This window comes from Streptomyces sp. NPDC048288 (assembly GCF_043201555.1).
In the GTDB taxonomy this organism is placed as follows: Bacteria; Actinomycetota; Actinomycetes; order Streptomycetales; family Streptomycetaceae; genus Streptomyces.
On the sequence record NZ_JBICZD010000008.1, the window covers coordinates 506,217 to 557,444 of the forward strand.

General features: G+C 72.7%; 42 protein-coding genes (1 of these 42 cut by a window edge). 21 read left to right on the plus strand and 21 right to left on the minus strand.

Annotated elements, in window-relative coordinates; all coding sequences use genetic code 11:
• Window positions 1–44 carry the 3' end of a polyprenol monophosphomannose synthase gene (locus ACGFZS_RS29940; RefSeq protein WP_355720838.1) on the plus strand. It extends 751 nt beyond the left edge of the window, so 44 of the gene's 795 nt are visible here — the last part of the coding sequence; its start codon lies beyond the left edge, outside the window; it ends in the stop codon at window positions 42–44.
• 65 nt (window positions 45–109) lie between these two features.
• Complete coding sequence (fxsA, locus tag ACGFZS_RS29945; protein ID WP_393797704.1) at window positions 110–673, plus strand: FxsA family membrane protein; 564 nt, start codon at window positions 110–112, stop codon at window positions 671–673.
• 127 nt (window positions 674–800) lie between these two features.
• Here the strand turns inward: fxsA and ACGFZS_RS29950 are convergent, their stop codons facing one another.
• From ACGFZS_RS29950 to ACGFZS_RS29965, 4 genes are all read right to left on the minus strand, one after another.
• Window positions 801–1,175: an RNA polymerase-binding protein RbpA gene (locus ACGFZS_RS29950; protein WP_010046329.1), complete on the minus strand. Its 375-nt coding sequence runs from the start codon at window positions 1,173–1,175 to the stop codon at window positions 801–803.
• Window positions 1,176–1,466: 291 nt separating this feature from the next.
• A complete protein-coding gene (locus ACGFZS_RS29955; protein WP_393797705.1) occupies window positions 1,467–2,816 on the minus strand; it encodes an MFS transporter in 1,350 nt (449 codons plus the stop codon).
• Window positions 2,817–2,855: 39 nt separating this feature from the next.
• Window positions 2,856–3,623 (minus strand): glycerophosphodiester phosphodiesterase, encoded by a 768-nt coding sequence (locus ACGFZS_RS29960; RefSeq protein ID WP_355722673.1) that lies wholly within the window; start codon window positions 3,621–3,623, stop codon window positions 2,856–2,858.
• Window positions 3,620–4,273: a YitT family protein gene (locus ACGFZS_RS29965; protein WP_393797706.1), complete on the minus strand. Its 654-nt coding sequence runs from the start codon at window positions 4,271–4,273 to the stop codon at window positions 3,620–3,622. Before ACGFZS_RS29965 ends, ACGFZS_RS29960 begins: the two co-directional genes overlap by 4 nt.
• Before the next feature lie 101 nt (window positions 4,274–4,374).
• On the opposite strand from ACGFZS_RS29965, the gene ACGFZS_RS29970 reads away from it, so the two are divergent.
• Complete coding sequence (locus tag ACGFZS_RS29970; protein ID WP_393797707.1) at window positions 4,375–5,874, plus strand: PLP-dependent aminotransferase family protein; 1,500 nt, start codon at window positions 4,375–4,377, stop codon at window positions 5,872–5,874.
• Between the two features lie 130 nt (window positions 5,875–6,004).
• Here the strand turns inward: ACGFZS_RS29970 and ACGFZS_RS29975 are convergent, their stop codons facing one another.
• Together ACGFZS_RS29975 and ACGFZS_RS29980 are read right to left on the minus strand one after the other, a co-directional pair.
• Window positions 6,005–7,561, minus strand: coding sequence for a hypothetical protein (locus tag ACGFZS_RS29975; RefSeq protein ID WP_393797708.1), 1,557 nt, complete (start codon window positions 7,559–7,561; stop codon window positions 6,005–6,007).
• A gap of 37 nt (window positions 7,562–7,598) precedes the next feature.
• On the minus strand, window positions 7,599–7,793 hold the full coding sequence (locus ACGFZS_RS29980) for a hypothetical protein (protein ID WP_355722683.1): 195 nt from the start codon (window positions 7,791–7,793) through the stop codon (window positions 7,599–7,601).
• A 294-nt stretch (window positions 7,794–8,087) separates the two neighbouring features.
• On the opposite strand from ACGFZS_RS29980, the gene ACGFZS_RS29985 reads away from it, so the two are divergent.
• The 5 genes from ACGFZS_RS29985 to ACGFZS_RS30005 all read left to right on the plus strand — a co-directional run bounded on the left by ACGFZS_RS29985 (window position 8,088) and on the right by ACGFZS_RS30005 (window position 13,606).
• Window positions 8,088–8,480, plus strand: a complete 393-nt coding sequence (locus ACGFZS_RS29985; RefSeq protein ID WP_359224704.1) for an ankyrin repeat domain-containing protein — start codon at window positions 8,088–8,090, stop codon at window positions 8,478–8,480.
• Between the two features lie 300 nt (window positions 8,481–8,780).
• Window positions 8,781–10,199: a HEAT repeat domain-containing protein gene (locus tag ACGFZS_RS29990; protein ID WP_393797709.1), complete on the plus strand. Its 1,419-nt coding sequence runs from the start codon at window positions 8,781–8,783 to the stop codon at window positions 10,197–10,199.
• Window positions 10,200–10,425: 226 nt separating this feature from the next.
• Window positions 10,426–11,556, plus strand: a complete 1,131-nt coding sequence (locus ACGFZS_RS29995; protein ID WP_355722692.1) for a glycosyltransferase family 1 protein — start codon at window positions 10,426–10,428, stop codon at window positions 11,554–11,556.
• Entirely contained in the window at window positions 11,553–12,758 is a 1,206-nt protein-coding gene (locus ACGFZS_RS30000) for a glycosyltransferase (protein WP_393667553.1), read from the plus strand. Before ACGFZS_RS29995 ends, ACGFZS_RS30000 begins: the two co-directional genes overlap by 4 nt.
• A complete protein-coding gene (locus ACGFZS_RS30005; RefSeq protein WP_393548080.1) occupies window positions 12,755–13,606 on the plus strand; it encodes an SGNH/GDSL hydrolase family protein in 852 nt (283 codons plus the stop codon). The genes ACGFZS_RS30000 and ACGFZS_RS30005 overlap by 4 nt, the downstream gene beginning before the upstream one ends.
• Window positions 13,607–13,690: 84 nt before the next feature.
• On the opposite strand, the gene ACGFZS_RS30010 is transcribed toward ACGFZS_RS30005, so the two are convergent.
• The 5 genes from ACGFZS_RS30010 to ACGFZS_RS30030 are packed head-to-tail and all read right to left on the minus strand — an operon-like array spanning window position 13,691 to window position 18,146.
• Window positions 13,691–14,560, minus strand: coding sequence for a biotin-dependent carboxyltransferase family protein (locus tag ACGFZS_RS30010; RefSeq protein ID WP_393797710.1), 870 nt, complete (start codon window positions 14,558–14,560; stop codon window positions 13,691–13,693).
• Window positions 14,557–15,174: an allophanate hydrolase subunit 1 gene (locus tag ACGFZS_RS30015; protein WP_393797711.1), complete on the minus strand. Its 618-nt coding sequence runs from the start codon at window positions 15,172–15,174 to the stop codon at window positions 14,557–14,559. The genes ACGFZS_RS30010 and ACGFZS_RS30015 overlap by 4 nt, the downstream gene beginning before the upstream one ends.
• A gap of 32 nt (window positions 15,175–15,206) precedes the next feature.
• Entirely contained in the window at window positions 15,207–15,965 is a 759-nt protein-coding gene (locus ACGFZS_RS30020; RefSeq protein WP_393797712.1) for a LamB/YcsF family protein, read from the minus strand.
• A gap of 19 nt (window positions 15,966–15,984) precedes the next feature.
• Complete coding sequence (locus ACGFZS_RS30025) at window positions 15,985–16,833, minus strand: putative hydro-lyase (protein ID WP_393797713.1); 849 nt, start codon at window positions 16,831–16,833, stop codon at window positions 15,985–15,987.
• Window positions 16,830–18,146, minus strand: coding sequence for an MFS transporter (locus ACGFZS_RS30030; protein ID WP_393797714.1), 1,317 nt, complete (start codon window positions 18,144–18,146; stop codon window positions 16,830–16,832). The genes ACGFZS_RS30025 and ACGFZS_RS30030 overlap by 4 nt, the downstream gene beginning before the upstream one ends.
• Before the next feature lie 172 nt (window positions 18,147–18,318).
• On the opposite strand from ACGFZS_RS30030, the gene ACGFZS_RS30035 reads away from it, so the two are divergent.
• The 4 genes from ACGFZS_RS30035 (at window position 18,319) to ACGFZS_RS30050 (ending at window position 26,287) form a co-directional block, all read left to right on the plus strand.
• Window positions 18,319–19,014: a GntR family transcriptional regulator gene (locus ACGFZS_RS30035; RefSeq protein ID WP_393797715.1), complete on the plus strand. Its 696-nt coding sequence runs from the start codon at window positions 18,319–18,321 to the stop codon at window positions 19,012–19,014.
• Window positions 19,015–19,148: 134 nt separating this feature from the next.
• Window positions 19,149–20,675: a hypothetical protein gene (locus ACGFZS_RS30040; RefSeq protein ID WP_393797716.1), complete on the plus strand. Its 1,527-nt coding sequence runs from the start codon at window positions 19,149–19,151 to the stop codon at window positions 20,673–20,675.
• Between the two features lie 106 nt (window positions 20,676–20,781).
• Complete coding sequence (locus ACGFZS_RS30045) at window positions 20,782–21,651, plus strand: hypothetical protein (RefSeq protein WP_393548067.1); 870 nt, start codon at window positions 20,782–20,784, stop codon at window positions 21,649–21,651.
• Window positions 21,652–21,691: 40 nt separating this feature from the next.
• Window positions 21,692–26,287 carry a hypothetical protein gene (locus tag ACGFZS_RS30050; protein ID WP_393797717.1) on the plus strand — a complete coding sequence of 1,532 codons (4,596 nt, stop codon included), beginning with the start codon at window positions 21,692–21,694 and terminating at the stop codon, window positions 26,285–26,287.
• 52 nt (window positions 26,288–26,339) lie between these two features.
• Here ACGFZS_RS30050 and ACGFZS_RS30055 read toward each other — a convergent pair whose 3' ends face one another.
• Window positions 26,340–26,831 (minus strand): hypothetical protein, encoded by a 492-nt coding sequence (locus tag ACGFZS_RS30055; RefSeq protein ID WP_393797718.1) that lies wholly within the window; start codon window positions 26,829–26,831, stop codon window positions 26,340–26,342.
• A 434-nt stretch (window positions 26,832–27,265) separates the two neighbouring features.
• Here ACGFZS_RS30055 and ACGFZS_RS30060 point away from each other — a divergent pair, with 434 nt between their 5' ends.
• From ACGFZS_RS30060 to ACGFZS_RS30080, 5 genes are read left to right on the plus strand one after another with little or no spacing between them, the layout of a single operon-like run.
• A complete protein-coding gene (locus ACGFZS_RS30060; protein ID WP_393797719.1) occupies window positions 27,266–30,073 on the plus strand; it encodes a nitrate- and nitrite sensing domain-containing protein in 2,808 nt (935 codons plus the stop codon).
• The gene (locus tag ACGFZS_RS30065) at window positions 30,070–30,504 is read left to right on the plus strand and encodes a roadblock/LC7 domain-containing protein (RefSeq protein ID WP_359224668.1); all 435 of its coding nucleotides are present in this window, start codon (window positions 30,070–30,072) and stop codon (window positions 30,502–30,504) included. Before ACGFZS_RS30060 ends, ACGFZS_RS30065 begins: the two co-directional genes overlap by 4 nt.
• A gap of 9 nt (window positions 30,505–30,513) precedes the next feature.
• Window positions 30,514–30,909 carry a DUF742 domain-containing protein gene (locus tag ACGFZS_RS30070; RefSeq protein WP_355722724.1) on the plus strand — a complete coding sequence of 132 codons (396 nt, stop codon included), beginning with the start codon at window positions 30,514–30,516 and terminating at the stop codon, window positions 30,907–30,909.
• A 24-nt stretch (window positions 30,910–30,933) separates the two neighbouring features.
• Window positions 30,934–34,575: a hydantoinase B/oxoprolinase family protein gene (locus tag ACGFZS_RS30075; RefSeq protein WP_393797720.1), complete on the plus strand. Its 3,642-nt coding sequence runs from the start codon at window positions 30,934–30,936 to the stop codon at window positions 34,573–34,575.
• Complete coding sequence (locus tag ACGFZS_RS30080) at window positions 34,556–35,161, plus strand: ATP/GTP-binding protein (RefSeq protein WP_355722729.1); 606 nt, start codon at window positions 34,556–34,558, stop codon at window positions 35,159–35,161. The genes ACGFZS_RS30075 and ACGFZS_RS30080 overlap by 20 nt, the downstream gene beginning before the upstream one ends.
• 60 nt (window positions 35,162–35,221) lie before the next feature.
• Here ACGFZS_RS30080 and glpK read toward each other — a convergent pair whose 3' ends face one another.
• The 5 genes from glpK to ACGFZS_RS30105 form a co-directional block, all read right to left on the minus strand.
• Window positions 35,222–36,742 carry a glycerol kinase GlpK gene (glpK, locus tag ACGFZS_RS30085; protein ID WP_393797721.1) on the minus strand — a complete coding sequence of 507 codons (1,521 nt, stop codon included), beginning with the start codon at window positions 36,740–36,742 and terminating at the stop codon, window positions 35,222–35,224.
• Between the two features lie 73 nt (window positions 36,743–36,815).
• Complete coding sequence (locus ACGFZS_RS30090) at window positions 36,816–37,553, minus strand: MIP/aquaporin family protein (protein ID WP_393797722.1); 738 nt, start codon at window positions 37,551–37,553, stop codon at window positions 36,816–36,818.
• Window positions 37,554–37,859: 306 nt separating this feature from the next.
• Complete coding sequence (locus ACGFZS_RS30095) at window positions 37,860–39,500, minus strand: EAL domain-containing protein (protein WP_393797723.1); 1,641 nt, start codon at window positions 39,498–39,500, stop codon at window positions 37,860–37,862.
• A 112-nt stretch (window positions 39,501–39,612) separates the two neighbouring features.
• Window positions 39,613–40,803: a lipid-transfer protein gene (locus tag ACGFZS_RS30100; RefSeq protein ID WP_393797724.1), complete on the minus strand. Its 1,191-nt coding sequence runs from the start codon at window positions 40,801–40,803 to the stop codon at window positions 39,613–39,615.
• Window positions 40,800–41,246, minus strand: a complete 447-nt coding sequence (locus ACGFZS_RS30105; protein ID WP_393797725.1) for a Zn-ribbon domain-containing OB-fold protein — start codon at window positions 41,244–41,246, stop codon at window positions 40,800–40,802. The genes ACGFZS_RS30100 and ACGFZS_RS30105 overlap by 4 nt, the downstream gene beginning before the upstream one ends.
• Before the next feature lie 187 nt (window positions 41,247–41,433).
• On the opposite strand from ACGFZS_RS30105, the gene ACGFZS_RS30110 reads away from it, so the two are divergent.
• Window positions 41,434–41,967: an NUDIX domain-containing protein gene (locus ACGFZS_RS30110; RefSeq protein WP_355722744.1), complete on the plus strand. Its 534-nt coding sequence runs from the start codon at window positions 41,434–41,436 to the stop codon at window positions 41,965–41,967.
• A 10-nt stretch (window positions 41,968–41,977) separates the two neighbouring features.
• On the opposite strand, the gene ACGFZS_RS30115 is transcribed toward ACGFZS_RS30110, so the two are convergent.
• Window positions 41,978–44,338, minus strand: coding sequence for a TIM-barrel domain-containing protein (locus ACGFZS_RS30115; protein ID WP_393797726.1), 2,361 nt, complete (start codon window positions 44,336–44,338; stop codon window positions 41,978–41,980).
• 213 nt (window positions 44,339–44,551) lie between these two features.
• Here ACGFZS_RS30115 and ACGFZS_RS30120 point away from each other — a divergent pair, with 213 nt between their 5' ends.
• Window positions 44,552–46,528 (plus strand): acetoacetate--CoA ligase, encoded by a 1,977-nt coding sequence (locus tag ACGFZS_RS30120; protein ID WP_393797727.1) that lies wholly within the window; start codon window positions 44,552–44,554, stop codon window positions 46,526–46,528.
• Between the two features lie 18 nt (window positions 46,529–46,546).
• Here ACGFZS_RS30120 and ACGFZS_RS30125 read toward each other — a convergent pair whose 3' ends face one another.
• Window positions 46,547–46,759 carry a hypothetical protein gene (locus ACGFZS_RS30125; protein ID WP_393797728.1) on the minus strand — a complete coding sequence of 71 codons (213 nt, stop codon included), beginning with the start codon at window positions 46,757–46,759 and terminating at the stop codon, window positions 46,547–46,549.
• Between the two features lie 257 nt (window positions 46,760–47,016).
• Between ACGFZS_RS30125 and ACGFZS_RS30130 the strand changes: the two genes are divergently transcribed.
• Entirely contained in the window at window positions 47,017–47,616 is a 600-nt protein-coding gene (locus ACGFZS_RS30130) for an MFS transporter (protein WP_393797729.1), read from the plus strand.
• 22 nt (window positions 47,617–47,638) lie between these two features.
• Window positions 47,639–48,532, plus strand: a complete 894-nt coding sequence (locus ACGFZS_RS30135; protein WP_393797730.1) for a hypothetical protein — start codon at window positions 47,639–47,641, stop codon at window positions 48,530–48,532.
• Window positions 48,533–48,604: 72 nt separating this feature from the next.
• Here the strand turns inward: ACGFZS_RS30135 and ptsP are convergent, their stop codons facing one another.
• Window positions 48,605–50,275, minus strand: a complete 1,671-nt coding sequence (ptsP, locus tag ACGFZS_RS30140) for a phosphoenolpyruvate--protein phosphotransferase (protein ID WP_393797731.1) — start codon at window positions 50,273–50,275, stop codon at window positions 48,605–48,607.
• An 89-nt stretch (window positions 50,276–50,364) separates the two neighbouring features.
• Window positions 50,365–50,814, minus strand: a complete 450-nt coding sequence (locus tag ACGFZS_RS30145) for a PTS glucose transporter subunit IIA (protein WP_393797732.1) — start codon at window positions 50,812–50,814, stop codon at window positions 50,365–50,367.
• Between the last annotated feature and the right edge of the window lie 414 nt (window positions 50,815–51,228).

Below are 51,228 nucleotides of genomic sequence, written 5' to 3' on the forward strand. Positions count from 1 at the left end.
CCGAGCGGGTCGGCAGGATCACCGGCAAGGGCAGGACGTCCTAGCGGACACAGATCCGGCTGATCAACCCCTTATCCCGCACTGAGCCGGGCCCAGGCACACTGGACGCATGACGACTGGCGCGCAGACCCCTCCGTACACCGACCGGCCCCGGCGCTCCCGGCTTGCCAGATACCTGCCGCTGGGCATCGCCGCATGGCTGGTGCTGGAGGTCTGGCTGCTGACCGTGGTCGCGGGCGCGGCGGGCGGCATGACCGTGTTCCTGCTGCTGGTGGCGGGTTTCGTCGCGGGTTCCGTGGTCATCAAGCGGGCCGGCCGGCGTGCCTTCCGGAGCCTCAACGAGGCGATCCAGCGCGGCGGCTCCCCGGAGAGCGGCGGTGGCAACGGCCTGATGATGCTGGGCGGCCTGCTGCTCATGATCCCCGGCCTGGTCTCCGACGCCCTCGGTCTGCTGCTCCTGCTGCCGCCGGTGCAGAAGGCGGTCTCCCGCCTCGCGGAGCGCACCTTCGAACGCAAGCTCCGCGCCGCCGCCCCCGGCACCCTGGGCAACGCCTTCCAGCAGGCCCGTATGCACCGCCCCGACGGCAAGGTGGTCCAGGGCGAGGTGATCCGCGACGCGGGCCCGCAGCCGGGCGACGGCACGCAGGGAGAGCGGCCGCCGCTGACGCGGTGACCGCCCCGGGCCGGGCAGCAGCCGGAAACGGCTCCCCGGGCGGGCACGCGGAAACGAGGGCGCCGCACGTTCACTGAACGTGCGGCGCCCTCGGTTTTTGGTTGTGTCGGCTTCCCGTTGGACGGGACTATGCGGACTTGCGGCTGTCCCTGGGATGAATCGCGATGTTCATCGCCCCGGAACGCAGAACCGCCAGACGCTCCTCGAGGACCTCTTCGAGTTCCTCGCGGGTGCGCCGCTCCATCAGCATGTCCCAGTGGGTACGCGCGGGCTTGGCCTTCTTCTCTTCAGGGCCGTCGCCGTCCACGAGGAGTGCCTGGGCCCCGCAGACCTTGCACTCCCACTCCGGCGGGATCTCCGCCTCGACCGAGAAGGGCATCTCGAACCGGTGCCCCTTCTCGCATGCGTACTCCACGGCCTGGCGCGGGGCCAGGTCGATACCGCGGTCCGTCTCGTAGCTGGTCACCACGAGGCGCGTACCGCGAAGAGCTCGCTCACTCATGAATCGTGCCTCCCGGGCTTGTCGCCCACAGGACAGGTGTCGCTGTCGTCGTCATCCGGTCAACGTCCGGTCGGCGGTAAAGATTCCCGTTCCGGGTCATGCGTCGCCGTCGTAGCCGCCCCTTGTTGTACCCACCAGCGCCCGGTTTGTCACATCTGCTAGCAGATGTCACCCAGCGTTTCGGCATCTTTGACGCGCAGTAACGGTACGCCTGGCAGGCCAAACGCGTACACTACCGCCCTTCCGCGTTGAACGCTAAATCTTCCCGCTGGATCTTTTCGCGGATCTTCCTCAGATCTTCTGCGGAACCGGGTTGCCCGCCTCGCCGATCGCCCGCCGCACCGGTACTCGCGCGAGCAGCACGAAGCCGATGACGAAGAAGGCCACCAGCGAGATGATCGCCGAGCGGTAGCTCCCGGTCAGCTGGTAGGTGACCCCGAACAACAACGGTCCCAGCCAGCTCATCCCCCGATCGCTCATCTCGTACGCCGCGAAGTACTCGGCTTCTTTGCCGGGCGGCACCAGATGCGAGAACAAGGAGCGGGACAGGGCCTGGCTGCCGCCCAGCACGAGGCCGATGCCGGACGCGAGGACGAAGAACCACACCGGTGCCCCGGCCGGCAGGAAGTACCCCGCCGCCAGCGTCACCGTCCACGCCACCAGTGAGCCGAGGATCGTGCGCTTCGCCCCGTACGTCCGGGCCAGCCGCCCCATCGTCAGGGCGCCCGCCACGGCCAGCACCTGCACCAGCAGGACGGCCCCGATGAGCGTCGACTGGCCGAGCCCGAGCTCCTCGGAGCCGTAGACGGACGCCTGCGAGATCACCGTCTGGATGCCGTCGTTGTAGACGAGGTACGCCAGCAGGAAGGAGAGCGTCAGCGGATGGCGGCGCATGTCCCGGACGGTCGCCGCGAGTTGACGCAGCCCCGGCGCCGTCGCCTCGGCCGGCGTCCGGTCGCCCCGGTCGCGCAGCCGTCGTAGCGGTACGAGGGTGAAGGCGCCCCACCACAGGCCCGCCGCGGCCAGGCAGATGCGGACCGCCTCCGTCTCGGACAGGCCGAAGGAGTCGTGCGCGGAGTACAGGACCAGGTTGACGATCAGCACCAGGGAGCCGGCCAGGTAGCCGAAGGCCCAGCCCCGGGAGGAGATCGCGTCGCGTTCCTCGGGCGGGGCGATCTGCGGGAGGTAGGAGTTGTAGAGCATCAGGGCGACGGACTGGGCGGCGTTCGCGACGACCAGCAGCATCCCGCCGAGCAGATAGCGGTCGCCGTCCAGGAAGAACATGCCCGTGGTCGCCGCGGCCCCGGTGTACGCGGCCGCGCCCAGCAGGTGCTTCTTGCGGCCGGTGCGGTCGGCGGCGCTGCCCACCAGGGGCATCAGCACCACCGCGAGGATCACCGACAGGGAGACCGAGTAGGCGAAGAAGGAGCCCGCCCGCACCGGGACGCCGAGCGGATGCACATAGCCGTCGGCATCCGCCGCGTGCTCGGCGACCGAGGTGAGGTACGGGCCGAGGAACACCGTGAGCACGCTCGTCGAGTAGACCGAGCACGCCCAGTCGTAGAAGTACCAGCCGCGCTGTTCGCGCCGCAGCTCGGCGGCCTCGTCCAAGGCCCCCGTCCGCACGGTCTCGGTGCCCACCCGTGCCCTCGCCTTTCCCGTGGCGGTGCCGTGCGCGTCTCAGAACCAGACGCCGCGGTCCCGCATGACCTCGCGCAACGTGTCGATGTGATCGGTCATGATGCCATCGACTCCCAGGTCCAGGAGCCGGTGCATCCGCTCGGGTTCGTTGATGGTCCACACGTGGACGTGCAGCCCGAGCGCGTGGGCGGCGCGCACGAAGCGCCGGTCGACCACCGGGACCCCGGACTGCGACTCGGGCACCTGGGCGGCGACGGCCGACCGGCGCACCGACGCGGGCAGCCCCCAGGAACGCAGCCGCAGCCCGACCACACCGCGGGTGCCGAACGAGGTGGCCAGCCGCGGCCCGGCCAGCCGCTGCGCCCGCAGCACCCGTGCCTCCGAGAACGACCCCACGCACACCCGGTCGTAGGCGTCCGTGCGCTCGATCAGGTCGAGCAGCGGCCGCAGCGCCGGTTCCGCCTTGGCGTCCACGTTCCAGCGGACGTCGGGGAACTCTTCGAGCAGCTCCTCGAAGAGGGGGAGCGGCTCACGGCCCGCCACCCGCGCCTGCCGTACGTCCTGCCACGGCAGGTCGGCGATCCGGCCGGCCCCGTCGGTGACCCGGTCCAGGGTGTCGTCGTGGAAGGCGACGAGCCTGCCGTCCGCCGTCGCGTGCACATCGGTCTCGATGTACCGGTAGCCGAGCTCGACCGCGCGCCGGAACTGCGCCACGGTGTTCTCCAGGCCCTCCGCGGCCCCGCCCCGGTGGGCGAAGGGGATGGGACCGGGGTGGTCCAGGTACGGGTGGCGTATCAGCGTGCTCACGGGCGAAGTATGACCTGCGCCGATGACCCCTTGGCAACGACCGTACTGCCACCGGATGCCGCCGGAACGGCGAACACCTTCAGGAACAGCTGCGCCAGCGGCCCGATGGACACCGCGTACAGCAGGGTGCCGACGCCGACGGTCCCGCCGAGCGCGAACCCCGTGACCACCACCGCGACCTCGATCCCCGTCCGGATCAGCCGGATCGACCGGCCACCGCGGCGGTGCAGCCCGGTCATCAGACCGTCGCGCGGACCCGGCCCGAAGCTCGCCGCGATGTACAGGCCGGTCGCCGCCCCGTTGAGCACGATGCCCGCCGCCATCAGCGGAATCCGCACGGCGAACGCGTGCGCCCCGGGGACGAGCGCCAGCGTGGCGTTCATCGCGAGCCCGATGACGAAGACGTTGGAGACCGTGCCCAGGCCCGGCCGCTGGCGCAGCGGGATCCACAGCAGCAGCACGGCCGCGCCCACGACGATCGACACCGTGCCGATGCTCAGCCCGGTGTGCCCGGCGAGCCCCTGGTGCAACACGCCCCAGGGCTCCAGACCGAGGCCCGCCTCGACGAGCAGCGCGGAACTCACGCCGTACAGCGTGAGCCCCGCGTAGAGCTGGACCAACCGTCGTCCGAGACGGCCTCGCGTGAACAAGGGATACCCCCCTGATGGTAAAGGTGGCCTGACCCGTGTCACTCTGTGGCTGGGTCGAGACGGCCGGCCATGGCCAATTCGGGGAAGGTGGACTGATTCGGATGGCGCAGTGGACCTCGGCGGTGGGTGCCGCGCAGCTCGCCCGGCTGCTCAACTCGCAGCAGGAACGGCCCGCCGGCCCCGGCACCCGGCGTCCGCCCGCCTATCGCGCCCTCGCCGACGGCATCCGGCTGCTGGTCCTGGAAGGACGCGTCCCCGTCGCCGCCCGGCTGCCCGCCGAACGCGAGCTGGCGCTGTCCCTGTCCGTCAGCCGTACGACGGTGGCGGCCGCGTACGAGGCGCTGCGCGCGGAGGGGTTCCTGGAGTCCCGGCGGGGCGCCGGCAGCTGGACCGCCGTCCCGGCGGGCAACCCGCTTCCCGCCCGCGGCCTCGAACCGCTGCCTCCCGAGGCCCTCGGCTCGGTGATCGACCTCGGCACCGCCGCCCTGCCCGCGCCCGAGCCGTGGCTGACCCGCGCGGTCCAGGGCGCCCTGGAGGAACTCCCGCCGTACGCCCACACGCACGGCGACTACCCGGCCGGGCTCCCCGTCCTGCGCGCGATGATCGCCGAGCGCTACACGGCGCGCGGCATCCCCACCATGCCCGAGCAGATCATGGTCACGACCGGTGCGATGGGCGCGATCGACGCGATCTGTCATCTCTTCGGCGGGCGCGGCGAACGCATCGCCGTCGAGTCGCCGTCGTACGCCAACATCCTCCAGCTGATGCGGGAGGCGGGCGCCCGTCTCGTCCCCGTCGCGATGGCCGAAGGACTCTCGGGCTGGGACGTGGACCGCTGGCGGCAGGTGCTGCGGGAGGCGGCGCCCCGGATCGCGTACGTGGTGGCCGACTTCCACAACCCCACGGGGGCGCTGGCCGACGAGGACCAGCGCCGTCGGCTGGTGGACGCGGCCCGCTCGGCGGGTACGGTGCTGGTCGCCGACGAGACGATGAGCGAGCTGTGGCTGGACGCGGACGTGGAGATGCCCCGCCCGGTCTGCGGCTTCGACCCGGCGGGCTCGACCGTCATCACGGTCGGCTCCGCCAGCAAGGCCTTCTGGGCGGGCATGCGCATCGGCTGGGTACGGGCGGCTCCCGACGTGATCCGCAGCCTGGTCGCCGCGCGGGCCTACGCCGACCTGGGGACGCCGGTGCTGGAGCAGCTGGCGGTGAACTGGCTCTTCAGCACCGGTGGCTGGGAGCAGGCGGTCGACCTGCGCCGGGCACAGGCGCGCGAGAACCGGGAGGCGCTGGTGACGGCGGTCCGGCGGGAGCTGCCGGAGTGGGAGTTCGAGGTTCCGCAGGGCGGTCTGACGCTGTGGGTGCGGACCGGGGGGCTGTCCGGTTCGCGGCTGGCGGAGGCGGGGGAGCGGGTGGGGGTACGTGTTCCCTCGGGGCCGCGGTTCGGGGTCGACGGGGCCTTCGAGGGGTATGTGCGGCTCCCGTTCACCGTGGGGGGAGCGGTGGCGGACGAGGCGGCGGTGCGGCTGGCGGCGGCGGCGCGGTCGGTGGAGGCGGGGGCGTCCGGGGGGAGCGAGTCGCCGCGGACGTTTGTGGCGTAGGGGTTTGTCTGTGGCGTAGTGGGTCGGGTGCGGGTGGGTGGGGGCTGGTCGCGCCCACGCGGCGGAGCCGCACATCGACACAGCCCCGCGCCCCTGACGGGGCGCTGTGCGGCCGTGTCTCGCCCCTGCCTCAGCCCTCGGCGACGGCGGCCTCCACCGGTACCGCGTCGTCCAGTTCCCCGCTGCGCGGCGGCAGCAGGGACAGCACCGCTTCGCGGTAGACGTCGCTCGTGGCGTCGTCGTACGGGTCGGGGGTGGCCGGTACCTGGAGGCGGAGTACCGGGCCGTGGCCGAGCCGGGCGTAGCCGCGGCCGGGCGGTACCTGGGCCAGGGGCGTGGTGTGGGGTGGGGCGCCCAGTACCGCCGCGAGTTCGTCGGGCAGGGCCGGGCCGAGGACGACACGCGCGGGGGTGTGCTGTCGTACCGCCTCGCTCAACGCGTCCGCGCTGTCGAGCTGTTCGGCGATGACCACGGTGACGTTGGCCGCGCGGCCGTGGCGGAGGGGGACCTGGAGGTGGGACTGCGGATCGGGGTGGCCGGCCGCGGAGGCCAGGTGGACGAAGGCGCTCGGGCGGTCCAGGAGGATCCACAGGGGGCGCTTGCAGTCGTCCGGCTGCGGGTGGCCGGCCTGCCGTGCGCGGTTGAGGGCGACGAGCCGGCGTTCCGTCTCGTGCGCGGCCCATTCCAGGCTGGCGAGTGCTCCGGTGAGCCCGCACTCCACGGCGAGCACCCCGTCCCGGCCGGTGAGGCACGCGTACTCGCCGGTGCCGCCGCCCTCGACGACCAGGACGTCGCCGTACTGGAGCGCCTGCAGGGCGATGGAGCGCAGCAGGGTGGAGGTACCGCTGCCGGGGCGGCCGACGACCAGCAGGTGCGGCTCGGTGGAGCGGGCGCCGGTGCGCCAGACGACCGGCGGGACGTCCCGCCGGTCGTCGCCGTAGGCGAGCGGGAGGGTGCGCTGGACCTCGGCGGGGTCGGTGAAGCCGAGGACCGTCTCGCCCGGCGCGGTGACGAAGCGCTGGGCGGCGATGTCGGTGGGCAGCGGGGCGAGGACGTTCACCGTGAGGTGGTTGCCCTCCTCGTCCCACGCGAAGTGGTACTCGCGGCCCCGCCCGGACTTCGCGGTGAGGAGGTTCTCGATCCGGGCGCGGGCCGCGGGCTCGCCGTCCGGGAAGTAGGCGGGGTAGCGGATCAGGAGCTGGCCGACCCGGCCCGTGTCGTCGAACTCGTGGGCGATGAAGGCCTTCTCCCACTCCCCGCCGTGTGCGTACAGCGGCGCCGGGTCCTCGGCGGCCGAGAAGTACGGCACCAGGGCCTCGTACAGGGACTGGAGCCGCTGGGTCTGCGACTCGTCGGGGCCCTCCGGCGGGGGTGGGGCGGTGTCACGGCCGTGCCAGGCGCTCGCCGCCATCAGGGTGATGACGGCGAGCAGGGGCCCGTACGGCACCAGTGCCACGACCAGGACGACCGAGGCCACCAGGAAGAGCAGTGGCCCCCGCTTGTCCTTGGGTGTCTCCGCCCATCTGCGCCGCCCGGCCGAGGCCAGCCGGCGCAGTCCGCGGGTGACGGTGATGAGCGGATGGAGGACGTCGGTGGCACTGTCGGCAGCCGTCCGGGCCAGCTCCCGGCTCCGGGCGAGCTGCATGCCGCCGTTGCTCAGAATGCGGGGAAGAGGGCGCCGGGCCACTGCTGTCTCCTGACGGTGCGTACGGACGGGAGCGGCGTCAGAACTTGATGCCGCCGAGCAGGCTGGCCAGGCTCTCGCCGCCTGCCTTGATGCTCGGTGCGATGGCCGTGCTGGCGAGGTAGAAGCCGAAGAGCGCCGAGATCGTGGCGTGCGACGCCTTCAGCCCGTCCTTCCGGAAGAAGAGAAAGACGATGATGCCGAGCAGGACGACGCCTGACATGGAGAGGATCATTTGAGGTCTCCTGGTGTCGAAGGGGGACAGTCACCATGAGTTCTTCCAGGATCACAGCAGGTATCCATACGATAAAAGGTGCAATGGGGTGAATTCTGGCGAATTTCACTCGATTGGTGGATCATTCCTGACCTGTGCTGACTGCGGTGATCTTTACCTCGGGCGGAACCGGTCATGTGCACCCGGAGCCAGTACGCTGACGATTCACTCGTACGGCCCCGCGGCCCGCCCGTTGCCGTACGCTCCACCCGTCCGCGAAAGTCCCCGCAGCACACAGGAGAGGCGGTCCGTGCGATGAGCGAAGCCCCCGACCCCGAGGTCGTGGAGCTGGCGACCAAGATCTTCGATCTGGCCCGGCAGGGGCGGACCGAGGCGCTCGTGGCCTACGTCGACGCGGGCGTTCCGGCCAACCTCACCAACGACCGCGGCGACTCCCTGGTGATGCTCGCCGCGTACCACGGGCACGCCGAGGCGGTGCGTGAACTGCTGGCCCGGGGCGCCGAGGCGGACCGGATCAACGACCGAGGCCAGACCCCGCTCGCGGGGGCGGTCTTCAAGGGTGAGACAGAAGTGATCAAGGTGCTTCTGGAGGCCGGCGCGGACCCGGCCTCGGGCACCCCGTCGGCCGTCGACACCGCACGGATGTTCGGCAAGGCGGAGATTCTGGATTTGTTCGGTACCCACTGATACGTCTGTTCTGACCAGCGAAAACACACATAACGGGGGAGGCGGTACAGGGCCGCCGAAATTTCGGTCGCGGCAGGTCGAAGTGCCGAGTCATCATGACGTCGTGATTCACGGACGCGATGGCTGGGCAGGTGTTGCCGCACCGCGCGGGCCGTGATCGGCCCGCATGGGCCACTGACGAGAGGCAGAGAGAAATGGTCTACAGCAAGCAAGAGACGGCGGGCGCTCCGACGTTGTGTCACGCGGCCAGGTAATGCGTGTTCCCCGGTTGCGTCGACGCTTGATGTGAGGCTGTTTCCCATGTTCGATCCGGTCATAGCGCCCAGCGGCACGCTGCTCGGCCTGCTCCAGCGGGGCCGAGGCGACGGCACGCTGCACGCGCTCACCGCCCCGCGCGCCGAGGCGCTCGCGGCTCTGCACCACTGTGTGCTGAGCGACCCCCGCCACGACTGGCAGGTGGAGAACCGCTCGCTCTACTACGCCCGGCTCTACCTCGACCTGAACGGCGAGCTGGACGCCATCGAGGCGCATCTCTTCGACCCCGAGGACGTCCTCGACGACGAGGAGTCCCGTACCGGCCTCGCGCTGGCCGTGCTCGGGCACCTCGCCTCCTACGGCAGGCGGGACGCGCTCCTACTGCTGCGCAGGTACGCCGCCACCGGCTCCAACTGGGCCTGGGCCCTGGACGAGCTCGCCCTGCGGGACGACGACGCGGGCCTGCGCGCCCTGGCCGCCCCGGTGCTCGCGCGCTTCACCACGGACGCCGAGGGCGAGGCCGAACTGGCCGCCGCCGTCCGGGACGCCTTCGAACCACGGCCCTGGCGGCTGTGGGCCGAGGATCCGCGCGAATCGATCGCCACGCGCGTGCGTGCCGCGCAGGAGACCGGCTGCTTCGACCGCTGGCAACGCCAGATGCGACCTACCGGGCCCCGTCCGGGGTGGAGCGTGCGGGCGGTCTTCGAGTGGGCCCAGCAGGGCGTCGACCGGGGCGCGGCCCTCCATGTGCCGGCCGCCCGCTGCCTGGTCGCCGTGGCCGGACCCGAGGACCGGCCGGAGATCCTCCAGGCCGCCAAGGACGGCACCGACGGAGCCCGCTGCACCGCGTTGCGCTACCTCGCGGACAGCAACGACCCCGACGCGCTGAACCTGATCGAGGCCGCGGTCACCGACGGCACCGCCGCCGTCCTGGAGGCGGCCGTCGACGCCTTCGAACGCATGCGCAGCATCGCCGCCGTCGACCGGGCCCGCGGCTGGGCCCGCCGGCCCGACGCCCTGGGCGCCGCCGCTGGGCGGATGCTCGCCTGCCGGGGCGGAGCCCAGGACAGCGAACTGGTCCTCGCCGCCCTCCGGGAGGCCGTACGCGGCGAAGGCCCCGACGCCCCGACGCTCTGGACGCTCGTCGACGGCACCGGACGGCTGGGCATCGCCTGCGCCGCCCCCGTCCTGCGGCACGTCTACCGCGAGACAGCCTCGTCCCATCTCCGCGGCCGCGCCGCCCGCGCCCTGGCCGCCACCGATCCCTCCTTCGCCACCGGCTTCGCCGTCGAATGCCTGTGGGACTGCGAGGAGACCACCCGCGAGATCGCCGCCCGGCACGCCGAGACCGGTGACGCCCGGGTCGTCGAACAGCTCCGCCGGCTCGCCGCCGACCCCGCCGAGGAGGCCGAGGTCCAGACGGCCGTCCGCAGCCGCATCGGACCGGACACACCCGCCGTGTGACATATCCACGGGGGACGACGGCTTCACCACGGGAACCACGGGGGGTTCCCCGCACGTTCCGTACGCGGACGACTGCCCGCCGGGTGAACAGCCCGTGACCGACAGGCCAGCCACGCATGGACGCAGGCTGGCCCGCTCGGGTGTGCAGGCCAACGCTCATGGGACGTTTAACCATCGGAAAGATCCACTTTGACGCGGCCACGTTCAGCGCGGCGACAACACCGGTATGCGTGTCGTCATCGTGACCGAATCCTTTCCCCCCGATGTGAACGGCGTGGCCCACTGCGCGCTCCAGACCGCCCGACACCTCGTCGATCGCGGTCACGCTCCCCTCGTCGTCGCACCGGCCCCCGCCCCCGGAAACAGGCTCGCCGCGGCCGCCGCGCCGTGCCCTGTCGTCCATGTCCCCTCCCTTCCGCTCCCGGGCTATCCCCAGGTCCGCGTGGCTCTCCCCAGCCGCAAGCTCGCCGCCGCGCTGATCGAGCACCGCCCCGACGTGGTGCACCTGGCCAGCCCCTTCATCCTCGGTGTCCGCGGCATGGCCGCTGCCGCCCGGCTCGGCATCCCCGCCGTCGCCGTCTACCAGACCGATCTGGCCGGATACGCCCGTACCTACGTGGGTGCCGGGGAGGCCGCCGCCTGGCGGCGGATCCGGTCCGTGCACGGCGCCGCCGACCGCACCCTCGCCCCGTCCACCGCCTCGATCAGCGACCTGGAGGCGCACGGCGTCCCCCGGATCCAGCTGTGGCAGCGCGGCGTGGACACCGTCCGCTTCCGCCCCGAGTTCCGCGACGAGGCACTGCGCCGCGAGATCGCGCCCAACGGCGAGGTCATCGTCGGCTACGTCGGCCGGCTCGCCCCCGAGAAGCAGATCGAACTGCTCTCCGGGGTCTGCGGCCTGGACGGCGTCAAGGTCGTGATCGTGGGCGACGGGCCCAGCCAGGCGCACCTCACCGAGGCACTGCCCGGCGCGGTCTTCCTCGGCCGCCGCACCGGCTCCGACCTCGCCCGGATCTTCGCCTCCTTCGACGTCTTCGCGCACACCGGCCCCTTCGAGACGTTCTGCCAGACCGTCCAGGAGGCCATGGCCAGCGGCGTCCCGGTCGTCGCGCCCGCCGTCGGCGGCCCGATCGACCTGGTCGACCACGGCCGCACCGGGTTCCTGGTCCCGCCGCGCGACGCGGGCGCCGTCCGCGAGGCCGTGGCGTCCCTGGTGGCCGACCCCGCGCTGCGGGCCGGCTTCGGCGCCGCCGCCCGCCAGACCGTCGAGGGCCGCACCTGGGCCGCCGTCGGCGACCAGCTGATCCAGCACTACGAGGACGTGCTCGCGGCACGCCGGCCGGTGGTGGCGGCATGAGCGTCTCTCCGTCCGCGCCCCTGCGCATCGTCCGGCTGGCCAACTTCGTGGCCCCGTCGTCGGGCGGTCTGCGCACCGCCCTGCGCGAGCTCGGGAAGGGCTTCGTGGCCGCCGGTCACGAGTCGGTCCTGATCGTGCCGGGCGAGCGCTACTCGGACCGGGACGAGGAGCAGGGCCGGGTCATCACGCTGCCCGGCCCGCTGCTGCCCGGCACCGGCGGCTACCGCGTCCTCGTCGACAAGAAGCGGGTGCAGACCCTCCTGGAGCGCCTCGCCCCGGACCGCCTGGAGGTGTCCGACCGGACCACCCTGCGCTGGACCGGCCGCTGGGCCCGGCGCGCCCGGGTCCCCGCCGTGATGGTCTCCCACGAGACCGCCGACGGTGTCCTGCGCACCTGGGGCCTGTCCGAGAACATGTCCCGGCGCACCGCCGACGCCCTCAACATCCGCACGGCGCACACCTACGCGCGCGTGGTGTGCACCACCGAGTTCGCCGAGCGCGAGTTCATCCGCATCGGCGCGCGCAACGTCGTACGCGCCCCCCTGGGCGTCGACCTGATCGGCCGCCATCCCTCGATGCGCGACCCCGACCTGCGGGCGCGGTACGCGCGCGACGACGAGGCCCTGCTCGTCATGTGCTCGCGGCTGTCCGTGGAGAAGCGGCCCGGCACCGCCCTGGACGCCCTGGAGGCGCTGGTACGGCGCGGGCGCCGGGTCATCCTGGTCGTCGCCGGCGACGGGCCGCTGCGGGAGCGCCTGGAACAGCGCGCGCGGGAGCGCCGGCTGCCGGTGACCTTCCTCGGGCACGTCTCCGACCGGGACACCCTCGGCTCGCTGCAGGCGTCCGCCGACGTGGCGCTGGCGCCCGGGCCCGCCGAGACCTTCGGGCTCGCCGCCCTGGAGGCCATGGCCTGCGGGACCCCCGTGGTCGCCAGCGCCTCCTCCGCGCTGCCCGAGGTGATCGGCTCCGCGGGGGCCACCGCGGCCGACCGCGGGGAGGCGTTCGCCGACGCGGTGGAGATGCTCCTGGAGCGCCCCGCCGCCCAGCGCCGGGAGACGGCACGCGCGCGTGCGGAGTGCTTCGGCTGGGGAACGGCCGTGGAGGCCTTCCTCGCCGCGCACGACGCGCCGGTGCTGTGCCGTCGTGACGAGAGCGGAGCGACGGAACCGGTCCGTCGTGTCGTGCCGGAGGGCGTGGCATGAGAGCGGTTCGTTTCGTGGCGCTCGGGGACTCGCTGACCGAGGGCGTGGGCGACCCCGCCGGTGACGGGTGGCGCGGCTGGGCCGCGCTGCTCGCCGGCGGACTCGCCGTCAAGGACGTGGACTTCACCAACCTCGCGGTCAGCGGGGCGCAGACCCGGGACGTGCTGGAACGCCAGACCCCGGCCGCACTGGACCTGCGCCCCGACATCGTCGCCGTCGTCATAGGCGTCAACGACACCTTGCGCTGCACCTTCGACATCCACGCGGTGGCCGAACGGCTCGACAGGGTCTACGCGGCCTTCACCCAGCAGGGCGCGACCCTGCTCACGGCCTGTCTGCCCGACCCCGGCTCGATGCTGAGGCTCCCGGGCGCGCTGGCCCGCCCGCTGGCCCGCCGGCAGCGTGCGGTCAACGCGGTCGTGCACGCCCTGTCGGAGCGGTACGGGGCCGTGCATCTGCACGCGGCGGAGGGCGAGTGGCTCACCAACCGCGCGCTGTGGAGCGCGGACCGGCTGCATCCGTGCGAGCGCGGGCACCGGCAGCTCGCGGTCCGCTTCCACGCCATGCTCGCCCCGATGGGCAAGGCGACGGGGACGGCGCCGTCCCCCGAGCCCGAGTTCGCGGCGCCGACCAAGTCGGCGAGCCTGTTGTGGCTGGCCACCGCCGGCACCGCCTGGGTGATCAGGCGCTGCCGCGACCTGCTGCCCCAGCTGATGCGGCTGGCCCTCGACGAGATGCGGCACCGCCGCAAGGGGACCAGCGCCCGTCTGGACCTGAGCGCGTCGGCCGCCGTCTCCGCCGCGCTCGCCGCCCTCCACCCGCCGGAGCGGCCCGCCGACGCCGCGTGAGACCGAGGGCGCCGCGTGCGACCGAGGGTGCCGCGTGCGACCGAGGGCGCCGGCCCCGCCGAACGAGCGGTGCCGTAAGGCGGTTCAGCGGCGGCGTACGGCCACGAAGCGGACCGGGGTGCCCGGGACCGCCTGGGCCGTCGCCGGGAGGTCGGCGGCGCGGACCACCGCGATCACCGGATAGCCGCCGGTGGTCGGATGGTCGGCCAGGAACACCACCGGACGTCCGTCCGGCGGCACCTGGACGGCGCCGAGGACCATGCCCTCGCTGGGGAGTTCACCGGGACGGGCCCGCTCCAGGGCGGGCCCTTCCGTGCGCAGCCCGATCCGGTTGCTCGCCGACGACACGCGGTACGCGCGCGAGGTGAACGCCCGGACGGCACCGGCCGTGAACCAGTCGGCGCGCGGGCCCAGCGTCACCCGCAGCACCAGCTCGGCCGGCGGGGACGGCTGCGGTCCGACGTCCACGCGCGCGTGCGGGCCCGCCGGAGCGCCCAGCGGCAGCACCGTGCCGTCCGCCAGCGGAGCGGGGCCGAGCCCGGAGAGCAGATCCGTGGCCCGGCTGCCCAGCACCGGCTCGACGGCGATCCCACCGGATACGGCCACATAACTCCGTACGCCGGACAGCGCCGTTCCCACCTCGAGGAGTTCCCCGGCCGGAACCACCACGGGCGCGCCCCACGCGGCCGGGCGCCCGCCCACCGCGACCGGGCACGGCGCACCGCCGACCGCGACGACCACCGTGGAACGCGGCCGTACGGCACAGCCGTTGAGCGTCGTCTCCAGGACCGCCGCGTCGGGGGAGTTGCCGACCAGCCGGTTGACGAGCGCCGCGGCCGGCCCGTCCAGGGCGCCGGACCGGGGCACCCCGAGATGCGCGTACCCGGGCCGCCCCCGGTCCTGCACGGTGGTCAGCGCCCCGGCCCGTACGACGACGAGCGCGCGGTCGGTCACAGGTCCCCCACCGGCACGAACCGCACCCGCGTCCCCGGCGTCAGCAGCGCGGCCGGCACCCGCGTGTGGTCCCACAGCACCGCCTCCGTCGTCCCGATCAGCTGCCAGCCGCCCGGCGAGGAGCGCGGGTACACCCCGGTGTACGGCCCGGCCAGGGCGACCGCGCCCGCGGGCACGGCCGTGCGCGGGGTGGCGCGGCGCGGCACGTCGTAGCGGGCGGGGAGCCCGGTGAGGTAGCCGAAGCCCGGCGCGAAGCCGCAGAAGGCGACCGTGAAGTCGGCCCCCGCGTGGATGCGGGCGACCTCCCGCTCGGGCACCCGCCAGTGCGCGGCGACCTCGGCGAGGTCCGGGCCGTCGTAGCGCACGGGCAGCTCGATCGCCGCACGCGCGCGTGGGGGAGTGGGCGGGATCGCGGCGGCGGCCAGCTCGGCGGCCCGGCGGGCCGGGTCGTCGAGGCCGTCGAGCAGGACCGTGCGGGCGGCGGGCACGATCTCGCGGACCGTCAGCGAGCCCTCCGCGCGGCGGCGCAGCAGCTCGGCGTGGAGCGACCGGGCGTCGGCGCCGGTGCCGACCTCGACGAGGAGGGCGTCGTCACCGACGAGCCGCGTGGTCATGGGCATGGTGGTACCCGTGCGGTCGGTCCCGCTCATGCGAAGGCCGCCACGGTCACGCCCGCCTCCGTGAGCCGCGCGCGCACCCGGCGCGCCAGCTCCACGGCGCCCGGGGTGTCGCCGTGCAGACAGAGGGAGCGCGCGCGTACGGCGATGCGTGCGCCGGAGTGCGCGATGACCGCGCCGGAGCGCGCCAGTTCCACCGAGCGCTCCACGACCGTCTCCGGGTCGCTCACCACCGCGCCCTCGCGCCCGCGCGGGACGAGCGTCCCCTCGTCGGTGTACGCGCGGTCCGCGAACGCCTCCGGGACGGCCGGCAGCCCCGCCTTCCCGGCCCGCTCCAGCAGCCGCGAACCGGGCAGCCCGAGCACGGGCAGCGAGGCGTCCGCTAGGAGCACGCCGTCGACCACCGCGGCGGCCTGCTCCTCGTCGTGTACGACCCGGTTGTAGAGCGCGCCGTGCGGCTTCACGTACGCCACCCGGGAGCCCGCCGCCCGGGCGAAGACCTCGAGGGCGCCGATCTGGTAGGCCACCTCGGCCGCCAGTTCGGCGGGCGGCACGTCCATCGCGCGCCGCCCGAACCCCGCCAGGTCCCGGTAGGACACCTGGGCGCCGATCGTCACCCCGCGCCCGGCCGCCAGCTCGCACACCCGCCGCATGGTGGCCGCGTCCCCGGCGTGGAAGCCGCAGGCCACGTTGGCGCTGGTGACGACGGACAGCAACTGCTCGTCGTCGGTCAGCCGCCAGCGGCCGAAGCCCTCGCCGAGATCGGCGTTCAGGTCGATCGAGGTCATGGATCCGTTGTCTCCCCTGTCAGGCCACGCGGTACTGCTCGTCGCGGGCGTCGCTGATGAACATCTGGCCCGGCGCGTGCGTGAGGGCGAACGGCGGCCGTGAGGCCATCACCGCCGCCTGCGGGGTCACCCCGCACGCCCAGAACACCGGGATGTCGTCCGGGTCGGCGTCCACCGGGTCGCCGAAGTCCGGTCGGCCCAGGTCCTCGATGCCGAGCACCGAGGGATCGCCGCAGTGCACGGGGCCGCCGTGCACCGCCGGAAGCAGACTGCTCTCCCGGATCGCGGCGGACAGATGCGCCGGGGGCACCGGGCGCATGGACACCACCATCGGCCCGCCGAGCCGCCCCGCCGGACGGCACGGGCTGCTGGTGACGTACATCGGCACGTTCCGGCCCTGCTCGACGTGGCGGATCGGCACTCCGGCCCGGGCCAGCGCCCACTCGAAGGTGAAGCTGCACCCGAGCAGGAACGACACCAGGTCGTCCCGCCAGTACGCGCGCACGTCCGTCGGCTCGTCCACCAGCTCCCCGTCCCGCCACACCCGGTAGCGCGGCAGGTCGGTGCGCAGGTCCGCGCCCTCCGCGAGGACGGTGCCGGTGGCCCCGGCGTCGGTGACGTCGAGCACCGGACAGGCCTTGGGGTTGCGCTGGCAGAACAGCAGCATGTCGTACGCCCAGTCCGCGGGCACCGAGATCAGGTTCGCCTGGGTGTGACCGGCCGCGACCCCGGCCGTGGCGCCCGTGCGGCCCTCCCGGAAGCGGGCCCGCGCGGTGTGCGGGCTCCACGCGTGCGCGTGCTCGTCCGTCAGCACGACGGGCCGGTCCTCGGTCGCGAGGACGGGTGAGCGGTCTTCCGTACGGTTCACGCCAGTTCCTTCCCGCGCGTCTCCGGCAGTCCGAACAGGGCCAGGGCGGCGAGCGCGTATCCGGCGGCGCCGAAGACCAGCGCACCGCCCACGCCCCAGCTGTCGGCCAGGAAGCCCACCAGGGTCGGGAAGACCGCGCCCACCGCGCGTCCGGTGTTGTACGTGAAGCCCTGTCCGGTGCCGCGCACCGCCGTCGGGTATAGCTCGCTCAGATACGAACCGAAGCCGCTGAAGATCGCCGACATGCAGAAGCCGAGCGGGAAACCGAGCACCAGGAGCAGGGTGTTGGCGCCGTCCGGGATGTTCGCGTACGCCAGCACAGAGACCGCCGACAACAGCGCGAACAGCCAGATGTTGCGCCGGCGGCCCAGCCGGTCGGTGAGATAGCCGCCGGTCAGGTAGCCGAGGAACGCCCCGGAGATCAGGAAGGTCAGATAGCCGCCGGTGCCGACGACCGACAGACCGCGGTCGGTCTTGAGGTACGTCGGGATCCAGGTCGCCAGCGTGTAGTAGCCGCCCTGCACCCCCGTGGACAGCAGGCCCGCGAAGACCGTGGTGCGCAGCAGCCCGGGCGCGTCGGCCGTGCCCCGCCGGAAGATCGCGGCGAACGAGCCGCGCTGCGGGCTCTGTTCCCGAACCGCGACCGCCTGCGGGGCGTCGTGCACCCGGCGGCGCAGCCAGACCACGAGCAGCGCGGGCAGCGCGCCGGTCCAGAACATCACCCGCCAGGCCATGTCGTCGCCGACGAACGAGAAGACCAGCGTGTAGACGATCGCGGCGAGCGCCCAGCCGACGGCCCAGGAACTCTGGATCGCGCCCAGCGTGCGGCCGCGGTGCCGGGCGCTCGCGTACTCGGCGACCAGGATCGCGCCGACCGCCCACTCGCCGCCGAAACCGAGACCCTGGAGCGCGCGGAACACCAGCAGCGTCTCGTAGTTGGGCGCGAAACCGCAGGCCACCGTGAAGACCGCGTAGGTGATCACCGTGATCATCAGGGCGCGGACCCGGCCGACCCGGTCCGCGACCACGCCCGCCACGGCGCCGCCGATCGCGGACACCACCAGGGTGACGGTGGTGAACAGGCCGGTCTGGCCGCTGTCCAGACCGAAGTACGCCGCGAGCGCGACCATGCTCAGCGGCAGCGTGAAGTAGTCGTATGAATCCAGGGCATATCCGCCGAAAGCACCGGCGAACGCACGCCGGCCGCGCGGGCCGAGGGCGTGCAGCCAGCCGAACGCGCCGTCCTCGGCGGCGCGTTCACCCTTGTCCGGCTGTGTGCCGGTCAGGGCCTGGGGTGGAGGAGTCGTGCTCATGTGCACCTCGCAGACGAGGGGACGGAGGGTGCGTGGACTGAGCCGTGCGGGGGCCCTAGGGGCCGTGCGGGGGCCGTGTCGAGGTGAGCGTGATGAGCACCGTAGAGGATCGTTCAACGATCCTTCAATAGGCACGTTGTTTCGTTCTTGTGTCTGCGGTTGAATTCCGGGCATGGCAGAGCAGCTGACGGGACTGGCCGACGACCGCGCCCTCCTCGGGCGCACCAGCACCGCCGAACGGGTCTCCGACATCCTCAGAAGCCGGATCGCCGAGGGGTACTTCCCACCGGGCACCCGGCTGTCGGAGGACGGCATCGGCGGTGCGCTCGGCGTCTCGCGCAACACGCTGCGCGAGGCGTTCCGGCTGCTCACCCATGAACGCCTGCTTGTCCACGAACTCAACCGGGGCGTCTTCGTCCGCGTCCTGACTGTCGAGGACGTCGAGGACATCTACCGCACCCGGACCCTCGTCGAGTGCGCCGTCGTACGCGGCCTCGGCGACCCGCCGTACGCCCTGGACGCCCTGTCGGCGGCGGTCACCGAAGGGCAGCGGGCGGCGGCCGGAGATGACTGGAAAGCAGTGGGTACGGCCAATATCCACTTCCACCGGGAGCTGGTCGCCCTGGCCGGCAGCGACCGCACCGACGAACTGATGCGCAGCGTCTTCGCCGAACTCCGCCTCGCGTTCCACGTGGTCGACGACCCGCACGCGCTGCACGAGCCGTACCTGGCCCGGAACCGGGAGATCCTCCGAGCCCTGGAAGCGGGCGACAGATACGGAGCGGAACGGCTGCTTGAGACCTACCTCACGGATTCGCTGGAACGAGTGGTGGAGGTCTATCGACGCCGGGTCGACAGCGCCCCGTAAGGGGCGCGGGGAACTGCGCGACGAGCCCCCACCGGCCCGCACCGTGGCGAACCACCCGCACCCACCCGGCCCCACCGGCGGAGCCACCTGCGTCGTTTGGGCCGATGTCAGACCCAGGACCTAGTCTGTGCACCGTGACTTCGCCTGCATCGACGGACAGCGTTCCGCCCCAGCTCGGCGCGGGGCCGCGCCCGGCACCGGGCCCGGCCGCCGACGAGGGGCTGGCGCGGCGGCTGCGCGCGCTCGCGTGCACCGCGCCGCTGCACGACCTCGACACCCGCAAGGCGAACCTGGCCGGCGAGTACTCGGTCTACGGCATGGCCGAGGTGGCCCTCTCCGCCATCGACCTGGTCACCCTCAACATGGACTTCGACACCGGCGCCGACCACGAGCAGATCGTCGCCCGGCTGATCCCGCGCATCTCCGCCCAGACCCCGCACCGCCCGGTCGCCGAGCACGAGCGGGTGGCCCGCTGGGTCCTGGAGAACCTGATCAACGTCGGCAGCGTCGACCGCGGCTTCCGCGCGGTGTACGGCACCTTCGCGCCCGACGGGTCCTACGTCCGCCGGGACTACGACTTCAAGCTCATCGAGGAGGTGCCGGGCCCCGGCGGCACGGTGTACCTGCGGACCACGGACGAGGCGGTCAACGTCCTGGTCGGCGCCCTCGACACGGACGTCACCAGCGCCCAGATCGCCGCCGAGGTCAAGCTGGAGGTGCTGGTCAACCGCGGCCGCCTCGCCGACGCCCAGCTCGCCGCGGAGCAGGCCCGCTACCGGACCGTGCAGTACTCGGAGTCCCTGCGCCGCGCCCTGGACGCCACCCGGCGCAACGTCCGCGCGGTGGACTGGCTCAACGCCGTGCCCGACATGATCGCCGAGGCCCTGGACCACGTCGCCGACCGCTACCGGCACGAGAACGCGATCCTCACCAACATCCGCAAGGCCCGCGACGAGACCGAGGAGCCCGAGAACAAGCGGCGCGCCGCCGAACTCGTCGACATCGTCAAGGACTGCATCCGACGCCATACGCAGTTGCAGTCGCGACTGCTGGAGGCGGGGCCGCTGTTCCGCGCGGAGCAGGACCGGCAGGCGTTCGCGACACCGATGACGACGTCCGGCACGGACCTGTACGGGCATCTCCTCGCGCCGCTGCTGCCGCTGCCGCTGGAGCAGGCGAGCCGGGTCACCAGCGCGTTCTTCGCGCGCGGCACCGGGCTGCGGACGCCGGTGTCGGTGCGGGTCGGCGACCTCGTCGACATACTGCTGACGCCGCCGGTCGAGCGGGAGCACCTGGGCGCGGAGATGCCGGAGCCGGACCTCATCGCCACACCGGACGACAGCCGGTTCAGCGAGGAGCAGCTGGCGGCGGCGATGGAGTTGCTGGATCTTCCGGCCGACGCGCCGCGGCGGTTGTCGGGGCTGTTGGCCCAGGCGCGGCGGTCCGATCCCGATCTGCCTTACCTGGTGGCCCTGTTGGCTGTTCACGCGGCCAGTCCGGCGGTCGGTACGGCGTATCGGCAGGGCGAGGGCAAGTTGCTGTTCGCCGTGGACGACGGGACCGAGCTGGACGATCCCGAGTTCGGTGGGGCGGATCTGATCGTGGGGACCGCTTTGCTGGACGCGGTGGGGATGGCTGCGGATCGGACCGAGGCGGCGTGATGTCGTGCGTCGGGTGCGGGTCGTTCGTGGCTGGTCGCGCAGTTCCCCGCGCCCCTGACGGGGCGCTTGCGCCGACCCCTGTTTTCAAGTCGAGGGAGTTGTCGTAGTGAGCGAGTACGTCGAGGCTGAGGTGTCTGCCGGGGCGGCGCCCGCTGCCGTCACGCCGGCCGATGCCGCCGATGCCGCGCGGCTCGTCGCCTTCGGGTTGCAGCCCAAGCTGCAGCCCGCGCGTGACCAGGAGTACACGGAGCTGCTGCGGCGGTACCGGGAGGACCCCGTGTTCGCGCGGCTCGCGGATGCCGTGGCCGCCGGGCTCGGTCTTGTGGTGCTGGAGGTGTCGCCCCGCGCGGGGATGGCCGTGACCGCCGCCGAGGACTCGGTGTTCGCCGTTCGCATGGGCGACTACGCGCGTCGTACGTCCGCCGACGGCAGCGACCGCTTCCTGCACGGACTCGCGCATCTCGCCGTTGCCGCACTGGCCTTCCCGCGTCCCGAGGACCTGGCCGACGACGGGTACATCGGGCGGATCACGGTCAACGGCGTCGACGCCTTCGTACGGCAGGCCTGCCGCCGCCTTGAGGAGCGGGCGGAGGAGCTGGGGGAGAACACCGACCCCGCCACCGACGCGCCCGGCCTGGAGGCCGCCTGGCGGATCTGGGCCAGACGCAGCGCGACCGGTGCCACCAAGGACGCCCGCCGGCTGGCCGGTTCCACCACCGGGATCATCGGCAAGGCGGTCGTCTTCCTCACCGACTCCGGGTTCCTCCAGCGGACCGGCGACGAGCAGGGCGGCACCTACCGCACGACGGCCCGCTACCAGCTCCAGGTACGGGACATGGCGGGCAGCGCCGCCATGGCCGAGCTGCTGGAGCTGGGTGTCGTCCCGGTCACCGACGGCACGGCCAGTCTGATGCCCGCCGACGACACCGAGGATCTGGACCTGGTCGCCGACGCCGGGCTGCCGTTCCACTCCTGAGCCGTCAGAACCCCTTTCCCAAGCCTTACGAGAGTCCGCCATGTACGAGCTGTCCCGGGTCCGCCTCTACTCCATCGGGCCCGCCGGTGCGCGCTACGCCGACACCGTGCTGGACCTGCGCGGTGTCGGCGAGCCCGTGCCCGACCCCGCCCCCACCCAGGCGGAGTTCTTCGAGGAGGAGCCGGTCGGCCCGCCGCGCCGGCCCGCGCCCGCAGGCGTGCTCTTCCTGGAGAACGGCGGCGGCAAGTCGGTGCTGCTCAAGCTGATCTTCTCGGTGATGCTGCCGGGCCACCGCAACACCCTCGGCGGCGCCAGCTCGGGCGTGCTGCGCAAGTTCCTGCTCGCCGACGACTGCGGGCATGTCGCCCTGGAGTGGCAGCACACCCTGACCGGCGAGTGCGTGGTCGTGGGCAAGGTGAGCGAGTGGCGGGGGCGGCAGGTCTCCAACGACCCGCGGAAGTTCGCGGAGGCCTGGTACTCCTTCCGGCCGGGTCCGGGGCTCTCGCTGGACAACCTGCCGGTCGCCGAGTCCACCGCCGTACGGCCGCCGGTGGAGGGCGCGTCCGGCGCACAGGGGCGTCGGCGGACCATGAAGGGCTTCAGGGACGCCATCACCGAGGCGAGCAAGTTCTACCCGCATCTGGAGGTGCACTGGGAGGAGATCCACGACCGCTGGATCGAGCACCTCGGCGACCTGGGCCTGGACCCCGAACTCTTCCGCTACCAGCGGGAGATGAACGCCGACGAGGGCGAGGCCGCCGGCCTGTTCGCGGTGAAGAAGGACTCCGACTTCACCGACCTGCTGCTGCGGGCCGTGACCGACACCCGGGACACCGACGGGCTCGCCGACCTGGTCGGCGGCTTCGGCAACAAGCTGGGGCGGCGCGCCGAACTGATCGCCGAACGGGACTTCACCGCCGGATCGGTGGAGCTGCTCAGCCGGATCGTGGAGGCCGCGGAGGGACGGGCCCGCGCGCGGGACATCCACGCGGGCGCCGAACGCCGCACGCGCACGCTGGCCCGGCGGCTGTCCGCGCGGGGCGTGGAGGAGCGGGTGCGCGCCGCCGAACTCGCCCAGCGGGTCACGGCCGCCGCCTACGCCGTCACCCACTCCGAGGGCGCCCGTGAGCGCAGCGCGCTCATCGCCGCCGAACTCGCCTACCGGCACGCCTCGCTGGCGCTGGCCGCCGGTGAGAAGTCGGCCGCCGCGCAGAAACGCGAGCTGGCCGACGCGCGCACCCTGCACTCCGCCTGGCAGGCCGCCGAGGCCGTGCTGCGGCACCGGGCCGCCGCCGACCGCGTCGCACGGGTGGCCGCCGCCATCCAGGAGGCCGAACGGGACGCGGCCCCCGCGCTCGCCGCCCGCGCGAAGGCCGCCGTCGACCTCGTCAGGGCCCTGCACTCGGCCGCCGAGAACGCCGAGAACCTCGCCAACGAGGAGGAGGAGCGGTCCGCCGCCCTCCAGGAGGTCAGCGACTCCGCGTACCGGGACTCGACCTCCTCCGCCACCGAGGCCCAGCGTGCCCGCAGCGAGGCCGGACATCTGCGCCAGCGCCTCGGCGAGGTCGAGCAGGAGACCGCCGAGGCGGTCCGCGCGGGCTGGCTCGACGACAGCGCCCCGGACGCCGACCCGGCCCGCGCCGCCCTCGCGGCCAGCGACGCCGAGAAGACGGCCGTGGCCGCCTGGGACACCGCCCGCGAGGCCTCCCGCAAGACCGCCGAGCACGCGCGCGAGGCGGCCTCCGCCGAGTCCCGCGCCGAGCTCACGGCAGCCCGCGCGGCGGACGCGGCGACGGCGGCCGAGCGGACGTACGACGCCGAGAAGCGCCTCGCCGAGGCCCTGGCGGCGGAGCAGCGGCTCGCCGAACTGCTCGGCCTCACCGGCTCCCGTACGGCTGTGCCACGGCCCCGGCACGAGGGCGGCGACGACACCCTCACCCCCGAGGAACTCGACCGGTTCGCCGACGAGCTGCGCGAGCTGCTCGACGACGCCGTCGGCTCCGCCGAGCGGCACCTGTTCGAACTGCGCACCGCGGCCGCCGACGACTCCCGGATCCTCGGTGCCCTGGGCGACGGCGGACTGCTGCCCCCGGGACCCGATGTGCTGGCCACCGTCGAGTTCCTCGGCGAGCACGGCATCCCGGCCCTGCCCGGCTGGCGCTACCTAGCCCAGGCCGTCGACCCGGCGGATCACGCGCGCGTGCTCGCCGCCCGCCCCGAACTCGTCGACGGCGTCATCATCACCGACCCGGACACGCACGCGCGGGCTCGCGAGGCACTCGGCGAGGCGGCCCTGCTGCCGCGTTCCGCCGTCGCCGTCGGCACCGCCGCCGCCCTGCTCGCACCGACTCCGGCCGCCGACGCCACCCCGGGCGACGTGTTCCTCGTACCGCCGAACCCGGCCATGCACGACGAGCACGCCGCCGACGAGGAACGCCAGGCGCTCCGCGCCCGGGCGACCGAGCGGGACGAGGAGATCCGCACCCTCGCCGCGCGGCTCGGCAAGGACCGCGAACTGGCCGCCCGGCTCGCCTCCTGGCGTACCGGCTGCCCGGCCGGGCGGCTGGTGGAGCTGGCACGGACCGCGGGGGACACCCGCGCGTTCGCGGAGGAGTCCGAGGCCGAACTGACCGAGGCGCGGACCGTGCGGGCGGAGACCGAGGAGGCCGCCGCCGAGGCCGCCCAGGCGCGTGACGAGCGGCAGGAGGCCGCGCAGCGGGCCCGACGGTCCGCCGACGCCCTCGCCGGCCTCGCGTTCCGGCTCCGCGAGCGGTCCGGCTGGCAGGTGAAACTGCGGGAACTCGCCGACGAGGCCGTCGAGTCGGAGGCCCGCGCCCAGTCCTGCCTGGACCGCGCCCGGGCCGCCGACGAGGACCGGCGCGCCGCCCAGCGCGCCGCCGACGACGCCCGCCGCACCGCCCGCGCGCTGCGCGCCGAGCGCTCCGAGATCGCCGGCGCCCCCGACGACGTGCCCGAGGCGGACGAGGACGCGCCCAGGTCCTCGCTGCCCGCCCTGCGCGAGGCCTACCGGGCCGCCTCCCAGGTCTACGAGAAGGTCGGTGTCGGCGCCGACCTGCGTGCCGAGCAGGCCCGCTCGGAGAGCGACGAGAGCGCCGCGCTCGCGGAACTGGACCGGCTGAGCAACAAGGTCCGCACCCGCGCGGAGCAGCTGCTCCAGTCGCCGGAAGGCTCCGACGGACCCTCCCGGCAGGCCGCCGCCGCCCGCGCGGAGGAGCTGGTGCAGCTCCTGGAGACCCGGATGTCGACCGCCAGCGAGCAGCTCGGGCGCCTGCGCGGCGAGGCCGAGCGGCACGCCCCCGAGGACGGCGAGGCGCACACCGAGCTGCCCGAGGAGACGCAGCCGCGCGACGCCGAGCACGCCCAGGCGCTGCTGCGCACCGCGACGGCCGAACTGGCCTCACGCACCGAGGCGTTGGCCCAGGCCCGCGAGGCCCACGCCGAACTGCTGGAGACCCACCGCGCCGCCGAGGACGCGGCCGGCGGCTTCGACGAGATCGCCGCCATGCTCCGCGACCTGCTGCGCGAGCACGCCCCCGAAGAAGAGCAGGAGGCGCCCGAGCCCTACCCCGGCAGCCCGGAGGAGGCCCGGCAGTCCGCCGCCGAGGCCCGCCGCTCGCTGCGCGGCTGCGCCGGTGACCTGTCCACCGCCGAGTCCGCCGTACGCGAGGCGAGCGATGTGCTGGTCCGGCACGCCAACTCCACGCGGTACGAGGCGGTCCGCACCCCCGCGCGTCAGCAGATCCGTGAACTGCCCGCCTCCGCGCTGCCCGAGCACGCCCAGAAGTGGGCCGACGCCTTCGCCCCCCGACTGCGTGTGCTGACCGATGAGCTGGCGCAGCTGGAGCGCAATCGGGACTCGATCGTGGACCGGCTGCGCGGGCTCGTCGAGTCCGCGCTCGCGACCCTGCGGTCCGCCCAGCGGCTGTCCCGGCTGCCCGAGGGGCTCGGCGAGTGGTCCGGGCAGGAGTTCCTGCGCATCCGCTTCGAGGAGCCCGACCAGGCCACGCTCACCGAGCGGCTGGGCGAGGTCGTCGACGAGGCGACCCGGGCCGCCGTGAAGAAGAACTCCGACCTGCGGCGGGACGGAATGTCCCTGCTGCTGCGGGGCGTTGCGGCGGCCCTGCAACCGAAGGGGATCGCCGTCGAGATCCTCAAGCCCGACGCGGTGCTGCGCGCGGAGCGGGTCCCGGTGGGGCAGATGGGGGACGTGTTCTCCGGCGGGCAGCTGCTCACGGCCGCCATCGCCCTGTACTGCACGATGGCCGCGCTGCGCTCCAACGACCGGGGCCGGGACAAGCACCGGCACGCGGGGACGCTGTTCCTCGACAACCCGATCGGGCGGGCCAACGCGACGTATCTGCTGGAGCTTCAGCGGGCCGTGTCGGACGCCCTGGGGGTGCAGCTGCTCTATACGACCGGACTGTTCGACACGACCGCGCTGGCCGAGTTCCCGCTGGTCATCAGGTTGCGCAACGATGCCGACCTCAGGGCCGGGCTGAAGTACATCAGCGTCGAGGAACACCTCCGGCCCGGGCTGCCGCAGCAGCTCCAGGCCGGAGAGACCGTCCACAGCGAGATCACGGCGACCCGGATGTTCAAGAAACCCTCGGCCTGAGGGGGCCCGCGCCCCCGTCACCCGCGTGTCGCCGGTGTCGCCCGTGGCGCGCTCAGGGGTGGGACAGCTGCCCGGCGTTGCCGCCGTGGCGCCGTATCCGCTCCTGTTCGCGCTCGGCGGCCCGCTCCTGGCGCCGGGCCGCCCGCCGCTCGCGGCGCAAGGTGCGCGCCGTGCTGCTCGGCTCCGAGACCACGCCGTTGCGCTGGCTCCACACCTGACGGGTCACCAGCACGTCGACCGCGCTCCAGGTGGCCACCACCGTGCTCGCCACGCTGCTGATCACCATCGGGAACGCCAGCCAGGACTCCGCCATCGTGCAGAGGAACGCCACCATGGCCTGGATCAGCGTGACCGCGATGATGATCACCGCCCGCACGGCCGAGGTACGCACCGGATCCGGCATCCGGTACCGCTTGGCGGGCTCCTCGACCCACAGCGGCCGGTACGGCACCTGCTGTCGCGTACGTGCCCCGGGTCCCGGTCGTGCCGTCGAGCTCACCACCGTGTCGTCCTCGGGCGCCAAGCGCCGCTGAGCCGTCCCCATCAACGTGTCACTCCCCACCGCCGGCAGACTCCTCGCACCGGTGTCCGACGACCCCGGCTCCCCAGTGGCTGCCCGGCTTGCGCTGTTTTACGCCGCCCGGATGCGAGATGCGGCTCCTGTGGCCGATTCCGCACCCATCTCCCATGTACAAGGACGAACGAACTCGCCCGATGATTCCCAACCAGCGAAAAATTCCGGCCAACTGATCCTTCGTCCCGTTCCCGCCCCACTCGCACGAACTCGGCGTGACCGCGGGGGCAATCTCCCGCAATGCCCGGACAACTCTCCCTGCCCGTTCGTCATGTGCCGACCCCAGGGCGGAAGTTCATCGTCCGGACACGCCTTCGAGTTATCCATGTGGCGGTAGTAGGCTCACGCCGTTTGTTGACGCACATATGTACCCCCGGCCGGCGGGGGACGAGCAGGGGGAGGACATGCGCTTTCGCGGGAAGTCGATCCGCCGGAAGATCGTGGCGCTGCTTCTCGTGCCGCTGGTGTCCCTGGCCGCGGTCTGGGGCTTCGCGACCGTACTGACGGGACGCGAGGTCACCGGACTCTTCCAGGTCTCGGCCGTCACCGAGGACATCGGCTACCCCACCGAGGACACCACCCGGGTCCTGCAGCAGGAACGCCGGCAGACCCTCGTCTATCTCGCCGACCCGCGCGCCGCCGACGCGCTGACCGCCCTGCAGCGCACGCGCGCCGCCACCGACAGCGCCGTCGCCGAACTCCGCAGGAACGCAAAGAAGCAGGGCGCCCTCGACGGGATGGACGCCGACGACCGAGAGGGCCTCTCGGCCGTGCTCGACGCCTTCGAGGGCATCGACACCCTGCGCCGCAGCGTCGAGGAGGGCACGGTCGACCGGGCCCAGGCCTTCGACCTCTACAACCGTCTCGTCGACCCGTGCTTCGCGCTGCTCACCACCCTCGACGGGCCCAGCGACGTCGAGTTGGAGAAGCAGGCCCGCGCCCTCGACAACGTCACGCTCGCCCGCGAACTCGTCTCCCGCGAGGACGCCCTGCTCGGCTCCGCCCTGGTGGTCGGGAAACTCTCCCGCGAAGAGAGCCGCGAGATCGCCGACCTCGTCGCCCAGCGCACCCTCCTGTACAACGTCGGCCTGCCGCTGCTGCCGTCCGCCGAACGCGACCGCTTCGACCGCTTCTGGAGCAACGCCACGACGGCCCCGCTCCGAGAGGCCGAGAAGTCCGTCATCGCCGCCGGGTCGGGCCTGCCCGACGACGTCGGCGCGAAGAGCTGGGACTCCGCCGCGGGCAACGTCCTCAAGGAGCTGGGCGACCTCGACGACCAGGCCGCCGACCGCTATCAGGACCGGGTCCGGCCCGCCGTCATCAGCGTGATCGTCCGGGCGGCCGCCGTCGGCGTCCTCGGCCTGGTCGCCCTGCTGTTCTCGCTCATCGTGTCCGTCCGGGTCGGCCGCGGCCTCATCCGCGACCTGCGACTGCTGCGCCAGGAGGCGCACGAGGCCTCCGGAGTCCGGCTGCCGAGCGTGATGCGCCGGCTGTCCGCGGGCGAACAGGTCGACGTGGAGACCGAGGTCCCGCGCCTGGAGTACGACAAGAACGAGATGGGCGAGGTCGGCCAGGCCCTCAACACCCTGCAGCGCGCCGCCGTGGAAGCCGCCGTCAAACAGGCCGAACTGCGCTCCGGTGTCTCCGAGGTCTTCGTCAACCTCGCCCGCCGCAGCCAGGTCCTGCTGCACAAGCAGCTCACCCTGCTCGACACCATGGAACGCCGGACCGAGGACACCGACGAACTCGCCGACCTCTTCCGCCTGGACCACCTCACCACGCGTATGCGCCGGCACGCCGAAGGCCTGGTGATCCTCTCCGGCGCGGCACCCTCGCGGCAGTGGCGCCGGCCCGTCCAGCTGATGGACGTGGTGCGTGCCGCGGTGGCCGAGGTCGAGGACTACGAGCGCATCGAGGTCCGCCGGCTGCCCCGCGTCGCCGTCACCGGCCCGGCCGTCGCCGACCTCACCCACCTGGTGGCCGAACTCCTGGAGAACGCCACGGTGTTCTCGCCCCCGCACACCGCCGTCCAGGTCCTCGGCGAACGGGTCGCCAACGGATTCACCCTGGAGATCCACGACCGCGGCCTCGGCATGGCGGCCGAGGCGCTCCTGGAGGCCAACCTGCGGCTCGCCGAGACCCCCGAGTTCGAGCTCTCCGACACCGACCGGCTCGGCCTGTTCGTGGTCAGCCGCCTCGCCCAGCGCCAGAACGTCCGCGTCTCGCTCCAGCCGTCCCCCTACGGCGGCACCACCGCCGTCGTCTTCATCCCCGACGTGCTGCTGACCGACGACGTCCCCGACACCAACGGCATCGGCTTCCGCCTCGACCGGCCCGCCCAGGAGGCCGAGCCCGAGGAGGGCCGCACCGCCGCCCTGGCCCAGATGCCGGCGCAGCGGCCCGGCCGGCCGGCCGCGCTCCTGGACGGGCCGGTCGAGCTGGAGGCACCCGTCGACCTGGACGCCCTGGACGGCTTCCCGGGCGCCCTCGCCGACGAGGACAGCGAGCGCGGCGGGCTGTTCCGCCACCGCCGTTCCCTCGGCCGCGCGGACGAGCCCACCCCCGCCGTGGGCGAACTTCACCAGCCGGCCCTGGAGACCGCGGACGGCTTCCGCGACGAGCGCTCCGAGGACCCCGTGCCACTGCCCACGCGGCGCACGCCCAAGCTGGTCAGCTCGCACGGCAGGCCCGTCACCGAGCAGCGCTCCCGCCGCGCCGAGCCGGACCCGGCCCGTCCCGAACCGGGCGGACTCGCCCCGCTGCCCGCCCGCCGCCGCACCGACCCGTCCCCGCAGCGCGCCGCCGGCCCGGCCGACCGCGCCCCGGACCACACCGTCCCCATCACCGGCGGCCCCGGCGAACCCGCCGGCCTCCCCGCCCTGCCCCGGCGCGCCCGGCACGCCGAGCCCGCCGCCGACAGCGGCACCGAAGACTCCGTCCCGCCCCTCGGCAGCACACCCCCGGAGGCCGCATCCGGCACCCGGCCGCTGCCCAGGCGGGTACGGCAGGCCAACCTGGCCCCACAGCTGCGACAGGACCCGACACGACCCGCCACGCGCGCGGCGGAACCCGCCGAGCGCGACGCCGACGAGGTACGCAGCCGCATGGCCTCGCTCCAGCGCGGCTGGCAGCGCGGCCGTGAGGAGAACACCGCGGGCGACGGGTCCCGGAACGGCACAGCGCAAGGAACGACTAAGGGGGACGGTCGATGACCGATCCGAAGGCGACCGGCCACACGGCGACGAACAAGCGCGAGCTGAACTGGCTCCTGGACGACCTCGTGGACCGGGTCGCCAGCATCCGCAAGGCCGTCGTGCTCTCCGGCGACGGCCTGCCCACCGGCGTCTCCAAGGACCTCACCAGAGAGGACAGCGAGCACCTGGCGGCCGTGGCCTCCGGCTTCCACAGCCTCGCCAAGGGCGTGGGACGCCACTTCGAGGCAGGCACCGTCCGGCAGACCGTCGTCGAGCTGGACGAGGCCTTCCTGTTCGTCACGGCCGCCGGCGACGGCAGCTGCCTCGCCGTCCTCTCCGACGCCGACTCCGACGTCGGCCAGGTCGCGTACGAGATGACGCTCCTGGTCAAGCGGGTCGGCATACATCTGGGGTCCGCTCCGCGCACCGACCTGCCCTCGGGCGGGTAGTGGAGTGACATGAGCGGAGACGGTCAGGGAAGAAGTCACTGGTTCGACGACGAGGCCGGACCGGTCGTCCGTCCGTACGCCATGACGCGTGGCCGCACCACCAGTGCGGCCCAGCACCGCCTCGATCTGATCGCGGTGGTCGTCACGGAGCCCCACGCGGACGACCCGGAGGCCGACCGGACACTCTCCCCGGAGCACGTGGACATCGTCGAGCTCTGCCGCGACGTCCCGCAGTCGGTCGCCGAGCTGGCTTCGGAACTCGATCTCCCCATCGGAGTGGTCCGGGTCCTCATCGGCGACCTCGTCGACGGGGAACTCGTCCATGTCAACCGCCCGGTACCCCCGGCGGAACTGGTGGACGAGAGTATTCTGCGCGACGTGATCAACGGCCTCCGGGCGCTGTGACCGGCGCGGATGCGGAGTAGTGACGTGACAGGCTGGCAGTTCTGGGTCGACCGTGGCGGTACGTTCACCGACGTCGTCGCACGGCGCCCGGACGGCCGGCTGCTCACCCACAAACTCCTCTCCGACAACCCCGCGCGGTACGCCGACGCGGCCGTGGCAGGCGTCCGCGAGCTCCTCGGCGGCTCCGGTGACCCCGTCGCTGCCGTCGACGCGGTCCGCATGGGCACCACCGTCGCCACCAACGCCCTCCTGGAACGCAAGGGCGAACGCACCCTTCTCGTCATCACCCGCGGCTTCCGTGACGCCCTGCGCATCGCCTACCAGAACCGCCCCCGTATCTTCGCCCGCCGCATCGACCTGCCCGAGCTGCTGTACGAACGGGTCGTGGAGGCCGACGAGCGCGTCGCCGCCGACGGCACCGTCCTGCGCGCCCCCGACCTGGCCGCGCTCTCCGGCCCGCTGCGAGAGGCGTACGACGACGGGATCCGCGCCGTCGCCGTCGTCTGCCTGCACAGCCACCTCCACCCCGCCCACGAGCAGGCGATCGGCGAGCTTGCCGCCCGCACCGGCTTCCCCCAGATCTCGCTGTCCAGCGAGGTCAGCCCGCTGATGAAGCTCGTCCCGCGCGGCGACACTGCCGTCGTCGACGCCTACCTGTCGCCCGTGCTGCGCCGCTACGTCCGGCAGGTCGCCGACGCGCTCGAAGGCGTGCGGCTGATGTTCATGCAGTCCAACGGCGGCCTCGCCGAGGCCGGCCAGTTCCGCGGCAAGGACGCCGTCCTCTCCGGCCCGGCCGGCGGGATCGTCGGCATGGCCCGGATGTCGCGGCTGGCCGGCTTCGACCGGGTCATCGGCTTCGACATGGGCGGCACCTCCACCGACGTGTCCCATTACGCGGGCGAGTACGAGCGGGTCTTCACCACGCGGATCGCGGGCGTCCGGCTGCGCGCGCCCATGCTGGACATCCACACCGTCGCCGCGGGCGGCGGCTCGGTGCTGCACTTCGACGGCTCCCGCTACCGCGTCGGACCGGACTCGGCCGGCGCCGACCCCGGCCCGGCCTGCTACCGGGGCGGCGGCCCGCTCGCCGTCACCGACGCCAACGTCATGCTCGGCCGTATCCAACCCGCCCACTTCCCGCGGGTGTTCGGGCCCGACGGGGACCAGCCCCTGGACGCGGACCTGGTCCGGGACCGCTTCACCGGCCTTGCGCGGGAGATCCGCGAGCGGACCGGCGACGACCGCACCCCGGAACAGGTCGCCGAGGGCTACCTGAGCATCGCCGTGGCCAACATCGCCAACGCCGTGAAGCGGATCTCCGTCCAGCAGGGCCACGACGTCACCCGCTACGCCCTCACCACCTTCGGCGGGGCCGGCGGGCAGCACGCGTGCATGGTCGCCGACTCGCTCGGTATCCGCACCGTCCTGGTGCCGCCCATGGCCGGTGTCCTGTCCGCGCTCGGCATCGGACTCGCCGACACCACCGCCATGCGCGAACAGTCCGTCGAGGCCCCGCTGGAGCCCGCCGCCATGCCCGGCGTCCGCAAGACCGCCGACGACCTGGAGGCCGCGGCCCGCGCCGAACTCCTCGCCGAGGACGTCCCCGATGACCACATCGAGGTCACCCGCCGCGCCCAGCTCCGCTACGACGGCACCGACACCACCCTCACCGTCGAGCTCACCGAGCCCGACGCGATGAAACACGCCTTCGAAGAACGTCATCGCGCCACGTACTCCTTCACCCTCGACCGCCCGGTCGTCGTCGAAGCCCTCTCCGTGGAAGCCACCGGCATCACCCCACCCCCCGATCTCTCCGCCCTCGCCCCGTACGAGGGCCGCCCCGCCGCCCCGGAGACCGTCCGCCTGCACACCGGCGGCGCCTGGCGCGAGGTACCCCTGCACCGCCGGGAGGCCCTGCCTCCGGGGGTGTCCGTCACCGGCCCGGCGCTCGTCACCGAGGCCGGTGCCACCACCGTCGTCGACGACGGCTGGCGGGCCGCGGCGACGGACGGCGGGCATCTGGTCATGGAACGCGTGGCGGTCACGCAGAGTTCCGATCTCGACACGGAAGCCGACCCGGTCCTGCTCGAGGTCTTCAACAACCTGTTCATGTCGATCGCCGAACAGATGGGCGCCCGGCTGGAGTCGACGGCCCAGTCCGTCAACATCAAGGAACGCCTGGACTTCTCCTGCGCCCTGTTCGACCCGGACGGGAACCTGGTGGCCAACGCCCCTCACATCCCCGTCCACCTGGGCTCCATGGGCACCAGCGTCAAGGAGGTCATCCGCCGCCGCGGCACCTCGATGCGGCCCGGCGACACCTACGCCGTCAACGACCCGTACCACGGCGGCACCCACCTGCCGGACGTCACCGTCGTCACGCCCGTGTTCGACACACAGGGTGACCGGATCCGGTTCTACGTCGCCTCCCGCGGCCACCACGCCGAGATCGGCGGCATCGCACCCGGCTCCATGCCGGCGAACAGCCGCACCATCGAGGAGGAAGGCGTCCTCTTCGACAACTGGCTGCTCACCGAGGACGGCCGCTTCCGCGAACCGGAGACCCTCCGCCTGCTCACCGCAGCGCGGTACCCCTCCCGCAACCCGAAGACCAACCTCGCCGACCTGCGCGCCCAGATCGCCGCCAACCGCAAGGGCGTCGACGAGGTCACCCGCATGATCGACGACTTCGGCCTCGACGTCGTCCAGGCCTACATGCGGCACGTCCAGGACAACGCGGAGGAGGCGGTCCGCCGCGTCATCGACGCCCTGGAGGACGGCGAGTACGCCTACGAGACCGACTCGGGCGCCGTCATCCGCGTACGCGTGCGCGTGCACCGCCACGACCGGCGCGCGACCATCGACTTCACGGGCACCTCCGCGCAGCTGGCCACCAACTTCAACGCCCCCTTCTCGGTGGTCAACGCGGCCGTGCTGTACGTCTTCCGCACCCTGGTCGCCGACGACATCCCGCTCAACGACGGCTGCCTGCGGCCCCTGGACATCGTCGTACCGCCCGGATCCATGCTCGCCCCCGAGCCGCCGGCCGCCGTCGTCGCGGGCAACGTCGAGACCTCCCAGGCCATCACGGGCGCCCTCTACGCGGCCCTGGGAGTCCAGGCCGAGGGCTCCGGGACGATGAACAACGTCACCTTCGGCAACGAGCGCCACCAGTACTACGAGACCGTCGCCTCCGGATCCGGCGCCGGTGACGGATTCCACGGCGCGAGCGTCGTACAGACCCACATGACCAACTCCCGGCTCACCGACCCGGAAGTCCTGGAGTGGCGGCTGCCCGTCCGCCTCGACGAGTTCGCCGTACGGCCGGGCAGCGGTGGCGCCGGTCACTGGCACGGCGGGGACGGCGCGGTCCGCCGGATCCGGTTCCTCGAAGCCATGACCGTCTCCACGCTCTCCCAGCACCGCCGGGTCCCGCCGTACGGCATGGCGGGCGGCGCACCCGGCGCGCTCGGCGCCAACCGGGTGGAGCGGGCCGACGGCACGGTCACCGGACTCGGCGGCAGCGACGCGGCGGACGTCGGCCCCGACGACGTACTCGTCATCGAAACCCCAGGCGGCGGCGGATACGGACGTCCGTCACCGACCCCCGTCAGGAACGACCCCCACCTAGCAGGAGAAGAGACCGATGATCTTCGGCCGATCTGAGCGCGGCAAGCCCCCGGTCGAACCCGTCACGCTCAAGATCCTCGTGGCGGGCGGCTTCGGCGTGGGCAAGACGACCCTCGTCGGCGCGGTCAGCGAGATCAGGCCGCTGCGCACGGAGGAACTGCTCACCGAGGCCGGGCGGCCGGTCGACGACACCAACGGCGTGGAGGGCAAGCACACCACCACCGTCGCCATGGACTTCGGCCGCATCACCCTGCGCGAGGACCTGGTGCTGTACCTGTTCGGCACCCCCGGGCAGGAACGGTTCTGGTTCATGTGGGACGAGCTGTCCGAGGGCGCGCTGGGCGCCGTCGTGCTCGCCGACACCCGCCGCCTGGAGGACTGCTTCGCCGCCGTCGACTACTTCGAGCGGCGCTCCATACCGTTCGTCATCGGCGTCAACTGCTTCGAGAACGCGGCCCGCTATCCGGTGGACGATGTCCGTCAGGCCCTCGACCTCGACGCGGACGTGCCCGTCGTGCTCTGCGACGCCCGGGACCGCGAGTCGGTCAAGGAAGTACTCGTCGGCGTCGTCCAGCACGCGATGGCGTTCGGGGCGGCCCGCCGGCGGGCCGTCACCGGCTGAGCGGCGGCGACACGGCCCGTACCCCCGCCGACCGGGGTACGGGCCGTGGTCCCAGGGGGGTTACTCGTCGCCCTCCTCGATCCAGCCGAAGCTCTTCTCCACCGCCTTGCGCCAGCTGGCGTACTCCCGTTCGCGTACCGAGGCCGCCATGGCGGGCGTCCACTCCACGTCCTTCTGCCAGTGCGACTTGAGTTCGTCCAGGTCGTTCCAGACGCCGGTCGCCAGGCCGGCCGCGTAGGCGGCGCCCAGACAGGTCGTCTCGGAGACCCGGGGCCGGATCACCGGCACCCCGAGGACGTCGGCCTGGTGCTGCATCAGGAGGTTGTTCTTGGTCATGCCGCCGTCCACCTTCAGGGTGGTGATCTGCACCCCGGAGTCCTGGTGCATGGCGTCCACGACCTCCCGCGTCTGCCAGCTGGTCGCCTCCAGCACCGCGCGGGCGAGGTGCGCCTTGGTGACGTACCGGGTGAGTCCGGTGACGACCCCGCGCGCGTCCGAGCGCCAGTAGGGCGCGAACAGGCCGGAGAAGGCGGGCACGATGTAGGCGCCGCCGTTGTCGTCGACGCTCGCCGCGAGGGTCTCGATCTCGTCGGCGGTGCGGATGATGCCGAGCTGGTCGCGGAACCACTGGACGAGCGCGCCCGTGATGGCGATCGAACCCTCCAGGCAGTAGACGGGCGCCTCGCCGCCGATCTTGTAGCCCATCGTCGTCAGCAGCCCGTTCTTGGACGGCACCGGCCGGTTGCCGGTGTTGAGCAGCAGGAAACTGCCCGTCCCGTAGGTGTTCTTCGCCGTGCCGACGTCGTAGCAGGCCTGCCCGAACACCGCTGCCTGCTGGTCGCCCAGGGCGGACGCCACCGGCACACCGGCCAGCTGGCCGACGGCGGTGCCGTAGACCTCGGCGGAGGACCTGATCTCGGGCAGCACCGCCTCGGGGACGTTCATCGCGGCGAGGATGGCGGCGTCCCACTGGAGGGTCTCCAGGTTCATCAGCATGGTGCGCCCGGCGTTGGTGACGTCGGTGACGTGCCGGCCGCCGTCGGTGCCGCCGGTGAGGTTCCAGATCAGCCAGGAGTCGATGGTCCCGAAGGCGATCTCACCGCGCTCGGCCCGGTCCCGCAGCCCGGGCACGTTGTCCAGCAGCCAGGCCGCCTTGGGCCCGGAGAAGTAGCTGGCCAGCGGCAGTCCGGTCTGCTCGCGGAAGCGGTCCTGGCCGTCACTGCCGCCCAGTTCGTTGCAGAGCGCCGCGGTGCGGGTGTCCTGCCAGACGATCGCGTTGTGCACGGGCTTGCCGGTGGCGCGGTCCCACAGCACGGTCGTCTCGCGCTGGTTGGTGATGCCGAGTGCGCTCAGCTGGTCGGCGCGCAGCCCCGCCTTGGCGAGCGCCCCGGCGACCACGGCCTGCACCTTGGACCAGATCTCGGTGGCGTCGTGCTCCACCCAGCCCGGCTTGGGGAAGATCTGGCGGTGTTCGCGCTGGTCGACGGCGACGATGGCGCCGCCGTGGTCGAAGATGATGCAGCGGCTCGACGTGGTGCCCTGGTCGATCGCGGCGACGTACGTCTCGGCGGTGTCCGTCATGGCTACCCCTTGGTCGCTGGTCGGAAGGGTGCGTGGGTGGGAGGGCCGCGGTGCGTTCGAGGACCGCGCCGAGTCAGAAGGCCACGTTGTAGATCAGGCCCGCGAGCGCCCCGCCGGCCAGCGGGCCGACGACCGGGATCCAGGCGTAACCCCAGTCGGAGGTGCCCTTGTTGGGGATCGGCAGGAAGGTGTGCACGATCCGCGGGCCGAGGTCGCGGGTCGGGTTGATGGCATAGCCGGTGGGCCCGCCGAGCGACAGCCCGATGCCGACGACGAGCAGCGAGACGATCAGCACGGTGGTGCCCGACTCGCCGAGTCCCTTGGTGAGTCCGAACGCGAGGATCGGCAGGACCAGCGCGATCGTCGCGATGATCTCGGTGATGAGGTTGGCGACCGGGTTCCGGATCTCCGGGATCGTGGAGAAGATGCCGAGCGTCGGCGTCGGTTCCTCGCCCGTCTCCGGGTCGCGGACGTTGGCCTGGAACTGGGCCAGGTAGACCAGGTAGGTCAGGGCGGCGCCCAGCATCGCGCCGGTGAACTGGCCGAGCAGATAGACCCAGACCTTGCCCCACTCGCCGGTGTCGACGGCGATGCCGACGGTGACGGCGGGGTTGAGCTGCCCTCCTGACAGCGGGGCGGCGGTGTAGGCGCCGGCGAGGACGCCGAACCCCCAGCCGAACGCGATCACCACCCAGCCGGAGGCCCGGGCCTTGGAGTGTCTGAGGGTGACGGCCGCGCAGACCCCGGCCCCGAAGAGGATCAGGATGGCGGTGCCGATGACTTCGCCGACGAATATGTCTCCGTTGCTCATGGCGGCTCCTAGGGCGCTGGCCGGGGGATCACCCCGGCGCTCCGAGCAGGAACGGTTCCCTTGGCGACGTCAGCCGAAGGCAGGGAAGGCCCCGCGCCCCGCCCGGCGTCTGTGACGAGCGTGCCGTAGCAGCCGAATCGCCCATGGGGGGACAGGCCTGGAGACAGGAGCGGCCCATGGCGCAGTGCCTGAATACGCCGAGAATGTACGGCGATGTCGACCGACACCGGAAGTTTTCACCGGCACCCAGGGAGCGTCAAGGTCGCCGACGGCAACGATGACAGGCAACCCACCGGAAAACAGTTTTCACGGCTCCACCGCGACGTACCCGGCCTGGGCCGGATACGCGCCCGAGCCGCGCCGGATCTCGTGGCCCGGCAGTCCCGCCCGCCCCAGCACCCAACTCGCCCCGTGCAGCGCCTTGGCGGCCTTCTTGAGGGGCGCCAGACACGCGGCGGCCTGCCGGTGGTCGGTCACGCTGCCGGGGCCGCACACGACGGTGGCCAGGGACAGCGTGACGGGGCGCCCGCCCGCCGACCAGGACGCGTCGAGCAGGGTGGCCACGGCACCCAGCCCCGCCTCGTCGGCGAGCACCAGGAAGTCGTCCCCGCCGATGTGCCCCACGCGCGCGTGCCCGACGGCGGTCTCCTGCAGCGCCCGTCCCACCGAGCGGATCAGCTCGTCGCCCGCGGCGAACCCGGCGCCGTCGTTCACCTGCTTGAAGTGGTCGATGTCCAGCCAGCTCAGCGCGAAGATCCGGCCGTCCGCGATCCACCGGTCCACCTCACCCGTGATCGCGTCCGAACCGGGCAGCCGCGTCAGCGGGTTGAGCCCGGCCGCCTCCTCGACCCGGCTCTCGGCGAGCGACCGCACGAGGTCGGCGAGGCGTACCACGCCCACACAGCGCCCGAGCCGGTCGACGACCGCCACATCGTCCGAGGTGCGGTCCCGGCCGCCGACGGCCACCACGTCCAGCACCTCCCAGGCGGTCGCGTCGACGCCGACCGTGCGCGGGGCGTCGCCCAGCTTGAACGCCGGGCGGTCCGCGTACAGGGCGTGTCCGTAGCGGCCGGACATTGACAGCAGGAAGCGGGAGCGGTGCACCGAGCGGACGGGGGCGCCCGTCTGGTCCACCAGGAGGACGCCGGAGACGTCCGGGGAGCCGGTGAGCAGGGCCCGCACCTGCAGCGCGGACGCGGTGACCGGCAGCAGTGCGGCGGGTCGGATGAACTCCCGCACGGACGGCCCGGAGCGCGGCGGGGCGACGGCGGCGGGGGAGGGCGGCGGAACGTATACCTCCGCGACCGGGATCCGGGCCGGGGGCGCGAACAGCTCGCCCTGGGCCAGTTGCGCGCCGGCCGACACGGCGGCCGCGTACTGGAGCTCGGTCTCCACGCCCTCGACGGCCACCAGGGCGCCCAGTTCCTCGCACAGGGTGCGCATGGCCCGTACCGCAGCCGGCCGGCCGAGCAGCGAGGCGTCGAGCTTGACCAGGTCGGGGGAGAGGTCGGTGAGCAGCCGCAGCGGCACGTCCCCGTCCCCGATGCCGTCGGCGCTGATCCGGAAGCCCTGGCCGCGCAGGACCGCCACAGCCTCCAGCAGGGCCTGTTGGGGCACGTGCGTGTACGGCGGGACGACGTCCAGGGTCACCTCCCAGGGCATCCGCCCGGCTTCCCGGATGGCCTCGGGCAGCGGGCCGATGCCGCCCAGGTCGGCGAGGGTGGCCGCGAAGACGTTGATGTGCAGTGGCAGGAGCGTCTCCTTGCGGGCCGCCGCGCGGAAGGCCAGCACGGCCAGCCTGCCGTCGAGTTCGGGATTCCGGCGGGCTTCGGCGAGGATGTCGCCGGTCTCGGGGCGGGCGAGGATCTCCAGTGCGGCGATCCCGCCGGTCGTCAGATTGACCACCGGCTGGAAGGCGAAACGGAGAGCATCCGTCCAGGTGCGCACGGGAGCATGATGACCCCACCGGCGTACGCCCAGGGGCAGTTCATAAGACGTTCACGCACCATTTCGGGGTGGTCACGTACGGTGTGCGATCCCTGCTGTCACAGCCGTCCCGCTAGCGCACGGCTATCACGGAGGAGCCGTGCCCGAACAGCCCCTGGTTGGCCGTGATCCCCACGCGCGCGTGCGCCACCTGCCGGTCGCCCGCCGCCTCCCTCAACTGCCAGGTCAGCTCGCAGACCTGGGCGATCGCCTGGGCCGGCACCGCCTCCCCGAACGAGGCCAGGCCCCCGCTCATGTTGACCGGTATGCGGCCGCCCGGGCCCGTCGCGCCCTCGCGCAGCAGCTTCGCCGCCTCGCCCTCGACGCACAGCCCGAGATCCTCGTACCACTGCAACTCCAGGGCGGTGGACAGGTCGTACACCTCCGCGAGGGACAGCTCGTCGGGTCCGATGCCCGCCTCCTCGTAGGCGGCGTGGGCGATCGACGCCCGGAAGGCCCGTGCCGGGGGCGCCACCGCCGCCGCGGAGTCCGTGGCGATGTCCGGCAGGTCCAGCACCGTACTGGGATAGCGCGGCGTCACCGTGGACACCGCGCGGATCCGCACCGGCCGCGCCGCCCCGTGCCGCCGCGCGAACTCCAGGCTGGACAGCACCAGTGCGGCGCCGCCGTCGGAGGTCGCGCAGATGTCCAGCAGCCGCAGCGGATCGGCGACCACCTGGGAGGCCGCGACCTCCTCTGCGGTGACGCGCTTGCGGTAGCGGGCGTACGGATTGAGCGCCCCGAGAGCCGCGTTCTTCACCTTCACCAGCGCGAAGTCGTCCGGGGTGTCCCCGAACACCGCCATCCGCCGGCGCGCGTACAGCCCGAAGTACGTCGGGTTGGTCGCCCCGAGCAGCCGGAAGCGCAGCCAGTCGGGATCGTCGGGGCGGTCCCCTCCGGCGGGCCGGAAGAACCCCTTGGGGGCCGCGTCCGCGCCGACCACGAGCACCACGTCCGCGAGCCCCGCGAGGATCTGGGCCCGCGCGGCGGCGACCGCCTGGGCCCCGGACGCGCACGCCGCGTACACGCTCGCCACCCGGGCCCCCTGCCAGCCCAGCGCCTTGGCGAAGGTCGCGCCCGCGACATAGCCGGGGTATCCGCCACGCACCGTGTCCGCGCCCACGATCGAGCCGACGTCCCGCCACCGGAGCCCGGCGTCCTCCAGGGCCGCGCGGGCCGCCGCCGTCCCGTACTCGACGAAGCCGCGCCCCCACTTGCCCCAGGGGTGCATGCCCACGCCGAGCACCGCCACGTCCGCCGTCATGCCGCCACCCCCGTCGGCCGCCAGTGCCAGGTTGTCCAGGCCGTCTCCGCGTCCTCGCTCAGCACTCCGGGGACGGCCTCGACCTCCATGCCCACCGCCAGATCGGCGACGGTGATCCCGGGAACCGCCTGTCCCAGCACCACGATCCGCTCGGACTCCAGCTCCACAGCGATCAACGCGTACGGCTCCCACGGAAGTTCCGGATCGCTCACATAGGGTGACGGCGGCCGGTACCTGCCGTCGGTGTACGACCAGATCCGCCCGCGCCGGGAGAGCGGGACCTCCTCCAGCTCGCCGCCCGCGCACCCCGGATTGCGGCAGTGGGCGTCCTCGCGCGGGAAGAAGACCGAGGAGCAGGCCGCACAGCGGGTGCCCAGGAGCCGGAAACGGTCTCCTTCGCCGGTGAACCAGCCGTCGACCGCGGGCTTGTGTGTACGCGACAAAGCTCCTCCGGAGAACGAGATCTGACGGGACGTCAGAAGTGTGTCACGGGGCGCCGGAATTGGGCAGGCCGTCCGGCCGAACCGACCGCACCTGCCGGTTCCTGGCTTTCCCGGTTCGTTTCACTTCCGGAAGGAGACGTTCCCCTGACCGCAAGACGGCGTTCCCGTGATCGGATAAAGTCCGCGCGTGTCCGAAAATCAGCACCCAATTGCCAACTCCGCTCCGGGCTCGCACTGTTCGAGCTGCGGAGCGCCCTACGGAGCGGGAGTCTCCGGCTGGCCGCGCACCTGCCCGGCCTGCGGCCACGTCACCTACCGCAATCCGCTGCCGGTGGCGATCGCCCTCCAGCCCGTGTACGACACGAAGGGCACCGCCCTCGTCGTCATCACCCGCACCGTCGCCCCCGCGCGCGGGGGCACCGCGCTGCCCGGCGGCTATGTCGACGACCGCGAGGACTGGCGGCACGCCGTCGTCCGTGAGCTCAAGGAGGAGACGGGCATCGACGCGGCCGCCCGCGACGTACGGCTCGTCGACGCCATGAGCTCACCCGACGGGCACCTGCTGCTGTTCGGGCTCCTCCCGGAACGTCCCGTCGAAGGGCTCCCGCCGTCCGGCGCGACCGACGAGACGGAGGGCTGGAAGCTGCTGCGCAGGCCCGAGGAGCTCGCCTTCCCGCTGCACAGCGTCGCGGTACGCGCGTGGTTCGAGGGCCGCTACTGAGCCCTCCGGCTCAGCCCAGCCCCCTGACCCGCACCGGGTGGGCCGGCTCGGCCACGCCGTTCTCCCCCTCGCGCCGGACCACCACCCGCCGGCCCTCCCAGCGGGCGACGTAACGCTCGATCTCCGGCTCGTCCCAGCCGTCGCCCGCGTCCGGCACGAATAGCCCGCCTCCCGTCCGCCCCCGGGCGGGCGCCCACACCTCAAGCCGCGTCCCGCCGTCCTCGCCCCGCACGGGAAGGACGGCACCCGCGCGCGCGAGCACCGGAATCCGGGACAGCGGGGCGTCCACGAGCACCTGCCCGGGCCCCTCGTACGCCTGCTCGGTGACCGTGTCGTACCACCGTCCCCGGGGCAACTGCACCGCGCGCCGGTCGGCGCCCGGGTCCAGCACCGGAGCCACCAGCAGACCGTCGCCCAGCAGGAACGCGTCCTCGCAGTCGCGCAGCGCCCGGTCCTCCGGCGCGCCCCACCACACAGGACGCACATAGGGCGCGCCGGTCCGCCGGGCCAGATGCGCCAGTGTCATGAAGTACGGCAGCAGCCGCCGCCGTTCGAGGAGCGCCACGCGTGCGTGCTCCAGCACCTCGGCCCCGAACTCCCACGGTTCCCGGCGCCCCGCCCGCATGCTCGCGTGGGTCCGGAACAGCGGCAGATAGGCGCCCAGCTGGAACCAGCGCAGAAACAGCTCCGGCGACGGACTCCCGTCGAAGCCGCCCACGTCCGGCCCCGAGTACGGCACCCCGCACAGCCCGAGTCCCAGAACCAGCGAGAGGGACGCGCGTAGCCCCGGCCAGCCGGTGGCCACGTCACCGGACCACGTGCCGCCGTAGCGCTGCATGCCCGCCCAGCCGGAGCGCGAGAACAGGAACGGCCGCTCCTCGGGCGCCAGTTCCCGCAGACCCTCGTAGGCCGCCCGCGCCATGCAGAGCGCGTAGACGTTGTGCGCCTCCCGGTGGTCGCCGCCCCGGCCCTCCAGGGAGTGCCGCGAGGAACGCGGCAGCGTCGACTCGCCGAAGGCGCTGAAGGACGTCGGCTCGTTCATGTCGTGCCAGAAGCCCGCGAAGCCCTGCGCGAGCCGCTCCTCGTACAGCCCGCCCCACCACTTGCGCACGCGCGCGTGCGTGAAGTCGGGGAACACCGTCTCCCCGGGCCACACCACGCCCTCCACCACCCGCCCCGACGGATCCCGCACAAAGGCGTCGACCGCCGCCCCGCTGTCGTGGACCGCGTTGCCCGGCTCGGCCTTCACCGCCGGATCCACGATCGACACCAGCCGGATCCCGTCCCGCCGCAACTCCTCGGCCAGCGTCGGCAGCTTCGGGAAGCGCTCGTGGTCGACGGTGAACACCTGATGGGCGTCGTAGTGGTCGATGTCCAGATGGACGGCGTCCAGCGGCAGGCCGCGCTCCTGGTAACCGGCGACGATCCGCCGTACCTCCTGCTCGCTGCCGAAACCCCAGCGCGCGTGGTGATGGCCCAGCGCCCACTTCGGCGGCAGCGCGGGCGCGCCCGTCAGCGAGGCCCAAGTGTGCAGCACGCGCGCGGGCGTGCCCACCATCACCCAGCAGCGCAGCGGACCGCCGTCCATCCGCAGCTCGGACCGCCCGGTCCGGTCATGGCCGGAACCGGCCCCCTCCTCGCCCTCCCGGAGGCTCACCGTCCCGTCCCACGAGGTGTCGTGGAACACCAGATGCGCGGCCGCGTCCGCCACCACCAGCTGCACCGGCATGGTGATGTACAGCGGATCGTCGCCGGGCCCGAAGGCGCGTCCGGGGTCGGTGTTCCACAGGCGGTAGGTTCCGTCACGCAGCCGCGGCCCCGAGGCGCGCCCGCCGAGACCGAAGAACCGCGCGTCCGCGGCCACCTCCGAGCGCTGCACCCAGCGCGCCGTGCCCCCGTCCACCGGCTCCCACCATCGGGGCGGCAGATCCCGCCGCAGCAGCACGCCACCGGGCGTGCTCACCTCCACCGCGCCGTGCCGGGAGACGCTGACCGTCACCCGCTCCGCCACCACCCGCCAGCCGCCGTCCGTGTCCGGCTCCAGGACCGCCCGCGGATCCGGCTCCGGGCAACGGCCCACAAGCGCGTACGACGGCTCGGCACCGGCCCCGTCCCAGCCCCAGAACACCGCCCCGTTCACGGCGACCGTGATGCGCAGCTCGGACCGGCTGAAACGGATCACACCGCCCCCCGGCCCCGGCTCCGCGCTCTGCACCGGCCCCGGCACCCGGGCCCGCTCCGCGCCCCGCGCGGGCAGCGCGGCGGCATCGATCCGCCTCCTGCGCCACGCGGCCCGTACGGTACGCAACCCCTGAGCCGCATTCCTCGAACCGACCACTCTCACCGAACGCACCAGGTCACGACCGTCCATGCTGCTCACCCTGCCACTCAGCGCTCCACACGCGCGTGCCGTTCAACTGCCGTTCACCCGTGCCGGGACCACATCTTCACGACACGGACTATGTGGAGCGCACCCTGGTGTAGAAGTCGATCACATGGCATCGTCCCTGTCAGCCGCGTCACGCGCACACCCCAGCCCGTGCGCGCCCCTCGCACACCAGCGCAGAAGCCCGGGAGCCGCCCCATGTCGACCGCGAACCCCCAGCCGCTCTGGCAGCCCGACCCGGAACGCATCGCCCAGGCACGCGTCACCAGGTTCCAGTCCTGGGCGGCGGAACACCACGGAGCCCCCGCCGAGGGCGGCTACCCGGCCCTGCACCGCTGGTCCGTCGACCAGCTGGACACCTTCTGGAAAGCCGTCACGGAATTCTTCGACGTAAGGTTCTCGACGCCCTACGCGCGCGTGCTCGGCGACCGCTCCATGCCCGGCGCCGAGTGGTTCCCCGGCGCCACGCTGAACTACGCCGAGCACGCCCTGCGCGCCGCCGCCACCCGCGCGGACGAACCGGCCCTCCTGCATGTCGACGAGACCCACGAACCCCGCCCGGTCACCTGGGCGGAGCTGCGCCGCCAGGTGGGCTCCCTGGCCGCCGAACTCCGCGCGCTGGGCGTCCGCCCCGGCGACCGTGTCAGCGGCTACCTCCCGAACGTCCCGCAGGCCGTGGTCGCCCTCCTCGCCACCGCCGCCGTGGGCGCCGTCTGGACCTCCTGCGCCCCCGACTTCGGCGCCCGCAGCGTCCTGGACCGCTTCCAGCAGGTCGAACCGGTCGTCCTGTTCACCGTCGACGGCTACCGCTACGGCGGCAAGGAGCACGACCGCCGCGAGGTCGTCGCCGAACTCCGCCGCGAACTGCCCACCCTGCGCGCCGTCGTCCACATCCCGCTGCTCGGCACCCCGGCCCCCGAGGGCGCCCTGGAGTGGTCGGCCCTCATCTCCGCCGACACCGAGCCCGAGTTCGAACAGGTCCCCTTCGACCACCCGCTCTGGGTGCTCTACTCCTCCGGCACCACCGGCCTGCCCAAGGCCATCGTCCAGTCCCAGGGCGGCATCCTGGTCGAACACCTCAAACAGCTCGGACTGCACTGCGACCTGGGTCCCGAGGACCGCTTCTTCTGGTACACCTCGACCGGCTGGATGATGTGGAACTTCCTCGTCTCCGGCCTGCTGACGGGCACCACGATCGTCCTGTACGACGGCAGCCCCGGCCACCCCGACATCAGCGCCCAGTGGCGGGTCGCCGAACGCACCGGAGCCACCCTCTACGGCACCTCCGCCGCGTACGTGATGGCCTGCCGGAAGGCCGGCGTGCACCCCGCCCGCGACTTCGACCTCTCCCGGGTGCAGTGCGTCGCCACCACCGGCTCGCCGCTGCCCCCCGACGGCTTCCGCTGGCTGCACGACGAGTTCGCCGACGGCGGGGCCGACCTCTGGATCGCCTCCGTCAGCGGTGGCACGGACGTGTGCTCCTGCTTCGCGGGCGCCGTCCCCACCCTCCCGGTCCACACCGGCGAACTGCAGGCACCCGGCCTCGGCACCGACCTCCAGGCCTGGGACCCGGCCGGCCGGCCCGTCGTCGACGAGGTCGGCGAACTGGTCGTCACCAACCCCATGCCCTCGATGCCGATCCACTTCTGGAACGACCCCGACGGCAGCCGCTACCACGACAGCTACTTCGACACCTACCCCGGTGTCTGGCGCCACGGCGACTGGATCACCGTCACCTCGCGCGGCTCGGTCATCATCCACGGCCGCTCCGACTCCACGCTCAACCGCCAGGGCGTACGGATGGGCTCGGCCGACATCTACGAGGTCGTCGAGCGCCTGCCCGAGATCAAGGAGTCCCTGGTCATCGGCGTCGAGCAACCCGACGGCGGCTACTGGATGCCCCTGTTCGTCCACCTCGCCCCGGGCGCGGTACTCGACGAGGCCCTGCTGAACCGCATCAAACAGGCCATCCGCGAACAGCTCTCACCGCGCCACGTCCCCGACGAGGTCATCGAGGTCCCCGGCGTCCCGCACACCCTCACCGGCAAGCGCATCGAGGTCCCGGTCAAACGCCTCCTCCAGGGCGCACCCCTGGAGAAGGCCGTCAACCCCGGCTCCATCGACAACCTCGACCTGCTGTCCTTCTACGAGGACCTGGCCCGCAAACGCGGCTGACCCTCCCCAGGGACGCGATCAGCCGCCGTAGGTGGCCTCGGACTCACCCAGCACGGCGGCGAAGTCCGAGGCCAGCCGTACCGCGTCGGCCGGCTCCAGCCCCGCGGTCGAGATCCGCACACCCGGCCCGGCCGACAGCCGGAACCGTGCCCCCGCGGCCACCCACCAGCCGTACGACCGCAGCCCGTTCACCACGGCCGACTCGTCCCGCACGGGCACCCACAGGTTCATCCCGCTCGCCCCGTGCGAGGCGATCCCGCGCCCGGCCAGCTCCTCGGCCAGCGCCTCCCGGCGCAGCGCGTACGTCTCCCGCGCGCGTGCCCACGTCCGTCATCAGCCCGAGCACCGTCTCCTGCAGCAGATGGCTGACCGGCCGCCGCCCACCGCAGGCCGGTACCGAGGAACTTGCTCACCGTCCGCACATGCACCCAGCGGGTCGGCCAGGGCCCGGCCAGTGAGTTCAGCGGGGCGTCGGTCACCGAGGACGCGTGATCGTTCTCCACCGCCAGGACGTCCGGCTCCTCCCGCAACACCTCGGCCAGCACGTCCCGGCGTGCCACCGAGAAGCACCCACCGTACGGATTCTGCGCCCGAGGGCTGTCACGGAAGTCGGCACCCTCGCCGCCGTATTGGGCGCCATCGGCATCGCGGGAGCCCCACTGGGCGGCCGTATCGCCGACCGCCTTCCCCTCACCCGCGTCCTGATCACCCTCCAACTCCTGCGCGCCCTCGCCTCCTTCGCCCTCCTCACCACCCACGACTACGCCCTGCTGCCCGCCATCTCCGCCGTCGGAGCCCTCGGCGACCGGGCCGCCAACGTGCTCACCAAGCTCTACGCCACCCGTATCGCCGGCTCCGACCGAGTCCGCTACCAGGCACTCAACCGCACCATCGCCAACGCGGGCTGGGCCCTGGGCGGCCTCGCCACCGCGGCAGCCCTCGCCGTCGGCACCACCACCGCCTACCGCTGCCTGCTGGCCGGCGACGCAGCCATCGCCCTGACCTGCGCAATTCAGCACCGCCTGGTCCGCGACCGACTGCCGCAACCCGCATTGTCAGTGGCGCCGATTACTGTGAGTGAGCATTGATCGACCGCTCACAGGGGGAACCATGGCACACACCGACCACCGCACCATGCGACGTGTCCTGCGCCGCGAAATCGCCGGCACCATCGGCCTGCTGACCGACGAACACGATTTCCGCGCCATGCGGCGCTACCGCACCTTCACCTTCCGCGACCACCCCACCTACCTCCGGCAGATCGAAGCCCTCCTCAGGACCCGCGCCGCGGCGGGCACCCACACCACACTCGCCCTGTTCGACCCCGAGGAATACGCCGAGTTCTGCACGGACACCGGACTCGACCCGGACCACCCATCGAGCCGCACCCGCTTCACCGCCGACCTGGCGGCCACCGGCGCCACCATCCCCTACGACGGCAGGCCGCTCACCGACCTGGTCCCCGCCCTCGTCGACGAAGCCGTACGCCAGGCCACCTGGGAGTACGCCAGCACCCTCCTCGCCCGCCTAGGCCCCTGCACCACCTGCGGCGAGGACCTCGGACGCGCCGCCTTCACCCGCGCCTCCCACCTCCTCACCCGCATCCTCGACACCGCCCCACCAGGCGACCGGCACCTCGTGTGCAGCGTCTCCGGACCACCCGAAACCCTCATCACCGTCCTCCACGCCGACCAGGGCGCCGAAGGCACCACCCACCTCGACGAAGCAGAAGCCCTCGAATTCACCAGCGTCCTAGCCCTCGGCCTGGCCACCCGCACCTCCGGCGGCCTCGTCATCCGCACCACCGCCCCCGGCACCGCCGACCGCGTCTACGGCTGGCGACTGCGCGGCGACGGCCTCACGCCCCTCACCGCCGGCGAGGTCTTCGACGCCTACTGCACCGACGTCGAATCCGGCGACCTCATCTCCCCGGAATCCGACGTCGACTACAGCGCACCCCCCGACCTCGGCGACCAGGAGACGCCACCGGGCCACCACCACTGAGACGCACCAGGGGCGCCCCACCCGTCAGGTGGAGCGCCCCTGGAAGAACAGCCGGTCACGGCCGCCGGCCGACTACTCGCCGGACAGCACCGCCTGCGCCGCGGCACGAGCCTCGTCCGCGCTGTCGGTTGCCCGCGCGGCGGAAGCCGCCCGCTCGCACTGAGCCAGCGTGTACTTGGCAAGCGACGCCCGGACATAGGGAATCGACGCCGCACCCATGGAGAGAGAGGTGACACCCAGACCCGTCAGCACACACGCCAGCAGCGGATCGGCCGCGGCCTCGCCACACACGCCACAGCTCTTGCCCTCCGCCTTGGCGGCCTCCGCGGACAGCGCGACCAGGTCGAGCAGCGCGGGCTGCCACGGGTCCTGCAGCCGGGACACCGCACCCACCTGACGGTCCGCGGCGAACGTGTACTGAGCCAGGTCGTTCGTGCCCAGCGACAGGAACTCGACCTCCTGGAGAATCGAGCGCGCCCGCAGCGCGGCCGACGGAATCTCCACCATCGCGCCGAACTTGGCCCGCAGACCCGCCTCGCGGCAGGCATCGGCGAACGCCTTGGCATCGGCACGGTCCGCGACCATCGGCGCCATGACCTCAAGGTGGACCGGGAGCCCCTCGGCCGCCTTCGCCAGCGCGGTCAGCTGGGTGCGCAGTACCTCCGGGTGGTCCAGCAGCGTCCGCAGACCCCGCACGCCCAGCGCCGGGTTCGGCTCGTCCGACGGAGTCAGGAAGTCCAGCGGCTTGTCGGCCCCCGCATCCAGCACGCGCACGACGACCCGGCCCTCGGGGAACGCCTCGAGCACCTGACGGTAGGCCTCGACCTGCTTCTCCTCGGACGGCGCGTTCTTGCTGTCGTCCAGGAACAGGAACTCGGTACGGAACAGACCGACGCCCTCGGCACCGGCCTCCACGGCCGCCGGCACATCCGCCGGACCGCCCACGTTGGCCAGCAGCGGCACCTTGTGCCCGTCAGCGGTGACACCCGGGCCGGTCGAAGCGGCCAGCGCGGCCTTGCGCGCGGCGGCCGCCGCCTCCAGCTCCGCCTTCTTCTCCGCACTCGGGTTCACGAAGATGTCCCCGGTGCTGCCGTCGACGGCGATCATCGTGCCCTCGGCCAGCTCACCGGCACCCGGCAGCGCCACCACGGCCGGCACCCCGAGCGCCCGCGCCAGGATCGCGCTGTGACTCGTCGGCCCGCCCTCCTCGGTCACGAAGCCGAGCACCAGGGTCGGGTCGAGCAGCGCGGTGTCCGCCGGCGCCAGATCCCGCGCGACCAGCACATACGGCTCGTCGCTGTCCGGGACACCGGGCATCGGAACCCCCAGCAGCCGGGCGACGATACGATTCCGCACGTCGTCCAGGTCGGCCACCCGGCCGGCGAGGTACTCGCCCGCTCCGGCCAGCAGTTCGCGGTACGCGGCGAACGCGTCGTACACGGCACGCTCGGCGGTGCTGCCGACGGCGATCCGCCGCTCCACGTCCGCCATCAGCTCGGGGTCCTGGGCCATCATGGCCTGCGCCTCGAGCACCGCCTGCGCCTCGCCGCCCGCCAGGTTGCCGCGCGCCATCAGGTCGGCGGCCACCGCGTCCACGGCCTGACGGGCGCGTCCCTGCTCCCGCTCGGCCTCTTCCGTGGCGATCTGCTTGGCAGGCGGCTCCAGCACCGCCGTTCCCATGTGCCGAACCTCGCCGATCGCCACACCGTGGCTCACGCCGACGCCTCGCAGCGTTGTCTCCATCTCACCCGTCTCCGATTAGTGCGCGGCGGGTCCCGCCGCCGCGATGGTTGTCGTGGTCGTCAGCTGGTCGTCAGCCAAAGACAGAGGAGTCAGCTCCAGGTGAAGAGGCTGTCGCCGGCCTTCACGTCACCGTCTTCACGGAGTTCGGAGAGGGAGTCGGCGGTCGCCTCCAGAGCCACGACGGGGCACACCGGGGACTTGCCGGCGGCCTCGACCTCGGCCGGGTTCCAGCGCACGATGCCCTGGCCGCGGGTGACGGTGTCGCCCTTGTTGACGAGCAGTTCGAAGCCCTGGCCGTTGAGCTGCACCGTGTCGATACCGAGGTGCGTGAGTACGCCGTGGCCGCTCTCGTCCACGACGACGAACGCGTGCGGGTGCAGAGAGACGATGACGCCGTCCACGGGCGCCACGACCTCGGAAGGCTCGCGCGCGGGATCGATCGCGGTGCCCGGACCGACCATGGCCCCGGAGAAGACCGGATCCGGCACGGCGGCCAGTCCGATGGCACGTCCTGCGAGCGGGGACGTCACGGTGGTCATGGGAAGCCTCCCGGGAGTGGAGCTGCTTACGGGCCGTCACTGGCTGTCCCGGACGGCACTGAGCAGCAGCGTATGTCATATGAAGTGGCGGTTCCGCATGGAAGCTACCAGGTAGTGGTCTAGACCACCACCCTAATCGATTTGCGCGCCCTTCGAGGCCCCGTGTACAGTCGTACTCCTGCTTGAGACCGAGCGGCGCGATAAAAAGCGTCCTTGCTCAGCAGCACCCAAACTCGTCAGATCCTAACTCGGGATCATCTTCCGCATGCCTGCGGGACGGTGGTCAGAGAGACGGAAAAACACTGATAGAGTTTGGAACACCGAAGGGAAGCCCGGAGGAAAGCCCGAGAGGGTGAGTACAAAGGAAGCGACCGTTCCTTGAGAACTCAACAGCGTGCCAAAAGTCAACGCCAG

What these genes read in the sequence shown, in the direction of transcription:
- fxsA (WP_393797704.1), top strand. Translation starts at nt 110, where the DNA reads ATGACGACTGGCGCGCAGACCCCTCCGTACACCGACCGGCCCCGGCGC.
- ACGFZS_RS29950 (WP_010046329.1), bottom strand. Translation starts at nt 1,175, where the DNA reads ATGAGTGAGCGAGCTCTTCGCGGTACGCGCCTCGTGGTGACCAGCTAC.
- ACGFZS_RS29970 (WP_393797707.1), top strand. Translation starts at nt 4,375, where the DNA reads ATGGCGCAGTGGACCTCGGCGGTGGGTGCCGCGCAGCTCGCCCGGCTG.
- ACGFZS_RS29980 (WP_355722683.1), bottom strand. Translation starts at nt 7,793, where the DNA reads ATGATCCTCTCCATGTCAGGCGTCGTCCTGCTCGGCATCATCGTCTTT.
- ACGFZS_RS29985 (WP_359224704.1), top strand. Translation starts at nt 8,088, where the DNA reads ATGAGCGAAGCCCCCGACCCCGAGGTCGTGGAGCTGGCGACCAAGATC.
- ACGFZS_RS29990 (WP_393797709.1), top strand. Translation starts at nt 8,781, where the DNA reads ATGTTCGATCCGGTCATAGCGCCCAGCGGCACGCTGCTCGGCCTGCTC.
- ACGFZS_RS29995 (WP_355722692.1), top strand. Translation starts at nt 10,426, where the DNA reads ATGCGTGTCGTCATCGTGACCGAATCCTTTCCCCCCGATGTGAACGGC.
- ACGFZS_RS30000 (WP_393667553.1), top strand. Translation starts at nt 11,553, where the DNA reads ATGAGCGTCTCTCCGTCCGCGCCCCTGCGCATCGTCCGGCTGGCCAAC.
- ACGFZS_RS30005 (WP_393548080.1), top strand. Translation starts at nt 12,755, where the DNA reads ATGAGAGCGGTTCGTTTCGTGGCGCTCGGGGACTCGCTGACCGAGGGC.
- ACGFZS_RS30015 (WP_393797711.1), bottom strand. Translation starts at nt 15,174, where the DNA reads ATGACCACGCGGCTCGTCGGTGACGACGCCCTCCTCGTCGAGGTCGGC.
- ACGFZS_RS30020 (WP_393797712.1), bottom strand. Translation starts at nt 15,965, where the DNA reads ATGACCTCGATCGACCTGAACGCCGATCTCGGCGAGGGCTTCGGCCGC.
- ACGFZS_RS30030 (WP_393797714.1), bottom strand. Translation starts at nt 18,146, where the DNA reads ATGAGCACGACTCCTCCACCCCAGGCCCTGACCGGCACACAGCCGGAC.
- ACGFZS_RS30035 (WP_393797715.1), top strand. Translation starts at nt 18,319, where the DNA reads ATGGCAGAGCAGCTGACGGGACTGGCCGACGACCGCGCCCTCCTCGGG.
- ACGFZS_RS30050 (WP_393797717.1), top strand. Translation starts at nt 21,692, where the DNA reads ATGTACGAGCTGTCCCGGGTCCGCCTCTACTCCATCGGGCCCGCCGGT.
- ACGFZS_RS30055 (WP_393797718.1), bottom strand. Translation starts at nt 26,831, where the DNA reads ATGGGGACGGCTCAGCGGCGCTTGGCGCCCGAGGACGACACGGTGGTG.
- ACGFZS_RS30060 (WP_393797719.1), top strand. Translation starts at nt 27,266, where the DNA reads ATGCGCTTTCGCGGGAAGTCGATCCGCCGGAAGATCGTGGCGCTGCTT.
- ACGFZS_RS30065 (WP_359224668.1), top strand. Translation starts at nt 30,070, where the DNA reads ATGACCGATCCGAAGGCGACCGGCCACACGGCGACGAACAAGCGCGAG.
- ACGFZS_RS30070 (WP_355722724.1), top strand. Translation starts at nt 30,514, where the DNA reads ATGAGCGGAGACGGTCAGGGAAGAAGTCACTGGTTCGACGACGAGGCC.
- ACGFZS_RS30080 (WP_355722729.1), top strand. Translation starts at nt 34,556, where the DNA reads ATGATCTTCGGCCGATCTGAGCGCGGCAAGCCCCCGGTCGAACCCGTC.
- glpK (WP_393797721.1), bottom strand. Translation starts at nt 36,742, where the DNA reads ATGACGGACACCGCCGAGACGTACGTCGCCGCGATCGACCAGGGCACC.
- ACGFZS_RS30090 (WP_393797722.1), bottom strand. Translation starts at nt 37,553, where the DNA reads ATGAGCAACGGAGACATATTCGTCGGCGAAGTCATCGGCACCGCCATC.
- ACGFZS_RS30100 (WP_393797724.1), bottom strand. Translation starts at nt 40,803, where the DNA reads ATGACGGCGGACGTGGCGGTGCTCGGCGTGGGCATGCACCCCTGGGGC.
- ACGFZS_RS30115 (WP_393797726.1), bottom strand. Translation starts at nt 44,338, where the DNA reads ATGGACGGTCGTGACCTGGTGCGTTCGGTGAGAGTGGTCGGTTCGAGG.
- ACGFZS_RS30120 (WP_393797727.1), top strand. Translation starts at nt 44,552, where the DNA reads ATGTCGACCGCGAACCCCCAGCCGCTCTGGCAGCCCGACCCGGAACGC.
- ACGFZS_RS30125 (WP_393797728.1), bottom strand. Translation starts at nt 46,759, where the DNA reads ATGAACCTGTGGGTGCCCGTGCGGGACGAGTCGGCCGTGGTGAACGGG.
- ACGFZS_RS30135 (WP_393797730.1), top strand. Translation starts at nt 47,639, where the DNA reads ATGGCACACACCGACCACCGCACCATGCGACGTGTCCTGCGCCGCGAA.
- ptsP (WP_393797731.1), bottom strand. Translation starts at nt 50,275, where the DNA reads ATGGAGACAACGCTGCGAGGCGTCGGCGTGAGCCACGGTGTGGCGATC.
- ACGFZS_RS30145 (WP_393797732.1), bottom strand. Translation starts at nt 50,814, where the DNA reads ATGACCACCGTGACGTCCCCGCTCGCAGGACGTGCCATCGGACTGGCC.